Genomic DNA, 57,671 nt, shown 5'->3' on the forward strand with positions numbered 1-57,671 from the left:
GTTGTCATTAATGGAGTTTGGTTCATAGTTCGCCGGATTGGTGTCGATATCCATCCGGTGCATACCGTCACGCTGGAAGTTATGGTAGGGGCAGGTAGGGCGGTTAATCGGAATTTCGTGGAAGTTTGGCCCGCCCAGACGGCTGATTTGCGTGTCGGTATAAGAGAACAGACGCCCCTGTAACAGCGGATCGTTGGTAAAATCAATGCCGGGAACAATATGCCCTGGATGAAATGCCGCCTGTTCGTTTTCAGCGAAAAAGTTATCCGGATTACGGTTTAACACCATTTTGCCGACGCGTTGTACTGGCACCAACTCTTCCGGAATCAGTTTGGTCGGATCGAGCAGATCAAAATCGAATTTAAATTCATCCTCTTCGGCAATGAGTTGTAGGCCCAGCTCGTATTCCGGGAAATCGCCCGCTTCGATGGCCTCCCACAGATCCCGGCGGTGAAAATCCGGATCGCGACCGGTCAGTTTTTGTGACTCATCCCATACCAGCGAGGCTTTACCTGCCAACGGTTTCCAGTGGAAACGGACAAAGGTCGCTTTCCCTTGTGCATTGATCAGACGGAAGGTGTGAATGCCGAACCCTTCCATCGTCCGATAACTCCGTGGAATACCGCGATCCGACATTGCCCACATGACGTTGTGCAGCGTCTCAGGCTGTAAGGAAACATAGTCCCAGAAGGTGTCGTGCGCGCTCTGTCCTTGCGGAATAGCCCAATGTGGTTCGGGCTTAACGGCGTGCACAAAATCCGGAAACTTATGCGCATCCTGGATAAAAAAGATCGGCGTGTTATTACCGACGAGATCGAAAATTCCCTCTTCGGTATAAAATTTGGTCGCAAAACCGCGGATATCACGTACGGTATCAGCAGACCCCGCGCCGCCCTGTACTGTCGAAAAGCGAACAAAGACCGGGGTAATTTTCTGTGGATCGCACAGAAACGCGGCTTTCGTGATGTCGCTCAGGTCTTTATATGGCTGGAAATAGCCGTGCGCTGCAGATCCGCGGGCGTGAACGATCCTCTCCGGGATACGCTCATGGTCAAAGTGGGTAATTTTCTCGCGCAGGATAAAATCTTCCAACAGCGTAGGGCCGCGGCTGCCGGCGCGAAGAGAATTTTGATCGTCGGCGATGCGCACGCCCTGATTGGTGGTCAGCGCATGATTTTCGCTGCCTTTACGAAAGGTGTCGAGGGCGGTGAGCTTATCATTCGCGGTCTCGGGCGCTTTTAAGCTGCCGGGGGCCGTCGGTTGCGCGCCCGGCGGCGTCGGTTCTGGCGTGGGGCGATGTGAACCGTCTGACGGCGCCAGGGAGTCCAGGCCGGGCTGTGATTCACGGGTATCATGCACGGGGGACTGATGGGGGGATTTCTCATTATGCGACATTGAACTCGTCTCCTGCTTTCATCACTGAAATGGGCGTGGTAGTAGTCAAAATCACTCTAACTATAGAACATTTCAGCAATTATGCCGGGGGAGAGCGGAACGGAAGACAGGGTATAACGGGGAAATCGCACGCGCGGAACAGGACGTCGGGGGCGAAGATCGGCTAAAATAGTGTTTTTCTGATTTTTAGCCTTAGAGCCTATCCCAGTAGGCGTTATTGGCGCAGCCAGTTTGGACACGGACAGCGCGCAAAAACCGGAGCGTACACGTAGTACGTGAGGATTTTGAGCACTGCCCAGGACCAAAATGGCAAGTAAAATAGCCCTAATGGGATAGGCTCTTAGCCTCTTTTAGTGAAGCATTAATGATGAAACCTCTTCGCCAGCAAAATCGCCAGATTATTAGCTATATTCCGCGTGTTGAACCAGCGCCGCCGGAACATGCGATAAAAATGGATACGTTTCGCGACGTCTGGATACTGCGCGGTAAATATGTTGCCTTTGTTCTGACGGGGGAGTCATTTCAACGGTCGCCTGCCTTTAGCGTGCCAGAATCGGCGCAGCGTTGGGCGAATCAGGTTCGCCAGGAAAACGAAATCGCTGACTAAGAAAAAACAAAACGCCGGTACTGGAGACCGGCGTTTTTAGTGACAGACATTTTGAGTTGTTGATCGTCGTGTCTCAGACGATGTGAACTCCCGATAATGTATTATCGATGCGCCAGTTCGGCGTCTTCTCCGCTATCGAGAATGGTTTTATCGGTCTGCTTCAGCCACTGGCTGGTCAGCGTACCCGCGGTCATTGAGCCGCTCACGTTCAGTGCGGTACGGCCCATATCAATCAACGGTTCGACGGAGATTAACAGCGCGACCAGCGTGACCGGTAAGCCCATGGCAGGCAGCACTATCAGCGCGGCGAAGGTCGCGCCGCCGCCAACGCCGGCAACACCCGCCGAACTTACGGTAACGATACCCACCAGCGTGGCTATCCATACGGGGTCTAAGGGGTTGATGCCGACCGTCGGCGCAACCATTACCGCCAACATCGCAGGATAAAGACCGGCACAACCGTTTTGGCCGATGGTCGCGCCAAAAGAGGCAGCAAAGCTGGCGATGGACTCCGGCACGCCCAGGCGGCGGGTTTGCGCTTCGACATTAAGTGGAATGGAGGCGGCGCTGGAGCGGCTGGTAAAGGCAAATGTCAGCACCGGCCACACCTTGCGGAAATATTTCAGCGGGCTAATCCCGTTCACGCCCAATAGTATGCCGTGAACCACAAACATTATCGCCAGACCAAGATATGACGCTACCACGAAGCTTCCAAGCTTAATAATGTCCTGCAGATTAGAGCCGGCAACCACTTTCGTCATCAGCGCCAGTACGCCGTAAGGCGTAAGTTGCATCACCAGACGCACCAGCTTCATTACCCAGCTTTGCAGGGTATCGATAGCAACAAGCACACGCTCGCCTTTTGGCGCATCATCTTTCAGCAGCTTAAGCGCGGCCACGCCCAGGAAGGCGGCGAAAATCACCACGCTGATAATAGACGTAGGATTTGCGCCAGTCAGATCCGCAAACGGATTTTTCGGTACAAAAGACAGCACCAGTTGCGGCACGCTGAGATCGGCCACTTTGCCGACATAGCTCGTCTCAATGGCATTCAGACGCGCGGTTTCCGCGCCGCCCTGAACCAGACCTTCCGCCGTCAGTCCGAACAGATTGGTGACCAGCACGCCCACCAGCGCTGCGATAAGGGTAGTAAACAGCAGCGTGCCGATAGTCAGAAAACTGATTTTCCCCAATTGAGAGGCGTTATGCAGTCGTGCCACGGCGCTTAAAATAGAGGCGAATACCAGCGGCATCACAATCATTTGTAGCAATTGCACATAGCCGTTGCCGACAATATTGAACCACTGAATGGAGTCTTTTAACACCTGACTGTCAGCGCCATAAATGGTGTGCAGGGCCAGACCAAAGACCACGCCCATCACAAGGCCGACAAGCACTTTTTTAGCCAGACTCCACTGTTTATGACGGGCCTGCGCCAGTACAAACAGCAGAATGACGAACACCGCAATGTTCGCAATTAATGGAAAATTCATCCCCGTTCTCCTGATTTTTTTATTATGAAGCGCTGTGTTTTAGCGATTCTGTTCGCGCAAGATTAGCAGAACTGTGAGCTGGCTCTTATATTCAAATGGAATGGTTTATACCAAAAATGACTTTGGCGTTGATTTACTAATCAATCTGGTGATTTATAAAACGATTGAACTGCATTTGCAGGATAGTGATCATCTGCGAAGACCAGCGTATGACGTTGTTTTCCGGCATGGACTGCGGCATCCACACCGCCCAGGCAAACAACGCCATACATAAAAATCGCTCCAGTTGATTGCCTTTGCGCGGCGCCAGAATAGGCAGGCGGAAACGCCAGCGGCACGGCCACAGTAAGGGAACGCCTGCGGGGGTGAGCATATCCGCGACGATATGGCTTAAATAGCCAAGTACCATGCCTTGCAGCGCATCTGCCGGGATAATCCACGTATCCGGTACCTTGAGATAAAAGGTCGCCAGTAGGGCAAAGACCGCCAGCAGACTATGGGTAAACCCCCGGTGACCGAACGCGCGGGCGATCGGTTTCGATACCCATTTCAGGCGCTGACCAAGAAAAGATTTGGGGTGGTCGATATCCGGCAGCAGACAGGTCAAAATAGCCGAAGGAATAATATGCCACCAGTCGCCGTGCGCAAGGACGGGCGTTAACTCGGCATTCTTGGCGAAAACCGCGCTGGCTATAGAAAAAAGAAGATGTCCTTCCGCCGTCATGATAAAACCCATTAAACTGTCAATTCATACAGTATAGGGTTTTTATACAGTAGGCGGAAGTGGTGACGTTGTAACTCTTTGTCTCTGTCAAAGCCGCTTGCCGTCTGGTTCAGCGGCTAATTGCCCGTTGACTTTGTTTCGGAAACATCTTAACCGAGTAGATGCGCCGCCGTCAGCTCTGTCAGCGAGTTAAGTTTGACATTCGCCAGCGCAAAGCGCGGATCATGCTGGTTTTCTTCTGCTGGCACCACAATGGCGCGCATTCGCGCCGCCTTTGCCGCGATTAGACCATTCACCGAATCCTCCAGCGCCACGCAGGTTAATGGATCAACGCCTAATTTGGCCGCACAATCCAGATAGACCTGCGGGTGCGGTTTGCTGTAGGGCAATTTTTCCGCAGAGGCCAGCGCGTCAAAACTGTCGCGCAGCTCAAACATGGTGAGCACTTTTTCCAGCATATGCAGCGGCGATGCCGAGGCAAGCCCCACTAATAGCCCCTGCGCTTTACACAGCGCCACGGCCTCACGCACACCCGGTAAAAGAGGGCGCGTCTCTTCGATAAGCGTAATCGCGCGGGCAATAACACGGTTTGTCACTTCCTGGCGATCGGGGCCGTTCCACGGTTGCTGCGCAAACCAGAGATCGACAACCATATCAATGCGTAGCCCAAGCGTGTCTGGCAGCTCATGGCGTCGAGTAATATCTACGCCTAAACTTGCCATTACGTCCAGTTCAGCGCGATCCCAGAGCGGTTCGGAATCGATCAGTAGTCCATCCATATCGAAAATTGCAGCAAGAATTTGACGTGGGGTTGACATCACAACCTCTCCTGTTGAGATTAAAAAATAACGAATTAAGCGTTCATTATGACCATGTTCTTAGTATATCGCCCTTAAAGATCAGGCGAAAACGGGAATCAACAGGTAGACTTAGGCCAAAACGACGCGTCTTTATCAAGGGGAACTCATGACGTATCAACAAGCTGGACGCATTGCAATCCTAAAAAGAGTTGTTGGGTGGGTTATTTTTATTCCGGCACTGCTTTCCACGCTCATCTCAGTCCTTAAATTTATGTATGCGCACAGTGAAAAGCAGGAGGGGATAAATGCGGTAATGCTGGATTTTACCCACGTAATGATAGACATGATGCGCGTGAATACGCCGTTTCTGAATGTTTTTTGGTACAACTCGCCGACGCCGAATTTTCAGGGAAGCCTGAATATCGGTTTCTGGCTCATTTTTATTCTGATTTTTGTCGGGCTGGCGATGCAGGATTCCGGCGCCAGAATGAGCCGCCAGTCACGTTTTTTGCGTGAAGGCGTGGAAGATCAGTTGATCCTGGAAAAAGCAAAAGGCGCGGAAGGGCTAACGCGTGAGCAGATAGAGTCACGTATCGTGGTGCCGCACCATACCATCTTTTTACAGTTTTTCCCGCTCTATATTTTGCCGGTCATTATTATCGTGCTCGGCTACTTTTTCTTTTCCTTGTTAGGCTTCATGTAAACTGAAAAATGCCGGATAGCCCGTATCCGGCATGGGCTGTACCTATACCGCAAGCAGCCGATCCATCGCTTTTTGCGCAGTAGCCAGGTGCTGACCGCCAAACAGCCTTGCCCGATTAAGCAGGGTGTAGAGCTGGTAAATCGGCTGCCTGTCGAGAAAATCCAGCGGTAGCGGCGAAACGGACTGATAGCCGTCATAAATCTGCGGTGGCTGATCGGTATGCAGCGGCAGCATCGCCAGATCGCATTCTCTGTCGCCCCAATAGCAGGCTGGATCGAAGATATAGGGGCCGTCAGGGCCAAGCGCGCAGTTCGCCGACCATAGATCGCCATGCAAAAGAGAAGGCTGCGGTTGATGCGACGCCAGACGTTGCTGAACATGTTCAACAATGGCGTCAATATTACCAAAGGTAATGCCTTTTTCCGCAGCGAGTTCAAGCTGCCAGCCAATGCGCTGTTCGGCGAAAAAAGTCGACCAACGGCGTTGCCAGGTATTCGGCTGCGGCGTGGTAGAGAGCGCGTTATCAAAATCGAGGCCGAATTGAGGTTGGTCGCTCCATTGGTGCAGGCGCGCCAGCTGTTGCCCAAGAATAAACGCATTATGGGCATCCAGCGGGCGGGGCGAGAGGTAGTCCATGACTAAAAAGCTGTAATCCCGATCCGAACCTACCGCCCATACCTTAGGCACAACAACGGTTTTACTGCGGGAGAGCAGCTCCAGCTGATCGGCTTCAGCGGTAAAACCGCGAAGCATTTCTCGTTCATCGCACTTTACGAAAAAATCATGGCCTGCATAACGTAAATGCCATGCGGCATGAACTTCTCCGCCTGGCAGTTCATTACGCAGTTCGATTTCGCCTTCACCGACTTGCTCGCTTAAAAGACGACTGATAGCTTGCCACATAATGTCTCTCCCCACGTTGTCTGCCAGATCATAAGGTTAGCGCAAAAATGCGGTTGAAAAATACGAACTAACGCACATCGCGGACGCGCCGCGGCGGGAATGGCACTTATTGTGCGTTTTTACTCCACGCCTCCCAGGTCGCCACGGTAATGTCGACATCCTTATCTAACGCGCTTTTCGCAAGTCCGGCGACAAGCGCTTTGATTTCATCAGCGCTCTGAGCGCTAACAAAGCCAAACGTATTGGTGCCGAGCTCATGCACATTCCCTTCATCGTCCGTTAATGTCAGCAAAAAACCGCTGCGCGTCAGATGATTATTGAGTTCGTTAATCTCGGTCAGGGAATCTTCATGGAAGGTTACGGTAATAACATAACGGGTAATATCGCCACTGGCCATCGTTCACCTCGTTGGGAGCAACTGTGTTTTTAACAGCGGCGGATGCGCCGCCCGTTAACCGATTTTCCGGTATCCCCCTCGGCGAGGGGGAAACGATTATTGCGCGGAAAGATAGGCGTATATTTTTTGGGTATCGTCACGAGAACACAGACGCGTACCTTGATTGAGCGTAGCAGCGCTGCCTGCCGCCACACCGAAGCGCACCATCTCTTCCAGCGACGCGTCTTGCGCCAGTTTTAACGTCATCGCGCCTACCATACTGTCGCCTGCGCCAACAGTACTTTGACTTTTCACCGGGGGAGGAACAACCTGGATGCAATTCTCACTGTCTATGCCCAGTGCCCCTTGCGGCCCCAGAGAGACCACTACCCGGCGAGCCTTGCCGCTTTGCACTAATTCCTGGGCCGCTTTACGCACATCATCAGGTTGCGTCAGATCGCGATTAACCAACGCGCTCAATTCTTTCAGGTTCGGTTTCACCAGTTCGATATCGCCAAGCGCCAGCGCGGCGGTGAGCGCGTCGCCAGAGCTATCAATAATGCAGCGAATGCCTTGCTTCTGCGCGGCGGAAATCAGTTGCGTGAGTTTCTCGACCTTAACGCCGGGCGGAAGGCTGCCGCTGATAACCAGAATTGCCCCGGATTCAATTTCCAGTACCTGTTCTTCAAGCTGGCGAAATTCGTCATCGTCCAGCGTAGCGCCGGGCATAACAAAACGATACTGTTCGCCGCTGGACTCGACGTGGACGTGCAGGTTCTGACGCGTCCAGTCTTTCGCATCGACGGTAGACACGGGGACATTTTCGTCAGCCAGTAGTGCGACCAGATGTTCGCCGGTAGCGCCGCCAGCCGGGAAAATTGCGGTCGCGGCGCCGCCAAGATGCGCAATGGCGCGAGCGACATTAATACCCCCGCCGCCGGGTTCGAATACCGGCGCGGAGCACCGCAGTTTACCTTCGGGATAAATTTGCGGCGTGATTGTTGCGCTATCGAGAGAGGGCGCAAGCGTCAACGTATAGATACGTACCATCGTTACCTCCTGTTAGGCTGATTTCAGTCTGGCACTTAATCCCCGGAAAGTGAAGGAATTAACAATATGATTTTCCGGATCTTTATTTAAAGAAGTACGATGTAAAGTTATATAAATAAATGAATGCTTCGGGAGGGTTCTTATTCAAAAAATGAAATAGTAATTGATTGCTATGTTATTCGGGGCTTCTTATAATTCGCTACCTTTCCAGGGGCGTTTGTCATTGATCCCTATGAAAGTTTCCGGGACCGTCGTGGTCTCTTTTTTAGTTGTACGGACTCTATATAAATGAAGCTTTTGAAGGCAGTACCCGCTGTAGTTATGCTGGCGGGTGGCGTGTTCGCGTCTCTGTATGCCGCCGCCGATGATTCCGTTTTTACTGTCATGGATGATCCCTCCACCGCGAAAAAACCTTTTGAAGGTAATCTGAATGCGGGCTACCTTGCTCAGTCAGGCAATACTAAAAGTTCTTCCTTAACGGCTGACACGGCGATGACCTGGTATGGACAACGTACCGCCTGGTCATTATGGGGCAATGCCAGCAATACCTCCTCTAATGATGAACGCTCTTCAGAAAAATATGCGGTAGGCGCGCGTAACCGTTTTAATATGACGGATTATGATTATACCTTTGGCCAGGCCAGTTGGCTGACAGACCGTTTCAACGGTTATCGTCAGCGCGACGTACTGACCGCCGGTTACGGGCGGCAGTTCCTTAATGGTCCAGTGCACAGCTTCCGTTTTGAATTCGGTCCAGGGGTTCGCTATGACGAACATACGGACGATACCACTGAAACGCAGCCGTTGGGTTATGCTTCCGGCAGCTATGCCTGGCAGTTAACTGACAATGCTAAGTTTACACAGGGGGTGTCAGTATTTGGCGCAGAAGACACCACACTAAATTCGGAAACAGCCCTCAATGTCGCCATTAACGAACATTTTGGTCTAAAGGTGGGGTATAATTTAACGTGGAACTCGCAGCCGCCTGAATCAGCGCCTGAACATACCGATCGCCGCACTACGGTAACGCTGGGCTATAAGATGTAATATTGTACCGGGTTACATTACGTAACCCGGTTATTCCGTGGTGACGCCTCAGAAGAAGAAGGTGATGTCGCCGTTGATATAAGAATAGTCGTCTCCGGTGCGAAATTCCGACGTGACTTTGTTTAAAGAAAGAGAAAATGCGACGGGAGAATAGCCGATGGTGGCACCGACGCGATATTCATCCACGGTTTTATTAATATCCACCGTTTCCATTTTTGTTTGCAGCGTTTTCCCCTGTAACGTGTAGTTTTTATCAACTTCCCTGCGCTCAACGCCAGCAAATACCTTATAGATCAATCCCTCTTTTTGAGTGTGTATTAACCCTCGGCGGGACAGTAACCCAAACCCATTATCAGAGTTGAAGGTCTTATCATTTCCCAGCGCAACGGTTGCGCCGTACCCTAAATACTGGAAGAGATTGCCGCCGACAGCAGAGACTTCTGGATAGAAGCCCACATTGACGCCCAGAATATCAATAGCTGGCGTAAGGGACACCATTCCTTTTGCCGTATAACCATAACGGTTTTCAATTTGATCCTGCCAGGCAGGGTATTTTTCTGCGCCTATTATTCGATGCGCCCGATTCTGAACCTCCTGACCACCTGCGTCAGGACCAATAACGCCGATATCGGTACCTAAACGATAACGTAACCAATTGGTGGCTAATGAATTCCACTCCAGTCCGGTATGAAGAAAGGCGCTGAACGCGCGGTCGCCTTTGACGGCTTCAGGCTTTCTCTTGTTAGCGCCTGATGGAGAATAAATATCTTGCGCGATATGAAAAGAGAGTTGACTGGCGTCAGTGAGATCGTGGCTGTAGCCTAAAAAGAGCCCGGCAGTATAATCACCCCGGTCTGCAGCCTTGTGCCCATAAAGGGCATTTAAGGATGGTTGAAATATACCTGCATCATCATTCGCCACTGAAATAGCAAGGCTACTGGCATTGGCCATTGTGGTCGTACTGAGTATGGCGGCAATCATCGTTGCGCAATAGCTGTATTTGTTCACTTTTTACCCCTGAATATGAAAGTGAATACTCTTATTTTTACAAAGTAATAAGCACAGCAGCATGATGCGCAGTGCTTATTAAACCTTTAAATATAACTAAACTCCTGCCAGCAGCGAGTCATTGAGAGGATACGTTGCCTTAATGTTGAAAAATGGTGTTGAAAAACATGCGTCAGATATTATTGAATATCCATTTTTCATTCGCTATCTGAGTGCGAGAAATTATTGGCTTCACGATTATGCATATAATACGATGTTTTTTGGTATCAACATGAATATCACGTTGTATTCTTTTGAGCTCATTTTCTATGATAACTTCGATGTTTATCTGTTATTAATTTTTACCGTGATAGTGTTGTCTTTAATGATGAGAGTATCTAACGGCTGGTAGGGTAATATAACCAAATCATTACCATCCAAATTATTAGGGCGGTTATTATTAAGGAAGAGAAAATGAATAAAACCATTAATCTGCTAAAATTACTGCCCGTAGTATTATTAAGCGCATGTACTACATCGTATCCTCCCCAGGATACAACATCGGCACCCGAGTTACCCCATCGTAACGTACTCGTTCAGCAACCTGATAACTGTAGCGTTGGCTGTCCTCAAGGAGGAAGCCAACAAACAATCTATCGCCATGTCTATACGCTCAATAATAATAGCGCCACGAAATTTGCCAACTGGGTTGCCTATAGCGTGACAAAGACCAGCCAGGCAAGCGGTCGCCCGCGGAACTGGGCGCAGGACCCCGATTTACCGCCCTCGGATACGTTGGCCCCTTCCGCTTATAAAAATGCCCATGCGCTATTAAAAGTCGACAGGGGGCACCAGGCGCCGTTGGCAGGATTGGGCGGCGTATCGGACTGGCCGTCGTTAAATTATTTATCGAATATTACGCCGCAGAAATCCGCCCTGAATCAGGGAGCATGGGCTGCACTGGAAAACCGGGTACGTGAACTTGCCAAACAGGCTGATGTATCTGTAGTGCACGTAGTGACCGGCCCCCTTTTTGAGCGGCATATCGCCACATTGCCAGAAGATGCTACGGTAGAAATTCCCAGCGGGTACTGGAAGGTTTTATTCACCGGAACGGCGCCGTCAAAAAGTGAAGGAAATTACGCTGCGTTTATTATGGATCAGAATACGCCCCGTTCGGCGAATTTTTGCGACTATCAGGTTACCGTGGAGGCTATCGAACATAAAACGAAGCCAGTGCTGACGCTGTGGTCTGCCTTGCCTGAAGCGGTAGCCAGTGAGGTGAAAACGACAAAGGGGAGTCTGGCGCAGAAGTTAGGTTGTCGATGAGAAGCGCTATACGGCGCGTAGAAAGATAACGGAGAAATCCTGTCAAGGGTCTTGATTTGCTACAGAGTGATGCAATCTCCCTTTTTTTAGTGTTACCATCGTCATGCCGGACGAAAATAGCGATTTTCGTCTGTGTCGAAGGTTGTGCGCCAATTTAGCAATGGTTGGCTAGATGGATACACAACTCACTGTCAATAAATTCATTTTCTCTTTGTATGTGATCTTGCGTATGGGTCACCACTGCAAATAAGGATATTACATGCCTGTTATTACTCTTCCTGATGGCAGCCAACGCCATTATGACCACCCTGTAAGCCCGATGGATGTTGCTCTGGACATTGGTCCTGGCCTGGCGAAAGCCACCATTGCGGGCCGTGTGAATGGCGACCTGGTTGATGCTTCCGATCTGATTGAAAATGATGCGACGCTTTCCATCATCACCGCAAAAGATGAAGAGGGTCTGGAGATCATTCGTCACTCTTGCGCGCATCTGTTAGGTCACGCAATCAAGCAACTTTGGCCGCACACGAAAATGGCGATCGGCCCGGTTGTCGACAACGGTTTTTACTATGACGTTGATCTTGACCGCACGCTAACTCAGGAAGATGTCGAAGCGCTCGAAAAGCGGATGCATGAGCTCGCCGAGAAAAATTACGACGTTATCAAGAAGAAAGTCAGCTGGCACGAAGCGCGTGAAACCTTCGTGAAGCGTGGTGAAAGCTACAAAGTTTCCATTCTTGATGAAAACATTGCTCATGATGACAAGCCTGGTTTGTACCATCATGAAGAATATGTCGACATGTGTCGTGGTCCGCACGTGCCGAATATGCGTTTCTGCCATCACTTTAAACTGATGAAAACTGCCGGCGCATACTGGCGTGGTGACAGCAATAATAAGATGTTGCAGCGTATTTACGGTACGGCATGGGCAGATAAAAAAGCCCTGAACGCTTATCTGCAGCGCCTGGAAGAGGCCGCAAAACGCGACCACCGTAAAATTGGTAAGCAGCTCGACCTGTATCATATGCAGGAAGAAGCGCCGGGCATGGTGTTCTGGCATAACGACGGCTGGACTATCTTCCGCGAGCTGGAGGTCTTTGTTCGTTCTAAACTCAAAGAGTACCAGTATCAAGAAGTTAAAGGCCCGTTCATGATGGACCGTGTGCTGTGGGAAAAAACCGGGCACTGGGACAACTATAAAGATGCGATGTTCACCACGTCCTCAGAAAACCGCGAATATTGCATCAAGCCGATGAACTGCCCGGGCCACGTTCAGATCTTTAACCAGGGTCTGAAATCCTATCGTGATTTGCCGCTGCGTATGGCGGAATTCGGTAGCTGCCACCGTAACGAGCCATCAGGCGCGCTGCATGGTCTGATGCGCGTACGCGGCTTTACGCAGGATGATGCGCATATCTTCTGCACCGAAGAGCAGATCCGCGATGAAGTTAACGCTTGTATTCGTATGGTCTACGATATGTACAGCACCTTTGGCTTCGAGAAGATCGTCGTCAAGCTTTCCACTCGTCCTGACAAGCGTATCGGCAGCGATGAGATGTGGGATCGTGCTGAGGCGGATCTGGCGGTTGCGCTGGAAGAAAATAATATCCCGTTTGAGTATCAACTGGGTGAAGGCGCATTCTACGGTCCGAAAATTGAATTTACCTTATATGACTGCCTCGATCGTGCATGGCAGTGCGGTACAGTACAGCTGGACTTCTCCTTACCGTCTCGTCTGAGCGCCTCCTATGTAGGCGAAGACAACGAGCGTAAGGTACCGGTAATGATTCACCGTGCGATTCTTGGGTCGATGGAACGCTTCATCGGTATCCTGACCGAAGAGTTCGCTGGTTTCTTCCCGACATGGCTTGCGCCGGTTCAGGTAGTCGTGATGAATATTACCGATTCGCAGTCTGAATACGTTAACGAATTGACGCAGAAACTACAAAATGCGGGCATTCGTGTAAAAGCAGACTTGAGAAATGAGAAGATTGGCTTTAAAATCCGCGAGCACACTTTACGTCGTGTCCCTTATATGTTGGTCTGTGGTGATAAAGAGGTGGAAGCAGGCAAAGTTGCCGTTCGCACCCGCCGCGGTAAAGACCTGGGCAGTCTGGACGTAAATGACGTGATTGAGAAGCTGCAACAAGAGATTCGCAGCCGCAGTCTTCAACAACTGGAGGAATAAAGTATTAAAGGCGGAAAACGAGTTCAAACGGCGCGTCCGAATCGTATTAATAGCGAAATTCGCGCGCAAGAAGTTCGCTTAACAGGTCTGGAAGGCGAGCAGCTTGGTATTGTGAGTCTGAGAGAAGCTCTGGAAAAAGCTGAAGAAGCCGGAGTAGACTTAGTCGAAATCAGCCCTAACGCCGAGCCGCCGGTTTGTCGTATAATGGATTACGGCAAATTCCTCTATGAAAAGAGTAAGTCTTCTAAGGAACAGAAGAAAAAGCAAAAAGTTATCCAGGTGAAGGAAATTAAATTCCGTCCTGGGACAGATGAAGGCGACTATCAGGTAAAACTCCGCAGCCTGATTCGCTTTCTCGAAGAGGGCGATAAGGCCAAAATCACGCTCCGTTTCCGCGGTCGTGAAATGGCCCACCAGCAAATCGGTATGGAAGTGCTTAATCGCGTGAAAGACGATTTGCAAGAACTGGCAGTGGTCGAATCCTTCCCAACGAAGATCGAAGGCCGTCAGATGATCATGGTGCTTGCTCCTAAGAAGAAACAGTAAGGCCTTCAAGTAACAATTCTGTGAAGCCTTCGGGCTTCACAGGTTTTGTTCGCCTATGTTTCGTTTATTAACAATGCGAAGTGGAAGTTATTAAAATGCCAAAAATTAAGACCGTACGCGGTGCTGCTAAGCGCTTCAAAAAAACCGGTAAAGGTGGTTTTAAGCACAAGCACGCTAACCTGCGTCACATTCTGACCAAAAAAGCGACTAAACGTAAACGTCACCTGCGTCCGAAAGCCATGGTTTCTAAAGGCGATCTGGGCCTGGTTATCGCGTGCCTGCCGTACGCATAAGCCGTTAACGTTTTTAACTTTTTAATTAGAATAGATACAGGAGAGCACATATGGCTCGCGTAAAACGTGGTGTAATTGCACGCGCACGTCACAAGAAAATTTTGAAACAAGCCAAAGGCTACTACGGTGCGCGTTCTCGCGTATACCGCGTTGCCTTCCAGGCAGTTATCAAAGCTGGTCAGTATGCTTACCGTGACCGTCGTCAACGTAAGCGTCAGTTCCGTCAACTGTGGATTGCGCGTATCAACGCAGCAGCACGTCAGAACGGTATTTCTTACAGCAAATTCATCAACGGCCTGAAAAAAGCCTCTGTTGAAATCGACCGTAAGATCCTGGCTGATATCGCCGTATTCGACAAAGTCGCGTTCACCGCGCTGGTTGAAAAAGCGAAAGCAGCTCTGGCATAAGCCAGTGAAAAGAGGGAGCCTGGCTCCCTCTCTTTTATTTACTGTTCAGTGAGTTGACAATTGACCTGTAACCCTTTTCAATAAAGGATATTCGGTTTTACCACATAAGGTAACGCAAGCATGAACGCTGCTATTTTCCGTTTCTTTTTTTACTTTAGCACCTGATCCCAGGAGGCTAGCGCGTGAAAAACGAAACGAAAAACAGCGCAAAAAAGCCTCCTGATGGAGGCTTTTTTTGTATCTGAAATCGAGAGATTACGTCCAATGAACCGGTGTCTTCACCGACACAATGAGGAAAACCATGTCACATCTCGCAGAGCTGGTTGCCAATGCAGCGGCCGCCATTAACCAGGCGTCAGATGTTGCCGCGTTAGACAATGTACGCGTCGAATATTTGGGCAAGAAAGGGCATTTAACCCTTCAGATGACGACCCTACGCGATCTGCCGCCGGAAGAGCGTCCGGCAGCCGGGGCAGTCATTAACGCCGCGAAAGAGCAGGTACAACAGGCTCTTAACGCGCGTAAAGCCGAGCTGGAAAGCGCAGCGCTTAACGCCCGTCTGGCCGCTGAAACCATCGATATCTCCCTGCCGGGGCGCCGTATTGAGAACGGCGGTCTGCATCCGGTCACGCGTACCATTGACCGTATTGAAAGTTTCTTCGGCGAGCTTGGTTTTACCGTGGCGACTGGCCCGGAAATCGAAGATGACTACCATAACTTCGATGCGTTAAACATTCCGGGTCATCATCCGGCCCGCGCCGATCATGATACCTTCTGGTTTGACGCGACCCGTCTGCTGCGGACCCAGACGTCTGGCGTCCAGATCCGGACGATGAAAGCGCAGCAACCGCCGATCCGTATTATTGCGCCGGGCCGTGTATACCGTAATGACTACGACCAGACGCATACTCCGATGTTCCATCAGATGGAAGGTCTGATTGTTGATACCAACATCAGCTTCACCAACCTCAAAGGTACGCTGCACGACTTCCTGCGTAATTTCTTTGAGGAGGATCTGCAGATTCGCTTCCGTCCTTCTTATTTTCCGTTTACCGAACCTTCTGCGGAAGTGGATGTGATGGGTAAAAACGGTAAATGGCTGGAGGTGCTGGGCTGCGGGATGGTGCATCCGAATGTGCTGCGTAATGTCGGTATCGATCCGGAAATCTATTCTGGCTTCGCTTTTGGTATGGGGATGGAACGTCTGACCATGTTGCGTTACGGCGTCACCGACCTGCGTTCATTCTTCGAAAACGATCTGCGTTTCCTTAAACAGTTTAAATAAAGGCAGGATAAAACAATGAAATTCAGCGAACTGTGGTTACGCGAGTGGGTTAACCCGGCAATTGATAGCGATGCGTTGGCTAACCAGATTACGATGGCTGGCCTGGAAGTAGACGGCGTTGAGCCGGTCGCGGGAAGCTTCAATGGCGTTGTGGTTGGGGAAGTGGTTGAGTGCGCCCAGCATCCGAACGCTGACAAATTGCGTGTAACGAAAGTCAACGTCGGCGGAGAACGCCTGTTGGATATCGTCTGCGGCGCGCCAAACTGTCGTCAGGGGCTGAAAGTAGCGGTGGCCACCATTGGCGCTATTCTGCCGGGCGATTTCAAAATTAAAGCGGCAAAACTGCGCGGCGAACCGTCTGAAGGGATGCTGTGCTCCTTCTCCGAACTGGGGATTTCCGACGATCACAGCGGCATTATCGAACTGCCGGCGGATGCGCCGCTGGGTACCGATATCCGTGAATACCTGAAGCTCGACGACAATACCATCGAAATTAGCGTCACGCCGAACCGTGCGGATTGCTTAGGTATCATCGGCGTTGCGCGTGATGTGGCGGTACTGAACAAAGCGCCGCTCCAGGAGCCTGAAATGGCGCCGGTTGCGGCAACCATCAGCGATACGCTGCCGATTACGGTAGAGGCCGCTGATGCGTGTCCACGCTATCTGGGCCGGGTGGTAAAAGGCATCAATGTTAACGCGCCGACGCCGCTGTGGATGAAAGAGAAACTGCGTCGCTGCGGTATTCGCTCCATCGATGCGGTGGTTGACGTCACCAACTATGTGTTGCTCGAACTGGGTCAGCCAATGCATGCTTTCGATAAAGATCGCATTGATGGCGGTATTGTCGTGCGGATGGCAAAAGAGGGTGAAACCGTCGTCCTGCTGGACGGTAGCGAAGCGACGTTAAATGCGGACACGCTGGTGATCGCCGATCACCATAAGGCGCTGGGGATAGCCGGTATTTTTGGCGGCGAACATTCCGGCGTGAACGGCGAAACGCAAAATGTGCTGCTGGAATGTGCGTACTTTAATCCGCTGTCTATCACCGGTCGCGCTCGCCGCCACGGTCTGCATACCGATGCGTCTCATCGCTACGAGCGCGGGGTAGACCCGGCGCTGCAATATAAAGCGATAGAGCGCGCTACTCGTCTGCTTCTTGATATCTGTGGCGGTGATGCGGGTCCGATAATTGATGTGAGCAACGAAGCAACGTTGCCGAAACGCGCCACCATTACGCTGCGTCGCAGTAAACTGGATCGCCTGATCGGGCATCATATTGCGGATGAGCAGGTCAGTGATATTCTGCGTCGTCTGGGCTGTGAAGTGACCGAAGGGCAGGACGAGTGGAAAGCCGTGGCGCCGACCTGGCGTTTCGATATGGAGATTGAAGAAGATCTGGTGGAAGAGGTGGCCCGCGTTTACGGTTATAACAATATTCCGGACGAGCCAATCCAGGCCGGTTTAATCATGGGGACGCACCGTGAAGCCGATCTGTCGTTGAAGCGGGTTAAAACCATGCTGAACGACAAAGGCTATCAGGAAGTGATTACCTATAGCTTTGTCGATCCTAAAGTACAACAGCTTATCCATCCAGGCGCAGAAGCGCTGCTGCTGCCAAACCCTATCTCCGTTGAGATGTCGGCGATGCGTCTGTCTCTGTGGAGCGGATTGCTGACGACTGTGGTCTATAACCAAAACCGCCAGCAGAATCGCGTGCGTATTTTTGAAACCGGTTTACGTTTCGTTCCGGATACACAAGCCAATCTGGGTATTCGACAGGATCTGATGCTGGCTGGCGTGATTTGCGGCAACCGCTATGATGAGCATTGGAACCTGGCAAAAGAGACCGTTGATTTCTATGATTTGAAAGGCGATCTGGAAGCGGTATTGGATTTAACCGGCAAACTGGGTGATATCCAGTTTAAGGCGGAGATGAATCCGGCTCTGCATCCGGGACAGTCTGCGGCGATTTATCTGAAAGATGAACGTATTGGTTTTATTGGGGTTGTTCACCCTGAACTGGAACGTAAACTGGATCTGAATGGTCGTACGCTGGTGTTTGAACTGGAATGGAATAAGCTCGCAGACCGTATCGTGCCGCAGGCGCGGGAGATTTCACGCTTCCCGGCCAACCGTCGCGATATTGCGGTTGTTGTTGCAGAAAACGTTCCCGCAGCGGATATTTTATCCGAATGTAAGAAAGTTGGCGTAAATCAGGTAGTTGGCGTAAACTTATTTGACGTGTACCGCGGTAAGGGTGTTGCGGAGGGTTATAAGAGCCTCGCTATCAGCCTGATCCTTCAGGATACCAACCGTACACTCGAAGAAGAGGAGATTGCCGCTACCGTCGCCAAATGTGTAGAGGCATTAAAAGAGCGATTCCAGGCATCATTGAGGGATTGAACCTATGGCGCTTACAAAAGCTGAAATGTCAGAATATCTGTTTGATAAGCTTGGGCTTAGCAAGCGGGATGCCAAAGAACTGGTTGAACTGTTTTTCGAAGAGATCCGTCGTGCTCTGGAAAACGGTGAGCAGGTGAAACTCTCTGGTTTTGGTAACTTCGATCTGCGTGATAAAAATCAACGTCCGGGGCGTAACCCGAAAACGGGTGAAGATATTCCTATTACAGCACGGCGCGTGGTGACCTTCAGACCCGGGCAGAAGTTAAAGAGCCGGGTCGAGAACGCTTCGCCCAAAGAAGAGTAATCAGATCCAGGCATAACATCCATCAGGGTGTGTTGCGGCAGATACGCTGCCATCCCGAAAGTAGATCAGCGGGATGACAGCGTATCTGTTAGCCTGAAAGATGACTCGTATAACTAAAAAGGCCGCATTGCGGCCTTTTTTCTTTCAAGTAAAGGATACCCACCGTAAAATCACGCTACCTCTTTTCAGCTGAATGGATAACATGCTGACTTTTGCCCGCCAACAACAGCGACGAAACGTTCGCTGGCTTCTGAGCCTGTCACTGCTGGTGCTACTGGCTACATTTCTGAGCTTATGCGCAGGCGAACAGTGGATTGCCCCCGGTGACTGGTTAAGCGCTCGGGGAGAACTGTTTGTCTGGCAAATTCGCCTTCCCCGCACGCTTGCGGTATTGCTGGTTGGCGCTGCGCTGGCGCTATCGGGCGCTGTGATGCAGGCGCTGTTTGAAAACCCACTTGCTGAACCGGGTCTGCTCGGCGTTTCGAATGGGGCCGGTGTTGGGCTTATTGCCGCCGTCTTACTGGGGCAGGGGCAACTGCCAGGATGGGCGCTGGGACTGTGCGCTATAGCCGGCGCGCTCATTATTACGTTAATCCTGCTGCGTTTTGCGCGCCGCCATCTCTCTACCAGCCGCTTGTTGTTGGCGGGCGTCGCGCTGGGCATTATCTGTAGCGCGCTGATGACGTGGGCTATCTATTTTTCCACCTCTTTCGATCTGCGGCAATTAATGTACTGGATGATGGGAGGATTCGGCGGCGTTGACTGGCAGCAGAGCTGGCTAATGATTGCGCTCATCCCGGTACTGATCTGGATATGTTGCCAGTCGCAACCGCTGAATATGCTGGCGCTAGGGGAAACCTCGGCGCGGCAACTTGGCCTGCCGCTGTGGTTCTGGCGCAATTTGTTGGTCGTCGCCACCGGCTGGATGGTGGGCGTCAGCGTGGCGATGGCGGGGGCGATTGGTTTTATCGGTCTGGTTATTCCGCACATCCTGCGCTTATGTGGTTTAACCGATCACCGGGTTTTACTTCCCGGCTGCGCGCTGGCCGGGGCTATCGCCCTGCTATTGGCTGATGTGGTCGCCCGACTGGCGCTGGCGTCGGCTGAACTGCCTATCGGGGTGGTCACCGCCACATTGGGGGCACCAGTGTTTATCTGGCTGCTGCTCAAATCCGCGCGTTAGCGCATCGGCAAACAACTGCTTTCATCATTCGCAGTCTATGATTAAAGGCTAACGATGAAACCCGCTATTCTACCGACATCAGGGAGACACCATGCAAAACTCGCTTCTTAATACTCACGTTACGACGATTGATGGAGAGGTCACTACACTTGAAAAATATGCCGGAAAAGTGCTGCTCATTGTAAACGTCGCCTCCAGATGTGGCCTGACGCCGCAATATGAACAGCTGGAAAATATCCAGAAGGCGTGGGCAGATCAGGGGTTTGTCGTGTTGGGTTTTCCCTGCAACCAGTTTATGGGGCAGGAGCCAGGCAGCGAAGAAGAGATTAAAACCTATTGCGCCAGCACCTGGCACGTCACGTTCCCGATGTTCAGTAAAATTGATGTGAATGGCGACGCGCGCCATCCGCTGTATCAAAAACTGATAGCCGCTGCGCCAACGGCAGTCGCGCCGGAGAAGAGCGGCTTTTACGAACGGATGGTAAGCAAAGGGCGTACGCCACTCTATCCGGATGATATTCTGTGGAATTTTGAAAAATTTTTGGTAGGCCGGGATGGTCAGGTAGTACAGCGTTTTTCGCCGGATATGACGCCTGAAGATCCTATTGTGATGGAAAGCATAAAAATCGCGTTGGCAAAATAATGTCTCAATTGATGCAATTAAAGGACGTCGCCGAGAGCACCCGCCTGGGGCCGCTTTCCGGCGAAGTAAGCGCAGGAGAGATCCTTCACCTTGTCGGGCCGAACGGCGCCGGAAAAAGCACGTTGCTGGCGCGTATGGCGGGGTTAACCTCAGGCGAGGGGAGCATCAGGTTTGGCGGAGCGCCGCTGGAGGCATGGGCGACGGCAACGCTTGCCCAACACCGCGCTTATCTTGCGCAACAGCAAAATCCGCCGTTCGCCATGCCGGTCTGGCATTACCTGACATTGCATCAACCGGATAAAACGCGAACCGGGCAGCTTAACGAGGTGGCCGATATGCTTGGATTGGGCGACAAACTGGGGCGAAGCGTGAATCAGCTTTCCGGTGGCGAGTGGCAGCGCGTTCGCCTTGCTGCCGTTGTACTACAAATTCATCCCGACGCTAATCCGGTCGGTCAATTATTGCTGCTTGATGAGCCGATGAACAGTCTCGATGTTGCGCAACAAAACGCTTTGGATCGGGTATTACATCATTTGTGTCAGGCAGGAATCGCGATTGTGATGAGTAGCCACGATCTGAACCACACGCTGCGCCATGCGCATAAAGCCTGGTTACTAAAGCGCGGTAAACTCATTGCCTGCGGCCGCCGGGAAGAGGTGCTCACCCCCTCTTATCTGGCGCAAGCCTACGGTCTGCGCTTTCGACGACTCGACGTTGAGGGGCATCCAATGCTCATTTCGGCCACTTAAGTAAAATCGTTTCTTGAAAAGCAGGTAATTTCGACGCTAAATTAATACCAAAATAAAAACAGAGGATTGTTGCGGCATGCGTTTTTGGCTTCTTGTTATCACAGCATTGTTCCTGGCAGGATGCAGTACTCATCGGGCACCGGCGCCAAACGCCAGATTATCAGACTCCATTACCGTCATTGCGGGTCTGAACGATCAGTTGCAGTCCTGGCGTGGTACGCCATACCGTTACGGCGGTATGAGTCGCAGAGGTGTGGACTGTTCCGGCTTTGTGGTAGTCACTATGCGCGACAAGTTTGATTTGCAGTTGCCTCGTGATACGCGTGAACAATCAAAAATCGGCACCAGAATCGATAAAGATGAATTGCTGCCTGGAGATTTGGTTTTCTTTAAAACCGGTTCGGGCGAAAGTGGTTTACATGTTGGTATTTACGATACAAATAATGAGTTTATTCATGCCTCTACCAGTCGTGGCGTGATGCGTTCATCGCTGGATAATGTGTACTGGCGAAAAAACTTCTGGCAGGCACGGCGAATTTAACCTCGCAGACGATATAAATTTTATAGTCTATTTTTAACATACCGTCGGTTGAACTTATGACATCTGTTGTCATCATATATAATGATATAACCGTAGCATTTACAAACGTACTTTTATTAAAAACGGGCGTGCTCACGCCCTGTTAAAAGTACAACATTGGATATTGGTTTATAATCAGAGTAAGTTAAAAAAAGGAACCGGTTTACCGGTAAACAAGAAAAATGATGACGCTTCAATTAGTATCTGAAGTTACGTCTGTTTCCGTCCGTAGTGACTGGATGGCGAATAGCGCCCTAACCATGGGACTGGCGTAATGATTGCTTCACTTGATGAGCTTTACCATTCCGAACTCTTTTTCCTTCCCGTCATGGATGAAAACGCTCGGCTTGTTGGTTTAGAGATTATTGCAACGTTTGCCGCTGAAGACGGCGCCGTGCGGATGCCGACTGAGTTGGTAGCGCCTCGCCTTTCGGTGGAGGAACAATACTGTCTGTTTGTTGAAAAACTGGCATTGTTAGAAACCTGTCAGCACTTTTTTATTCAGCATAAACTTATTGCATGGCTTAATTTACCGCCTGCAATTAGTGACTTATTATTATTAGATAGCGAACTTTTTTCCCGGGCAGCGCGCTTTCCGTTTCTTGAATTAGCTATAAATGAGAATTATCCTGGGTTAAACCAGGGCAAAAACAATGAAACGTTAGCTAATCTGGCAATGCATTTCCCATTAATGCTGGCAAATTTTGGGGCAGGCGAGGCGTCGACTAAAGCTATTTTCGATGGACTTTTCAAACGAGTCATGTTGGATAAAAATTTTATTCAGCAGCGAGCTGAAATGATCTCATTCGAACCATTCATGCACGCCATCGTTGCCCAGATCTCCTCCAGCTGCGAGTCGCTGATGATTGCCGGTATTGATACTGAGGCGATGTTTGCGCGCGCAGCGCCATTGGGGTTTAGCGCATTTCAGGGCGGACTATGGCCTCCGGTGCCGGTAAACCAGCTCATTAAACTCGTTCAGCGATAACCTTTCTGTTTGCCGGTGTTTAACCGGTGATTAACCGTCTACACTGAAGACAGGAGGCCCTATGACCCTGTCTTTTACTGCCCGTTGGCGCGATGAACTGCCAGCAACGTATACCGCGCTTTTACCCACACCGTTAAAAAATGCGCGACTGATTTGGTATAACGACGAACTGGCGCAGCAGTTAGCCATTCCCGCGTCGTTATTTGACGTTACCAATGGCGCTGGCGTTTGGGGCGGCGAAACCTTATTACCCGGTATGTCGCCTGTCGCGCAGGTATATAGCGGGCATCAGTTCGGCGTCTGGGCGGGACAACTCGGCGACGGACGCGGTATTTTGCTGGGCGAACAGCTCCTGGCGGATGGCTCGACCCTCGACTGGCATCTGAAAGGCGCCGGATTAACACCCTATTCGCGAATGGGGGATGGACGCGCCGTCCTGCGTTCAACCATACGAGAAAGTCTTGCCAGCGAAGCCATGCATTATCTGGGTATTCCCACTACGCGCGCGTTATCTATCGTAGCCAGCGATACGCCGGTTCAGCGAGAGACGCAGGAAACGGGCGCGATGTTAATGCGTCTGGCGCAAAGTCATATGCGTTTTGGTCATTTCGAGCATTTCTACTACCGCCGTGAGCCGGAAAAAGTTCAGCAACTGGCTGATTTCGCTATTCGTCATTACTGGCCGCAATGGCAGGATGTCCCGGAAAAATATGCTTTGTGGTTTGAAGAGGTGGCGGCGCGTACCGGAAGACTCATCGCCGAGTGGCAAACCGTCGGTTTTTCGCACGGCGTTATGAATACGGATAACATGTCGATTCTGGGGCTGACCATCGACTATGGCCCCTTTGGTTTTCTCGACGACTACGATCCCGGCTTCATTGGTAACCATTCCGATCATCAGGGACGTTACCGCTTCGATAATCAACCGTCGGTGGCGCTGTGGAATTTACAACGTCTGGCGCAGACGTTAACTCCTTTTATTGAGATCGACGCGTTAAACAGAGCGCTGGATCGTTACCAGGACGCGTTGTTAACGCACTATGGGCAGCGAATGCGCCAGAAGCTGGGCTTCTTTACCGAGCAAAAAGACGATAACGCTTTACTGAATGAATTGTTTAGTCTGATGGCGCGCGAAGGGAGTGATTATACCCGTACATTTCGGATGTTAAGCCATACGGAGCAACAGAGCGCTTCCTCGCCGTTGCGGGATACGTTTATCGATCGCACGGCGTTCGATGCCTGGTTCGACCGCTACCGGGCGCGATTGCGCACAGAGGCGGTGGATGACGCGCTGCGCCAGCAGCAGATGCAACGCGTGAATCCTGCGATTGTGTTGCGGAACTGGCTGGCGCAACGCGCGATAGATGCGGCTGAACAGGGAGATATGGCGGAACTGCATCGGTTGCATGAAGTTTTACGTCAACCTTTTACCGATCGAGATGATGACTATGCCAGCCGACCACCGGAGTGGGGAAAGCGGCTGGAGGTCAGTTGTTCAAGTTAGCCTGATGCCAGCAGTATCGTTTGCTGGCGGAGCGCTATTTGGTTAACAGTAGCTTACCGGCCTGAGTTTTGCGCAACAGATACTCCTGACCGTTGTGATCGATAATGACTTTGCCGTCCGGACCTAATAGCGCCTGACTGTTGACGCGCCGTTCAGCAGCAGGGAGAAGCGTTTCATTGTCTATTTCCTTAGGGTGAGGCAGCTCGGTGTTATCCATACGCGACATGTTATTTATTAATAATCAAACTCACAATGATTATTATTATCAATAATTAATGCGATGACAGCAAGTGCTAATTCTGTGGAGTGATATACGCGCGGGGAGAGAAAAGGGCGGGTAAAGCATCGAAGAAACGCCCATCCCGGCAGGATGGGCGAGCTATTAAAAGCGGCTATCTACCGCCGCGGCCAGTTTTTCCAACAGAACTTCCGTATCTTCCCAGTTCAGGCAGGGATCGGTAATGGACTGACCATAGATTAATGGTTGACCGCTGATAATTTTTTGCGTGCCTTCCCGTAAAAAACTCTCGGCCATAATCCCGGCAATTGCCGTGGAGCCATTACGAATCTGCTGGCAAATATCATCACATACCTCCAACTGGCGGCGATGCTGTTTTTGACAGTTGCCGTGGCTGAAGTCGACGACCAGATGTTCCGGCAGATCAAATTCATGCAACGTGTCGCAGGCGGCGGCAATATCTTCAGCGTGGTAGTTCGGTTTTTTACCGCCGCGCATGATGATGTGCCCATACGGGTTGCCACTCGTCTGGTAGATGGTCATCTGTCCGTCTTTATCCGGCGAGAGAAACATATGGCTGGCGCGGGAGGCGCGAATAGCGTCAACGGCAATGCGAGTATTGCCATCCGTACCATTTTTAAAGCCGACCGGACAAGAGAGCGCAGAAGCCATTTCCCGATGGATTTGGCTTTCGGTGGTACGCGCGCCAATCGCTCCCCAACTGATCAGATCGGCAATAAACTGGCCAGTGACCATATCAAGAAATTCTGTGGCGGTCGGTACTCCCAGTTCGTTCACCTGCAATAGCAAGCGACGCGCAAGTTCAAGCCCATAATTGACGCGGTAACTTCCATTCAAGTCGGGATCGGAAATCAGGCCTTTCCATCCCACGACGGTGCGCGGTTTTTCAAAATAGGTGCGCATGACGATCTCCAGACGCGCCTGATGCTTTTGGCGTTGTGCCTGGAGCTGCGTCGCGTATTCCATGGCAGCATTCAGATCGTGAATCGAACAGGGGCCAATGACGACCAGTAGCCGTGGATCTTCACCATTTAAAATCTTTTCTATCCGGCGTCGGGAGTCGGTAACGTGACTGGCGACGGAGGACGATACAGGATACCGCTGCGCGAGTTCGGTCGGTGTTACCAGGCTGTCGATACGCGCAGTACGGAGTTCGTCGGTTCTGTTCATTACAAGTCTCAGAAATTTGTTGCTTCAACGGCAGGACTACCGGGAAGTGATGGGCATCACGATAAACCAATCCCTGCTGATTTCAAGTGCGAGGCGTGTCACACCTCGCAGGCAGAACAGCATGATAACAAAAACCAAACCATTAAACTAGTTTGCTAGTACATCCTGCGGTTAAGCCCCATAATATCGAGAATCTTGGTGGCTATCTCTTCAACAGAATAATTGGTGCTGTTCAGGCAGGGGATCTGATTCTTACGATACAGCGCTTCGACCTCCGCCACTTCCATGCGGCACTGACGCAACGAGGCATAGCGACTGTTTTCACGGCGTTCTTCGCGAATAGCCGCCAGGCGTTCAGGGTCAATTGTCAGGCCGAACAGTTTATGTTGTAGCGGTTTTAACGATGTGGGCAGCGTCAAATTATCCATATCATCGGCGATGAAAGGGTAGTTAGCCGCACGAATACCGAATTGCATCGCCAGATAGAGACTGGTGGGCGTTTTTCCACAGCGCGAAACGCCAAGCAAAATGACCTGAGCCTGATCGAGGTTGCGCAATGAAATGCCATCATCATGCGCCAGGGTATAATCGATAGCGGCAATACGGGCGTCATACTTGTTCAGGTTACCCGGATTAAGCCCATGAGTACGATGAGCGATCGGCGTCGGATCCAGTTTCATCTCCTGCTGAAGCGGCGCCACCAGCGCCTGGACGATATCCTGGCAGAAACCTTCGCTCTGTAAGATGATGGCGCGAATTTCAGGTAAAACAATCGAGTAAAACACCAGCGGGCGAACGCCGGTTTGCTGATAAATGGCGTCAATTTGGTCTTTGACGGCGCGGGCGCGACTTTCGTTTTCCACGAATGGCAGCGTGATGCTGCTGATCGTCACCGGAAACTGCGACATAACCGCGTGACCCAGGACCTCGGCGGTGATGGCGGTACCATCAGAAATATAGAAAACATGGCGATCAACAACATTATCCATTCTGTTCATCCTGAAGAGTAAACATAATTATCTGAAAGCATAAATTAAAAGTAACGGGAAACGTATAACTTGTCGCTTATTTTATAAAATGACAGACACTTTTTATAATTAATGAAAAGTGTGTTTCATTTCCTGGAAACGCAGTTTATACCGAGGGTGATTAAGGGAATGCCGTGCTATGCGCGGGTTTGCGCAACTACGTAAACAATCTGAAAAAATGAAAAAATAAATTTGCTTGAACGATTCACCGTTTTTTTCGCGGGTTTAAGTATGCCAGGATAAATACGCAACTATGTGTTTCTTAAACTCGTTCATTTATCACAAAAGGATTGTTCGATGTCCAACAATGGCTCGTCACCGCTGGTGCTTTGGTATAACCAACTCGGCATGAATGATGTAGACAGAGTTGGGGGCAAAAATGCCTCCCTGGGTGAAATGATTACTAACCTTTCCGGCATGGGCGTATCCGTTCCGAATGGTTTTGCAACCACTGCCGATGCGTTTAACCAGTTTTTGGATCAAAGTGGCGTAAACCAGCGCATTTATGAGCTGCTGGATAAGACAGATATTGATGATGTCTCCCAGCTGGCGAAAGCGGGCGCGCAGATCCGCCAGTGGATTATCGACACTCCTTTCCAGCCGGAGCTGGAAAACGCCATCCGCGATGCCTATGCGCAGCTTTCGTCGGATGATGAAAATGCCTCTTTTGCCGTGCGTTCCTCCGCCACGGCGGAAGATATGCCAGATGCTTCGTTTGCGGGCCAACAGGAAACGTTTCTTAACGTTCAGGGCTTCGATGCGGTACTGGTGGCAGTGAAACACGTATTTGCTTCTCTGTTTAACGATCGTGCCATCTCTTATCGCGTTCACCAGGGATATGATCATCGCGGCGTAGCGCTTTCCGCTGGCGTGCAGCGGATGGTTCGCTCCGATCTCGCCTCGTCAGGGGTGATGTTCTCTATCGATACCGAATCCGGCTTTGACCAGGTGGTCTTTATCACCTCGGCATGGGGACTGGGTGAAATGGTGGTGCAGGGCGCGGTTAACCCGGATGAATTTTATGTCCATAAGCCAACCCTGGCGGCAGGCCGTCCGGCCATCGTACGCCGCACCATGGGGTCGAAAAAAATCCGCATGGTTTACGCCGCCACCCAGGAGCACGGCAAGCAAGTGAAGATTGAGGATGTGCCGCAGGAACAGCGCGACATTTTCTCGCTCACCAACGAAGAAGTGCAGGAGCTGGCGAAACAAGCGGTGCAGATTGAGCAGCACTATGGTCGTCCGATGGATATCGAATGGGCGAAAGACGGTCATACCGGTAAGCTCTTTATTGTGCAGGCACGTCCGGAAACCGTGCGCTCCCGTGGCCAGGTGATGGAGCGTTATACGCTACATGCGCAGGGGAAAATCATTGCCGAAGGTCGCGCCATTGGGCATCGTATCGGCGCGGGTATGGTAAAAGTTATTCATGATATCGGCGAAATGAACCGTATTGAGCCTGGCGATGTGCTTGTCACCGATATGACCGACCCGGACTGGGAACCGATCATGAAAAAAGCGGCGGCGATTGTCACTAACCGTGGCGGGCGCACCTGTCATGCGGCAATTATCGCCCGCGAATTGGGTATTCCGGCGGTAGTCGGCTGCGGCGACGCCACCGAACGCATGAAAGATGGCGAAAAAGTAACCGTCTCCTGCGCAGAAGGTGATACCGGTTATGTGTATGCCGACATGCTGGATTTCAGCGTAAAAAGCTCCAGCGTAGATACCATGCCAGAGCTACCGCTGAAGGTCATGATGAACGTCGGCAACCCGGACAGGGCATTTGACTTTGCCTGCCTGCCGAATGAAGGCGTAGGTCTGGCGCGACTGGAATTCATCATTAACCGTATGATTGGCGTTCACCCGCGTGCGCTGCTGGAGTTTGACGACCAGGATGCCGCGCTGCAAAACGACATTCGTGAGATGATGAAAGGGTTTGACTCGCCGCGTGAATTTTACGTTGGTCGACTGACGGAAGGGATCGCGACGTTAGGCGCCGCCTTCTACCCGAAACGCGTTATCGTTCGTCTGTCTGACTTTAAGTCCAACGAATACGCCAACCTGGTCGGCGGCGAACGCTATGAGCCGCATGAAGAAAACCCGATGCTGGGCTTCCGCGGCGCGGGTCGTTACGTCGCAGAAAGTTTCCGCGATTGTTTTGCGCTGGAATGCGAAGCGGTGAAACGCGTGCGCAACGATATGGGCCTTACCAACGTCGAAATCATGATCCCGTTCGTGCGGACGGTCGACCAGGCGAAAGCGGTCATCGAAGAGCTGGCGCGCCAGGGGCTTAAACGCGGCGAGAACGGGCTGAAGATCATCATGATGTGCGAGATCCCGTCCAATGCCTTGCTGGCTGAACAGTTCCTCGAGTATTTTGATGGCTTCTCGATTGGTTCTAACGACATGACGCAGCTGGCGCTGGGGCTGGATCGCGATTCCGGCGTGGTGTCTGAACTGTTTGACGAGCGTAACGACGCGGTGAAAGCGCTGCTGTCTATGGCGATCCGCGCGGCGAAAAAACAGGGCAAATATGTTGGAATTTGTGGTCAGGGTCCGTCCGACCATGAAGACTTTGCCGCCTGGCTGATGGAAGAGGGGATCGACAGCCTGTCGCTGAACCCGGACACCGTGGTTCAGACCTGGCTGAGTCTGGCGGAACTGAAGAAGTAAACCGCGACCAGATAACGCTATGCTTATCCGGCCTGCACAAGAAACATGTTGTGTAGGCCGGATAGGGCGTAAGTTGCCCGACGCCTGCATAATGCCGGGTCAGGCGTTGTGCAGAATCATTAATACACTGCGTAGATCATTTACGGCGATTTGCCCCGGCGCTGAAGCCTGCTTCACCGCGCCAAACGTGGCGGCAGAGCCAAACACTTCCCCTGCCAGACGTGAAATGACCCCCTCTTTCGCCATTGACATAGTAATTACCGGACGGTCGGCGTAATGTTGCTGCATCTCCAGCGTGGCAGTGAGTAACGTTAATACATCATGCTTGCTTTGCGGCATAACGGCAATCTTGGGAATATCCGCGCCGAGCGCTTGCATTTTACGTAGCCGCAGAACCATTTCCTCTGCGGACGGCGTCTGGTGAAAATCGTGGTTAGACATCACGACATAAACATTATGCGCATGGGCATAATCGACAGTGGCTTTAACGTCAGCATCACCGGTAAATAGCTCAAGATCGATCATATCGACCAGGCCGCTGTCGATTGCGGCACGATTAAGCGTGAGATAATGCTGAGTGGTTATTGTCTGCTCGCCGCCTTCTTTGGCGCTGCGGAAAGTAAACAGTAACGGAATGTCAGGCATCGCATCGCGGATAACACGCGCAGCGGTAAGAACGGATTGAGTCGATGCGATATCCATAAAGTGATCCACGCGCCACTCCAGAATATCGAATGTAGCTTCGCGGTAGGCTAGCGCCTCTGCTTTTACGCTATTGATGTCTCTTCCCATCAACGACACGATAATTTTGGGCATCCCTTCGCCAATGATAAGATTTTTTACGGTGACGGTTTTCATGCGTGTCCTGTCAGTTTTTTTTCTTCTTGCCATTATGAACGGTGAGGCTGGCCGCTTGAAGTAAAAAAAAGCCCATCGTAGGAGACGGGCAAAGACTACACACAGCAATTCGTTGTTTCACTCAGGGGATTTCCATGCTTATAAATCAATGTGTTGATTTATAACCGTGTGCTAATAGTAGGCATGAGCACTTTTTGCGTCGATCAGATTCGTCTCAATAGTTTAAAAACTGTAACGGATTTGCGACAGAAATGAGATGCGGCGGGGAACAGACGGGCGAATCAAAATGAGGGGTGCGTTGAATTGATAAACGTCGCTAAAGCATCGGGCGGCGATGCCGCCCGACGGGATTATGACTGCTTGTTGGCTTCCTCGATGTTATCCAGCTCTTCAAGGATCTCCTCTGGTTCATTCGTCGGCGCCGGAACTTCATGTACCCATGCGGAGAACAAACGCCAGGTCACGGCCAGAAGCACCGGTCCAATAAACAGACCAATCATACCGAATGCAATCAGTCCGCCGATTACCCCGGAAAGGATCAGAAGCAGCGGTAAATCGGCGCCCATGCGGATGAGTACCGGGCGAATCACGTTATCCAGAGTGCCGACGACGGCGCTCCAAACCAGCAGCACGGTGCCCCAGGTGGTGTCGCCTGTCCAGTAAAGCCAGATAATGGCTGGAATCAATACCGGCAACGGCCCCAACTGAACCAGACACGAAAGGATCATCACTACCGTCAACAGGGTAGCGTAAGGCACGCCGGAAATCGCCAGCCCGACGCCGCCAAGTACCGCCTGTACCAGCGCGGTGACCACCACGCCAAGCGCCACGGCGCGGATCGCCTGGGCAGCCAGCAGAACCGCCGCATCGCCGCGTTTAGCCGCGAGACGACAGGCAAAATGGCGTATTCCCATCGCCACTTGTTCGCCGCGCCAGTAAAGCAGGGCGCTAAACAACAGCATCAGGGCGCAGTGCATCATAAAGCGTCCGATATGCGCCGCCTGACCGACAAACCAGGTCGTGGTTGTGCCGATATAAGGCCGCACTTTCGCCATAATAGCGCTACCGCCCATATCCAGCAGGCTATGCCATCCGGCATACAGTTTGGCGCCAACCAACGGAATATTATTTAACCATGCCAGATCGGGTAGCGTCATATCGCCGCCGGTCACTGCATGGATGAGCGGGCCGCTACCGTCGACAATGCTGTTCACCAGCAAGGCGACGGGAATAACGAAGAGTAGCACTAACAGCAGCGTCATGACCAGTACGGCAAGCGAGCGGCGGCCCCACAATATTTTTTGTAATTTCAGCAAAACGGGCCAGGTTGCGATAACAATCGTACCTGCCCATGCAAACCCCAAAATAAAAGGCTGTACTATCCACAAACAGGCCACAATCATGATGGCTAAAAACAGCACCGATAGCAGCACTTGCGCAATATCCCTGGGCTGACGAACATTTACCATAAATACTTTTCACCTTTGTCTTTGCGCCAGAACGTTGGCGCGACGTGAACATGCAAACCACACCCTATAATGATGAGCAATTTCAGCGGTTTTTAACAGGCCGATTCTGCATGTAATTCTGTTGGGCGCACAGGAAAAAAATGTGATACAACAAATAACGCAACACGCAAACGATTAAGCATCCCTTCCTGTGCGTAGACCGCTCGCGCTCGCCGGGTTGGGCGCCACCGTTCACAACATAGACCGCAGGAAAAGGTCAATATAATGATTCCACAAATTTCTCAGGCACCCGGCGTCGTTCAGCTGGTGCTCAATTTTTTGCAGGCGCTGGAGCAGCAAGGGTTTACGGGCGATACGGCAACCAGCTATGCCGACCGTCTGACAATGTCGACCGATAACAGTATCTACCAGCTTCTTCCCGATGCTGTTGTGTTTCCCCGTTCTACGGCGGATGTCGCGCTTCTTGCCCGTCTGGCGGCGGAGCCGCGCTTTACGTCGCTGATATTTACCCCGCGAGGCGGCGGTACTGGCACGAATGGCCAGGCGCTAAACCAGGGCATTATTGTTGATATGTCCCGCTATATGAACCGCATTATTGAAATTAATCCTGAAGAGGGATGGGTGCGGGTAGAGGCGGGAGTGATAAAAGATCAACTTAATCAAGCGCTAAAACCGTATGGCTATTTTTTTGCGCCGGAACTTTCCACCAGTAATCGCGCCACGCTTGGCGGTATGATTAATACCGATGCCTCTGGTCAGGGTTCGCTGGTCTATGGAAAAACGTCAGATCACGTCTTAGGCATACGGGCCGTATTGTTGGGGGGTGATATCCTTGACACACAATCGATGCCCGTAGAGCTTGCCCGGACGCTGGGTGAAAACACGACGATGCCAGGCCGCATCTATCAGACCGTCTATCAGTCCTGCCTGGAAAACCGTCAACTTATCTTCGATAGCTTTCCAAAGCTCAATCGCTTCCTGACAGGCTACGATTTACGCCACGTCTTTAACGATGACATGACCCGCTTCGATCTTACCCGCATCTTAACGGGGTCGGAAGGGACGCTGGCGTTTATTACTGAAGCCCGGCTGGATATTACCCCGATACCCAAAGTCCGCCGTCTGGTGAATGTAAAATACGACTCCTTTGATTCCGCGCTGCGTAACGCCCCTTTTATGGTTGATGCGCGCGCCTTATCCGTCGAGACGGTCGATTCCAAAGTCCTTAACCTCGCGCGGGAAGATATTGTCTGGCACTCCGTTAGCGAATTGATTACCGATGTGCCGGATAAAGAGATGCTTGGCCTGAATATCGTGGAATTCGCGGGTGACGATGAAGCGCTTATTGACGGGCAGGTCGAGGCGCTGTGCCACCGGCTGGATGGCCTGATGGCGCGTGCGGAAGCGGGCGTGATCGGCTGGCAACTTTGTACCGATTTGACGGGTATTGAGCGTATTTACGCGATGCGTAAAAAAGCGGTAGGGCTGCTGGGTAATGCGAAAGGCGCAGCCAAACCGATTCCTTTTGCGGAAGATACCTGCGTGCCGCCTGAACATCTGGCCGATTACATCGCCGAATTTCGCGCTCTGCTGGATGGTCATGGCTTAAGTTACGGCATGTTCGGCCACGTGGATGCCGGGGTGCTGCATGTGCGTCCGGCGCTGGATATGTGCGATCCGCAGCAGGAACTGCTGATGAAACAGATCTCCGATGAGGTCGTCGCACTGACTGCCAGATACGGCGGGCTGTTGTGGGGCGAGCATGGAAAAGGTTTTCGTGCGGAATACAGCCCGGCCTTTTTCGGCGAAGTCCTGTATGGCGAGCTGCGCAAAATAAAAGCGGCTTTTGATCCGCATAATCGACTTAACCCGGGTAAAATCTGTCCACCGCAGGGGATAGAGGCGCCGATGATGAAGGTGGATGCGGTAAAACGCGGCACCTGGGATCGGCAAATCCCGCTGGCGGTGCGGCAGACCTGGCGCGGCGCTATGGAGTGTAATGGTAACGGCCTGTGCTTTAATTTCGATGCGAAAAGCCCGATGTGCCCGTCGATGAAAATTAGCCTTAACCGGATCCACTCGCCGAAAGGGCGGGCGACGCTGGTGCGGGAATGGCTCCGACTATTGGCCGATCGCGGCGTCGATCCGTTGAAACTGGAAAAGGAGTTGCCAGAAAAACGCGCCAGCTTACGCACGCTGATTGCCCGCACCCGGAATAGCTGGCACAAACGCAAAGGCGAGTATGATTTTTCCCATGAAGTTAAAGAGGCCATGTCCGGCTGTCTGGCATGTAAAGCCTGTACGACCCAGTGTCCGATTAAAATCGATGTTCCGGAGTTTCGTTCACGTTTCTTACAGCTTTACCATACGCGTTATCTGCGCCCGGTACGCGATCATCTGGTGGCGACGGTCGAGACCTACGCGCCGCTGATGGCGCGTGCGCCAAAGACCTTTAACTTTTTTATTAACCAACCGGTGGTTCGTAATCTGGCGAAAAAACATATCGGTATGGTGGATTTACCTCTGCTTTCTGCCCCTTCATTGCAACAGCAACTGGTGGGCCATCCGTCTGCCAATATGACGCTTGAGCAACTGGAGCGCATGAGCGCCGAGCAAAAAGCGAAAACGGTACTGGTGGTTCAGGATCCGTTTACCAGCTACTACGACGCTCGGGTCGTAGCGGACTTTATCCGCCTGGCGGAAAAACTGGGCAGGAGACCGGTATTGTTGCCGTTCTCACCGAATGGTAAGGCGCAGCATATTAAAGGTTTTCTTAATCGCTTTGCGAAAACGGCGAAAAAAACCTCTGAGTTCCTTAATCGGATCGCCGCGTTGGGGATGCCGATGGTGGGCGTCGATCCGGCGCTGGTACTGTGTTATCGCGACGAATACAAACTGGCGCTGGGCGAACAGCGCGGCGATTTTCATGTGTTGTTGGTGAATGAATGGTTGGCGCAGGAAATAAATGCAAGACTGTCCGTCGAGGTGAGCGGCGAACCGTGGTACTTTTTTGGTCATTGTACGGAAGTCACGGCGTTACCCGGCGCGCCTGCGCAGTGGGCCGCCATCTTTGCCCATTTTGGCGCGAAGCTGGAAAATGTCAGCGTAGGCTGTTGCGGTATGGCGGGCACTTATGGACATGAACTCACCAATCATAAAAATTCGCTGGGAATTTATGAGCTATCCTGGCATCAGGCGATGCAACGTCTACCGCGAAACCGCTGCCTGGCAACCGGCTATTCCTGCCGAAGCCAGGTTAAACGCATTGAAGGTACGGGCGTGCGTCACCCGTTGCAGGCATTACTGGAGATTATAGGTTGATCTGGAAACGTGAAGTGACCCTCGATGCGCTTAATGCGATGGGGGAAGGGAATATGGTTGGCCTGCTTGATATCCGCTTTGAGCATATTGGGGACGATACGCTGGAAGCGACAATGCCCGTCGATCATCGCACCAAACAGCCGTTCGGCTTGCTGCATGGCGGAGCGTCTGTGGTGCTGGCGGAAAGTATCGGCTCGGTCGCAGGCTATCTGTGTACGCAGGGGGAGCAAAAGGTGGTGGGGCTGGAGGTGAATGCCAACCATGTACGGTCGGCGCGTCAGGGGCGCGTACGAGGCGTCTGTAAAGCGTTGCATACCGGGGCTCGCCATCAGGTCTGGCAGATAGAGATCTTTGATGAACAGGGACGTCTGTGCTGTTCTTCGCGCCTTACTACGGCGATTGTGTGACGTTGTCACCATAAAAGTGTGATGCATATTGCTTTTGGTCAAAATGTGCGCAGAAAAAGGTGATATACTGTGCACGTTTACACATAAGCGAGGATGATATGTCTACTGATTTAGACCCAACCCAACTGGCGATTGAATTTTTACGCCGTGATAAAACCGAACTTTCTCCCGCGCAGTATTTGAAGCGTTTAAAACAGCTGGAGTTAGAGTTTGCCGATCTCCTCACCCTCTCTGCAACCGAACTGAAAGAAGAGATCTATTTCGCCTGGCGGTTGGGCGTGCATTAATAAAGTCTGTGTAGGCCGGATAAGGCGTTAGCCGCCATCCGGCTATGTTACCAGGCAATCTCACCAGACCCTGTCCCCAGGTAATAGATAATCCTCTTGATTTTGTTTAAAAAAAATACAGATCGCCATTTGTGCTAAAAAGGCGCGCTCTCTTTATGAGATTATTCTTATGCCCCTTCAAGAGCTAAGCCATTAAGAGTGCCGGAGATAAGCGCCGGATGGGGCCGGAACCCTTAAGCCTGTATTGAACAGACTTAAGGGTTTTTCTTTTCCGGGCGCGTAAAAAACTAAGGTCTGTCAATAACCGCTGGCATGTCGTCAGCCGTATGATTATTCAAAATACGGTTAGCCAGCACACCTGACATCATCGATCCGTTAACGTTCAGAGCCGTGCGGGCCATATCAACGATAGGTTCGATGGCAATAAAAATACCGACCAGCGCAACGGGAAAATTCAACGTCGACAGGACAATCAGCGCCGCGAACGTACCACCGCCGCCGACGCCGGCTACGCCAATAGACCCTAGCGCAATGGCAGGCAACATCGCGGCCAGAAAATGCAGCGAGAGCGGATCAATGCCGATGGTGGGCGCAATCATCGCTACCATAATAGCCGGATAAATCCCGGCGCAGCCATTTTGCCCCATACTGGAGCCAAACGAGGCGGAAATATTGGCAATGGTGCTTTGTACGCCAAATTTTTCCTGGGCGGAAATGGCCAGCGGGATAGAGGCTGCGCTGCTGCGGGAAACAAACGCAAAGGTTAAGACGGGCCAGACCATTCTGAAATAACGCGCTGGATTATTACCGCTGAGGATCAGCAAAATGGCGTGCACGATAAACATCATGAAAATCGCGATGTAACAGGCACCGATAAAACCAAGTAAACTGGCGAATTGTTCAAGGCGGTATGATGAAAATACGGTAGTCATTAATGCCATGACGCCATAGGGCGTTAATGCAATAACGATACGTACCATCTTCATGACCCAGATCTGAATAGCGTTAATGCCTGCGCTTAATTTCTGACCTTCTTCCGGCGCCTCTTTTTTGACCTTTAACAGGGCGATCCCCGCTATTAGCGTGAAGATAACGATGCCGATAACGGAAACACTTCTGGCCCCCGTAAGATCAAGAAAAATATTAGTCGGAATCAGCGATGTCACTAACTGGGGAATCGACACCGCAGCAGTCTTATTGATTTCTTCCGTAGTTAACATTGACGGCATGTGCACAAAAGCGCTGGCATCAAGCCCCAGCACATGAGCGGTCAGTAATCCGATAAAACCGGCAGCCATCACCAGGCATAACATGCATCCGACGATCGTCAGCGACATTTTTCCGATGCCGGCGCTATTTTCCAGTTTATTGATGGCGGAAAGAATAGAAATAAAAATTAGCGGTATAGCGACCAGTTTTAACAGGTGGACGTAACCATTGCCGACGATGCTGTACCATTCGATAATAGTTTTAGTGTGATTTGCTGAAATTAAATGCAGAGATAAACCAATAACAGCCCCTAAAAAGATAGCGATAAAAACGCTTTTCGACAGGGAATCGCTTTTTTGATTAATTCTTAAGATGACCCACGAGAAAACCAAAAAAAGTGCGATATACGCGAGCGTAACAACCATATTTTAAGCCTCTTGCCTCATTCAGCACCTGAAATGCCGGAAAGAGTTTACATAAACCTATAGCCCAAACTGAGTTATAGAACCGCAGCGGATTATAAAGAGCGCAACGCCAGGTATCCATACAAAAAATGGGGTTCTGACCTCGCCGCTCGACAATGTCGACAGCCTATTAATTAAATAGTCATTTTCTATACATCTTTTCGTTTTTGACCTGTCAGAACGGTTAACATCTTATAAATCGTTAATTATCAAAATGTTAAGTGATTTTTTGTCTATCGTATGACCTGGCGGACAGGGTCTATGCTTAATAAAAGGCGCTCAATATGACCATTTGTTGGAAAGCCCCTGCGGTTAAGGGGTTGAAGTGATAATCATTATCACTAACATGCTGTTATATCCTGGTGATTTAGAACGCGAGGTAACTCTATGGAATTGCATTCAGACACGTTTAACCCGGAGGACTTCCCCTGGCAAGGGCTGACGCTAACGCCAGCGGCGGCAGCGCACATACGTGAACTGGCAGCAAAGCAGCCGGGCATGTTGGGCGTGCGGTTAAGCGTAAAACAGACGGGATGTGCCGGATTTGGCTATGTTCTGGATACCGTTCGGGAGCCGGATAAAGACGATCTGGTTTTTGAAGCCGAAGGCGCAAAGCTTTTCGCACCGTTACAGGCGATGCCTTTTATTGACGGAACAGAAGTGGATTACGTACAGGAAGGGCTGAACCAGTTATTTAAATTTCATAACCCCAAAGCCCAGAATGAATGCGGCTGCGGCGAAAGTTTTGGGGTATAGGCGGTACTATGTCTCGTAATACTGAAGCAACGGAAGAGGTCGGCATCTGGACAGGCGGACGCCTTAATTACAAAGAAGGATTTTTCACGCAACTACCCACTGATGAACTGGCAAAAGGCATCAGCGAAGAGGTGGTGCGCGCGATTTCCGCAAAGCGTAACGAACCTGAGTGGATGCTGGAATTTCGTCTCAATGCCTATAGAGCCTGGCTGGACATGGATGAACCGCACTGGCTGAAGGCGCACTACGATAAACTGAACTATCAGGACTACAGCTATTACTCTGCGCCATCATGCGGAAACTGCGACGATAACTGCGTTTCCCAGCCGGGAGCCGTACAGCAAACGGGCGCGAATACCTTTTTGAGTAAAGAGGTTGAAGACGCCTTCGAGCAGCTTGGCGTTCCGGTTCGCGAAGGGAAAGAGGTCGCCGTCGATGCGATTTTTGACTCGGTCTCCGTAGCGACCACATACCGTGAAAAACTGGCGGAACAGGGCATTATTTTCTGTTCTTTTGGCGAAGCGATACACGATCACCCTGACCTGGTCAGGAAATATCTTGGCACCGTCGTGCCGGGGAACGATAACTTTTTTGCCGCGCTGAATGCGGCAGTCGCTTCCGATGGGACATTTATCTATGTTCCCAAAGGTGTGCGTTGCCCGATGGAGTTATCCACCTATTTTCGCATTAACGCCGAGAAAACCGGTCAGTTTGAGCGCACGATTCTGGTGGCGGATGAAGGCAGCTATGTGAGTTATATCGAAGGCTGCTCCGCGCCCGTACGCGACAGTTATCAGCTCCACGCCGCGGTAGTGGAAGTCATCATCCATAAAGATGCTGAAGTAAAATATTCCACCGTACAAAACTGGTTCCCGGGCGACAACAACACGGGCGGCATTTTGAACTTTGTGACCAAGCGGGCGTTGTGCGAAGGGGAAAACAGCAAGATGTCGTGGACCCAGTCGGAAACCGGTTCGGCGATTACCTGGAAATACCCGAGCTGTATTCTGCGTGGTGATAATTCTATCGGCGAGTTCTATTCCGTTGCGCTGACCAGTGGACATCAGCAGGCTGACACCGGTACCAAAATGATCCATATCGGTAAAAACACGCGCTCAACCATTATCTCAAAAGGCATTTCCGCCGGCCACAGCCAGAACAGCTACCGTGGGTTGGTAAAAATTATGCCGACGGCGACCAACGCCCGAAATTTCACCCAATGCGACTCCATGTTGATTGGCGCGGACTGCGGCGCGCATACGTTCCCGTATGTTGAATGTCGCAATAACAGCGCGCAGCTGGAGCACGAAGCGACAACATCACGCATCGGTGAAGATCAGCTTTTCTATTGTCTGCAACGCGGTATCAGCGAAGAAGACGCTATTTCGATGATCGTCAACGGTTTCTGTAAAGACGTTTTCTCGGAACTGCCGCTGGAGTTTGCCGTTGAAGCGCAAAAACTGCTGGCGATTAGCCTTGAGCACAGCGTCGGTTAATGATGAAGGAAAACCCATGTTAAGCATTAAAGATTTACAGGTCAGTGTGGAAGAAAAAGCGATTTTGCGTGGCCTGAATCTGGAGATTCGCCCTGGCGAAGTTCACGCCATTATGGGGCCGAACGGTTCCGGGAAAAGCACGCTCTCCGCCACCCTGGCGGGACGTGAAGATTACGAGGTCACTGGCGGCTCGGTTACGTTCAAAGGTAAAGATCTGCTTGAACTGTCGCCGGAGGAACGGGCGGGTGAAGGGATTTTTATGGCCTTCCAGTACCCGGTAGAAATCCCCGGCGTCAGTAACCAGTTTTTCCTGCAAACCGCGCTGAATGCCGTGCGCGCCTACCGCGGGCAGACGTCGTTGGATCGCTTTGATTTTCAGGATCTGATGGAAGAAAAGATCGCATTGCTGAAAATGCCGGAAGATTTGCTGACCCGTTCGGTAAACGTCGGTTTTTCCGGCGGGGAGAAAAAGCGCAATGATATTTTGCAAATGGCGGTGCTGGAGCCGGAACTGTGCATCCTTGATGAGTCGGACTCCGGACTGGATATCGATGCGTTGAAAATTGTGGCGGAAGGCGTCAACGCGTTACGCGACGATAAACGCGCTTTTATTATCGTGACCCACTATCAGCGCATACTGGACTACATCAAGCCTGATTACGTCCATGTCCTCTACCAGGGGCGAATTGTCCGATCCGGCGATTTTACTCTGGTCAAACAACTGGAGGAGCAGGGTTATGGCTGGCTTACCGAACAGCAGTAAAGCGCTACAGCAATGGCAGCATCTCTTTGAAGAAAAAGGAGTAAGTCGAACTGAGCAGGCAAGACAACATTTACAACAGATGTTACGTCTGGGATTGCCGACGCGTAAACATGAAGACTGGAAATACACGCCGCTGGAGGGCTTAACCCATAGCCAGTTTATCCAGCAGTGTGCGACTATCAGCGCCGCACAGCGTGATGCGCTGGCGCTGCAAATCGATGCCGTGCGGCTGGTGTTTGTCGACGGTCGGTTTATGCCAGAGCTTAGTGATAGCACGCAAAACAGCGGATTTGACGTTAGCGTCAGGGATGAACGCCAGACGCTTGCCGCGCCGGTACATCCCGAGGTTTTTCTGCATCTGACGGAAAGCCTGGCGCAATGTGTCACGTATATACAGGTACGGCGAAATCAGCGTCCGACCAGGCCGTTACTGTTAATGCATATCACGCAGGGTGTGGATGGCGACGAGCTGAATACCGCGCATTATCGCCACCATCTGGCGCTGGCGGAAGGCGCGGAAGCGACGGTTATTGAGCATTATGTCAGCCTTACAGCGGCAAAACATTTTACCGGCGCGCGTCTGACGATGAACGTTGCAGACAATGCGCAACTGTGCCATATCAAACTGGCGTTTGAAAATGCGTCCAGCTATCACTTTGCGCATAACGATCTTCTGCTGGCGACAGACGCCTCGGCGTTTAGCCACAGTTTTCTGCTGGGCGCCGCAGTACTACGTCACCACAGCAGCTCACAACTGAATGGTGAAAACGCGACGCTTCGACTGAATAGTCTGGCGATGCCGGTGAAAAATGAAGTCTGCGATACGCGGACATGGCTGGAACATAACAAAGGTTACTGTAACAGCCGCCAGTTGCACAAGACCATCGTCAGCGACAAAGGACGCGCGGTCTTTAATGGCCTGATCAACGTGGCGCAACACGCCATTAAAACCGACGGCCAGATGACCAATAATAACCTGTTGTTGGGGAAACTGGCTGAAGTCGATACCAAACCGCAATTAGAGATCTATGCCGATGACGTGAAGTGCAGCCACGGCGCGACGATCGGGCGTATTGACGATGAGCAGATGTTTTATCTGCAATCACGCGGCATCAGGCAGCAGGAGGCGCGGCACATGATTCTTTACGCGTTTGCCGCAGAGTTAACGGAAGCTATCCATGATAGCGCCCTTAAACAGCAGGTGCTGGCGCGAATCGGCCAGCGACTGCCCGGAGGCCTGGTATGACATTTCCTGTAGAAAAAGTACGGGCGGATTTTCCCATACTGCAGCGTGAAGTTAACGGCCTGCCGCTGGCTTACCTGGACAGTGCAGCCAGCGCTCAAAAACCCAATCAGGTGATTGACGCTGAATCTGCCTTCTACCGTCACGGCTATGCTGCGGTACATCGAGGTATCCATACGTTAAGCGCACAGGCGACCGAAAGCATGGAGAATGTGCGTAAGCAGGCGTCGCGGTTTATTAACGCCCGCTCCGCAGAAGAACTGGTGTTCGTGCGCGGTACGACGGAGGGCATTAACCTTGTCGCCAACAGTTGGGGAACGGAAAATATTCGCGCCGGGGATAACATTATTATCAGCGAGATGGAGCATCACGCCAACATCGTTCCCTGGCAGATGCTGTGCGAGCGCAAAGGCGCCGAACTGCGCGTGATCCCATTGCATCCTGACGGTACGCTGCGGCTGGAGACCTTAGCTGCGCTGTTCGATGACCGGACCCGACTGCTGGCCATTACCCACGTTTCCAATGTGCTGGGGACGGAAAACCCACTGCCGGACATGATTGCGCTGGCGCGCCAGCATGGGGCGAAAGTGCTGGTGGATGGCGCCCAGGCCGTGATGCACCATGCTGTTGACGTCCAGGCGCTGGACTGCGATTTTTACGTTTTCTCCGGCCATAAACTTTACGGGCCGACCGGCATCGGCATTCTGTATGTTAAAGAGGCATTGCTGCAAGAAATGCCGCCGTGGGAAGGGGGCGGGTCGATGATTTCGACCGTCAGCCTGACGCAGGGAACGACATGGGCGAAAGCGCCCTGGCGTTTTGAGGCGGGAACGCCGAATACTGGCGGCATCATCGGTCTGGGCGCGGCAATTGACTATGTGACGTCGCTGGGACTGGATAAGATTGGCGATTATGAGCAGATGCTGATGCGCTATGCGCTGGAGCAACTGGCGCAGGTGCCTGATATCACGCTGTATGGTCCGGCGCAGCGGTTGGGCGTCATCGCGTTTAATCTGGGTAAACACCATGCTTATGACGTCGGCAGCTTTCTTGATAATTACGGTATCGCGGTACGAACGGGGCATCACTGCGCGATGCCGCTCATGGCCTGGTATGGCGTGCCGGCAATGTGCCGGGCTTCGCTGGCGATGTATAACACCCATGAAGAAGTGGACCGACTGGTGGCAGGATTAACGCGTATCCACCGCTTATTGGGATAACAGTGAGGTTTTATGGCTGCGCTACCGGATAAAGAAAAATTGCTGCGTAACTTTACGCGTTGCGCTAATTGGGAAGAGAAATATTTATATATTATTGAGTTGGGGCAGCGCCTGGCGGAGTTAAATCCGCAGGATCGCAATCCGCAAAATACGATTCATGGCTGTCAGAGCCAGGTGTGGATAGTGATGCGGCGAAACGCCAACGGCATTATCGAATTGCAGGGCGACAGCGACGCGGCGATCGTTAAAGGCCTTATGGCGGTGGTATTTATTTTGTACCACCAAATGACGGCGCAGGATATTGTGCATTTTGATGTCCGGCCATGGTTCGAAAAAATGGCGCTTACACAGCACCTCACGCCTTCTCGTTCTCAGGGGCTGGAAGCAATGATTCGCGCAATTCGCGCTAAGGCCGCCACTCTTAGCTAAACTGTACAGACAGCGTTCTACCTGATGTCAAATCCTTTGTCGGACGGCGGCGTCGCTTTATCCAGAGGGGACAGAGCGTGTATTTTGTTGTTCTGATAAGCGAAGCGCTATCAGCCGTCGCAGAGGACATCACCAGGAATACAGGAGGTTTGGTATGAAACGTGCGTCTTTCATTACTCTAGCTATTATCGGCGCGTATAGCGCGTTACAGGCAGCCTGGGCGGTTGATTATCCATTACCGCCCGAAGGCAGCCGTCTTATTGGTCAGAATCAAACCTATACCGTACAGGAAGGTGATAAAAACCTGCAGGCTATCGCCCGGCGTTTTGATACGGCGGCGATGCTCATTCTTGAAGCGAACAATACGATTGCGCCGGTGCCTAAGCCCGGTACGCTAATTACCATTCCCTCGCAGATGCTATTGCCGGATGCGCCCAGGGAAGGCGTTATCGTCAACCTCGCGGAGCTACGGTTGTATTATTATCCGCCGGGAGAAAACCGCGTTCAGGTATATCCCATCGGCATCGGTTTGCAGGGACTGGAAACTCCCGTCATGGACACCCGGATAGGGCAAAAGATCCCCAACCCGACGTGGACGCCGACGGCGGGCATACGCCAACGTTCGCTTGAGCGGGGGATCACGCTGCCGCCGGTGATCCCTGCCGGGCCAAATAACCCGCTGGGACGCTATGCGCTGCGTCTGGCGCACGGTAATGGGGAATATCTCATTCATGGCACCAGCGCGCCGGATAGCGTGGGTCTGCGCGTGAGTTCCGGTTGCATTCGCATGAACGCGCCGGACATCAAAGCGTTATTTGCGCAGGTCAGAACGGGGACACCGGTAAAAGTGATTAACCAGCCGGTGAAATTCTCTGTCGAGCCGAATGGCATTCGTTATGTAGAGGTACACAGGCCGCTATCGCCGGAAGAAGAGCAAAACGTGCAGACGATGCCCTACGTGTTGCCTGCGGAATTTACCGCATTCAGAAACGCGCAAGGGGTGGATAGTCGCCTGGTCGATAAGGCGCTATACCGGCGAGCCGGGTATCCTGTCAGTGTGAGCGCCGGGCAGACGCCAGCGGTAAATACGACCGCAGTCGAATCCGCTCAGAACGGTTTTGTCGGGGAAGAGGGGCAAACGCGCGCGACGCAGTAGCCTTCGCAGCAAACGACGGACAAAAAAATGGCGCACGATGTGCGCCATTTTTATTACGCAGGTACTATTACTTACGGTATTTAGTAGCCTGGTTGTCCAGACGCTGGTTAGCGCGAGCTGCGTCGTCTTTAGCAGCCTGAACGTCGGAACGCATTGCGTTCACGTCGTTGCTCAGCTGGTCAACTTTAGCGTTCAGAGTCTGAACGTCAGAAGACAGCTGATCGATTTTAGCGTTGCTGGAGCAACCAGCCAGCAGAGTAGAACCCAGGATTACCGCGCCCAGTACCAGTTTAGTACGATTCATTATTAATACCCTCTAGATTGAGTTAATCTCCATGTAGCGTTACAAGTATTACACAAACTTTTTTATGTTGAGAATATTTTTTTGATGGGAATGCACTTATTTTTGATCGTTCGCTCAAAGAAGCATCGAAATGCATGAAAGTCCCTAAAAAACCGAAAGAAAACAGGGGGCTTCCATCGGATTCTTCTTAGATAATCCGCAATTAGATAGTAAAATCCGATTTGATTTTTTTATTAATAGTGGCTATCGATTAAATAAAAAAAGCGCCGGAAGGGCGCTTTTTTAAACAAATTAATTCACACAACAATTATTACAGTACGTGAACAGAGGCGGTGTTAGTGGTGCCGCTTGGAACCAGCGCGCCGGAGACCATCACTACGACGTCGCCTTTCTGGGCGAGGCCGCTTTGCAGGGCGACATCTTTGCCCAGACGGTAGAAATCATCAGTAGAATTGATTTCTTTCACCAGCTGCGATACCACGCCTTTGCTCAGTACTAACTGACGGGCAGTCACTTCATTGGTGGTCAATGCCAGGATGGTGGCGTCCGGGAAGTATTTACGCACGGCGCGAGCGGATTTACCGCCCTGGGTCGCTACCACGATCAGCGGCGCTTCCAGTTTTTCGGCAGTTTCTACCGCACCGCGGCATACTGCTTCCGTAATGCGCAGTTTACGGCTGTCGTTGTTGTAGTCCAGACGGCTGTTCATGACACGGTCGGTACGTTCGCAGATGGTCGCCATGATAGAAACGGCTTCCAGCGGGTATTTCCCTTTTGCGGATTCGCCGGACAGCATAACCGCATCCGTACCGTCGAGGATGGCGTTCGCAACGTCGCCTGCTTCTGCACGGGTCGGACGCGGGTTTTTGATCATAGAATCCAGCATCTGAGTCGCGGTGATCACGACTTTACGTGCGCGGATACATTTTTCGATCATCATTTTCTGCGCAAAAATCACTTCTTCAACCGGGATTTCTACGCCCAGGTCGCCACGCGCAACCATGATGCCGTCGGAAGCTTCGAGAATTTCATCGAAGTTGTTCAGGCCTTCCTGGTTTTCGATCTTAGAGATAATCTGGATGTTTTCGCCGCCGTGGGCTTTCAAATGCTCGCGAATTTCGACAACGTCAGAACGTTTACGGATAAAGGACGCCGCAACAAAGTCAACGCCCTGTTCGCAACCGAAGATCAGGTCCTGTTTGTCTTTTTCAGCCAGCGCCGGCAGAGCAATAGAAACGCCCGGCAGGTTAACGCCTTTGTTCTCGCCCAGATCGCCGTTGTTCAGCACCTTACAAATTACTTTATTGCCTTCGATGGCGGTCACTTCCATACCGATCAGACCATCGTCAACCAGGACGGTGTTGCCAACGCTCAGGTCGCTGGTGAAGCCTTCATAGGTGACGGCAACGATTTCATTATTACCGACCACGGATTTGTCGGTGGTAAAAGTGAAGGTTTGACCCGCTTTCAGCGAAACGTCGTTACCGCCTTCCAGTTTAATGGTGCGGATTTCTGGTCCTTTAGTATCAAGCAGAATAGCGGCTTTTTTACCAGTTTTGCTCATCACGTTGCGCAAGTTCTGGATACGCTGACCGTGTTCTGCATAATCGCCATGAGAGAAGTTCAGACGCATCACGTTCATGCCCGCGTCCAGCATTTTGCTTAACATCTCTTCGGATTCGGTTTTCGGACCGATAGTACAAACAATTTTCGTCTTTTTCATGACAGTCTTAGTCTTTAAGTTGAGGAGGATATGGAAATCTGGCTTCGGGCGCGCACGGCCCGGAAGCTAAGCCTGTGTTGCTAAAGTGATGATGCCTCGCTCTAAGGATAGGTGACATCGAAAGAGCGTGCAGAGGAATGTGTGCTCGCGTTTCAGCCCAACGGGAAGGGGATAATTTTAGTCGTTGAGTTTTACAGTCCAATGCGCTGAAACCATTCAAGAGACAATTGGCGCGCATTATACGCTGAAATTTACAAAAAAGGAAAATGAAAACCCTGTTTCAAAAGACATCTGTGCAGATCCACAACGGTTTGTTATTACGCTGTTTACGATGTCGCTGGCGATGACGCCGCCCGAACAGGGGCGGCGTTGCGCAACAGCGGGTGTTGTTGCGCATAATGTCAATCGAGCAACTTTTTGCCTTCCAGGTCGATGGCGATGTTTTGGTTGTGTGCTTTTCGATAGCACAGAATCGCTATCCCGATCGCCGCCCAGCTAATTCCGAGTATCAGAGCGTGAATGTTCATGTTTAAACAGACGTAGCCGATGACGATCATCCCCATGATCGGCGAAATGACATGGGCGAAAATGCGCCGCTGGGCTTTCATCCGGAAATTGAACAGAATAAACACACACAGGTTCACGACAAAAAAAGCGAAAAGCGCGCCAAAGTTCACCAGCGTGGAGATAGATTCAATCTTGCCGGAAAACAGGTAGCTGAGCAGCAGGGTGACGCCGCCGGTAAACAGAATGGCATAATCCGGCGTTTTACGCGTGGTGTGGACGTGAGCGAGGAAGGCGGGCAACATTCGGTCGCGCCCCATTGAAAATAGCACTCTGGACACCGCCGTTTGCGCGGTAATAATGTTGCCGACGGCGCACACAAACGCCACAATGATGGAAAACGCCACTTTGAGCCAGATACCGCCAACGTTGCCGGCAATGGTGAAAAATGCTTCATTCGTCGCATTACCTTCCGCGAAGCGGTCGACGTTACCGGTGGCGAACGCCGCAAACGCCACAACGATAATAAACAGTACTGTCGCCAAAACTAACGCCAACAGCGTTGCTTTACTGACGGCGCGCCCCCCGCCTTCGCTTTCTTCACTTAATGTACTGATAGCGTCAAAGCCGAGAAAATTCAGCGCAGCCACCGAAATCGCCGTCGCGATGAGCCCTGGGGTGAACCACTGTGAATCGAAAAAAGGCCGGAAGGAAAGCGTTATCTGACTACTGTTCAGCATCAACAGACGGACAATGAGCAGAACGAAAATCGCCAGAATACCGAGTTGAATGAAGACCAGTAACTTATCAAATTTCGCCGTTTGCTGTATCCCGAGATAGTTGACTCCGGTGCCAATAGCCACATAAATCAACGGCCAGACCCAGACCGGGATTTGCGGTAAAATAGCGTGGACCGCGACGCCGCCCAGCACTGCCACGAGCGTAGGGAACAAAAGATAATCCAACAGTAATATCCATCCGGTCAGAAACCCTACGGCGGGATTAATGCATACGCCAGCATACGCATAGGCCGAACCCGACGAGGAGATATGCTGCGATAAGGTAGAGTAGCTGTACGCGGTAAAAAACATCGCGATAGCGCCAATAATATAAACCAGCGCAACCATACCGTGCGAAAGATTATAAACGACGCCATAAAGAGAGACTGGTGCGATAGGCACCATAAACACCAGACCATAAAGCACTAAATCGGTAAGAGACAATTTTTTGACTTTTTTCATGATAAATACCTTAATGGCTTTTTATGCCAGATCGCGTAAAAACGCGCTTACCGCTGCGAGGCAGGGCGCGATATTTTCTTCATGCGGGTTATGGCTGCTGCCAGGAATAGTGACCGCGCGGCAGTCTGAAATGTGAGAGAGCAGCGGAGAGACGACGCGCTCGGTTGCCTGATCGTTTTCGCCGCGCAGTACCAGAACAGGACAGCGTATCTGACACAAATGGGGCGTAATATCCCAGTCGGCAAGTTTGCCATTTGCCGCCAGTTCATTGGTTCCCCATAAAATGTGATAACCCGTAGGGTCGGCGGCGAACTGCGCATTAGATCGCTGAACATGAACGGCTTCTTCCGCGAGGGTATAAACGTGCCTGGCATAATAAGCGACCAGCTGTTCCGGTGGGTTTTGATAAATGACGGCGGGCATAATGACGTTTTTGATATCGTCATCGGACATTGGCGTCAGAGCGTTAAAGAGCCGTATGCCTTCCTGTTGCCACAGGGCGATACTGGCCGGCGAACTGGCCAGTATCGTCCCGCGAAGCCCGGCAGGCTGTAAGCAGGCGTGCTCTGCGGCAAGCATTCCGCCCCAGGAATGTCCCAGTATCGAATACCCGTGCCCAATACCCAGGTGATGAATTAATTGGGTTAATTGACGGAGATAACGCGCAATAGTCCAGAAAGACGCGTCGGCATGAGGAAAATGCGTTGAACGACCGCAGCCATATTGATCGTAAAATATTACCATGCGCCCGTCATCAGCCAGACGGCGATAATTTAATAAATAATCAAAGCCGCCAGAAGGGCCGCCGTGAAGGATAATGAGCGGCGTGAGTAATGATTTTCTGTCTCCATAAATCCGATAGCTTGTCAATATGTTTTCAGAAAACATTTCGCCATAGAGATAAGTATCATTCATATTCTTAATGACTCAGTGTGTGGCAGGGCAGGCGAAATTTATATTCGCCTGGATAATATTATTTTTTTATTGTGTGTAAAACATTACACCAGAAGGTGGCGTAATGTTCCCATTGCAGAAACTGCGGGCTTCCCCAGTGCGGCGAACAATCACTGGCAAAGCAACATACTTTCCCTTTATGGTAAGTACCCATAACTAACAGTGGATCGCCATTAATTTCAGCAAGGACCTGACTATTTTCTTTGGCGATAAGCTTGTTATAGCCCAACAGCGGCGGCCATTCGCTAAATGGCTGGGTAATAACATGCTCTACCGCAGTATTTACTGCTTTACATCCTTGCGGTAGTTCTACGCGGTCATCTACATCCAGCATATCAACCGGCAATACCTCCGCCAGAATCGTATTTTTATAATTGGCTTTTGCTTCTATTCCCGTAAAGGATAAATACCCGCCGATCATCAACAGACCGCCGCCCTCAGCAACATAATCCGCGATAAGTTGTAATGCATCAGGAATAATATCCATATTATAAAACGTTCTGTTTTGTAGCAGGAACGTATTGCTACCGATATCACTGATGACGATCGCATCATAGCAGGCTAATGCTTCGGCGGTTTGTGGAAAACGAGTTTGCACAATATGGGCAGGCATGTAGTCCACATCGATATTACCCTGGCGTAAGCAGGATAATAAATAGTCTGCGCCTTCTTCATATTTGCTCGATGTAAAGCTATCAAAACCTTTAGAGTGAATCATATGAATGTGCCAGGATTCGCCAATAAATAAAATTTTCATTATGTCACCTGTTAATTCATGTTAATGACTTTATTAGATTGGGTACGCATTCGATGTAAAACCTGCAAGTGCTGAGGCATACTCGACGCACCGACTTGTTCCACCGCCAGAGAAGCGAAAGCGGAGGCATATTGAATGGCTGCGACCATGTCTGCTTGTCGCGCCAGCGCGGCGGCTAAGGCGCCATTAAAAGCGTCACCGGCCCCGGCGGCATCTTTTACCACGGCGCTCCACGCAGGAATATACAACGTGCGGGCGTGCTCACAGAGCAGAAAACCACGGGCGCCAAGGGTAATGATGACTTTTTTCACCCCGGATTGCAGAATAATATTTCCGGCTTTTTTCGCATCATTAATATCAGTAATGGTTACGCCGGATAAAAAAGATGCTTCAGTTTCATTCGGCGTGATGATGTCAATATCAGATAATAAATGCGTCACCTGTTTCGTATAGGGGGCAGGATTCAGCATGATCATTTTATTTTCTTGTTTGCCCAGGCGAATAAATTCAGTCAACGCTTCAATGTTCGTTTCGAGCTGCATTAACATAACGTCAGACTCGGCGATATAACGGTGTTGCTCGTTAATCTCTTGCGTGGTGAGCATCATATTGGCGCCAGGGTAGATGGCGATAATATTATCGCCATCTACGGCGGAGACATAGATCAATGCGCTACCGGTGGGCGCTTTATCTGTTTGATACGCGCTGTATGAGGTGATGCCTGATTGAATAATATGATTCATAGCAAATGCGCTGAACTGATCTTTGCCCACTTTAAAAATAAAATGCGCCGCAGCGCCGGCATTGTTTGCCGCTAAAGCCTGGTTGGCTCCTTTACCGCCAGGATAGAATCCAAATTGACTGGCCAGAATGGATTCTCCGCTTTGTGGAAACCACGGCACGGTTGCTGAAACATCAATATTGAATGAGCCTAAAACACACACCTTGCCTGCTTTTTTTGTGTTTTCCCGGCGCAGTTTTGCATCCTGATGGATTGGCGTGGCGATAGTGCTGGAGATATCAATCTTATTTTCAGTGATAAGCTTACTCAGCGCGTCACGGTTTAAAATCCCTCCGCCATAGCAACGCTGAAGCATACCTGATTTCTGGAAATAGCGTAGATCGGAACGAATAGTCTCCTGGCTAACCTTATAAAGGTCTGAAAGTTTACTGACGCTAACACTATTATCCTTTATCAGTAAATTAATGATGGCATGACGTCTTTCTTCTTTAAACATATTGCCTCCGGGTAGTGAGTTGAATTGTATTTATGGCAATGTTGTCATGCGGTGAATTCAATCACAGATTATGCGGTCAACCGGAAGTAACCCCAAATGAATGTCAATAATCAGAAGCGCAGCCAATGTGTTAAATATTAATTGCTTACAGAAGGGGAAAATAGTTTTGTGAGTGTTGTCATATATTTTCTATGTAATATGACGGGGTGAACGTAAAATAGTTGGGCTTGCACGATTCAGTGAGTATATGCAGCCGGACAGCGTTCGCTTATCAGTCGCTACCCTCGACGAAATAAGACGATATCGCTCTCCGGCCCTGGGGTTATATACGCTCGATTTTTGCCGGTAGCCCCTGACGTACCGCCGCGCCAGAAACCCAGTCGAGCCAGGTGTTGGTAATGGTTCTTGTCGGATCGGCAAAGCCCAGATCGTTAAGATTTATGCCTGCCCTGATTTGTGGATCATACGGCATAGGCACGCCATCCAGAGAGTGCTGCGTTGCGCCCATCTCGCGGTGACCATATCCGTGTTCGATGGCGATGACGCCTGGCATCACGCCATTTAACAAACTGATTTGCGCCACGACCTGACCGCCCGGCGTAATGATCCGTACCCGATCGCCATGTTGCAGTCCATAACGCTCGCCGTCTTGCGGATTCAGCGCCACCAGGTTTGCTGGCTTCACATGGTGTAAGCGCGGGATGACGGCTGTTGAGCTGGACATGGTGTTTGATTTAAATGAAATCAGTTTCAGCGGCCACTGTCCAATGGGAAACTGGTCGTCAATCGCACGACCATCTGACAAACGCGCCGGATACCAGACCGGGCAACCGCTGAAACGCTCCCCGGTGATGGCGTGACGGTGGGCGGCGACATCTGCATTCCAGATCTGTAAGGGTTTTTTCCACGCGTTACCTAACCGTTGCTCCGTATAGCCGCTATCCTCGGGCGCAAACCGGCCGCCACGCGAGTAGATAAACGCCACGCGATCGACCTCATCAGCTTTAAGCGTGTGCTGAATTGCTGGCAGAATGCGGCTGACGCCGGTAAGCGAAATATCTTCCTGATTTGCCGGCGCGACCGGCGTCTTGCCCATAAAGGCGATATTAGCGGCTACGCGCAGATAGAAATCTTCCGCCCGGTTCAGTGGAAAAGCATTGCCCTGCGGATCGGTTATCGCCCGGTCGCCGAAGCCGGGCAGATGGAGCCGTTTTGCTACCGCAATACAAAATGCTTCCATTGAGACAGGTTGCCCGTCCGCCGTTCGGCGAGTGGCGGGGGCGACAACCGGCCAGCGGGCGGTAGTGGCTTTACTGGCTACGCCGCCCCAGGGTGCCGTAAAGCCCCAGCTCTCAAAATTGTGCGTATCCGGCACAATGTAATCCGCCAGCGCCGTCGTTTCATTCATAAAGGCGTCAATCGCGATAAAGAGCGGCAATCGGCGAGGGTCTTTTAGCTTTTCTTCCGCCACGGCGCGTAGACCGGGAACACCGTAAAACGGGTTGCTCATATTGGAAATCCAGGCTTTAAGCGGATAAGGATAGCCTTCGAGTGCGGAGGTCAACAGTTCGGTAAGCTGGCCTGCCACAAAGGGATACCACGGCGCTTTGGCTGGATAAGGGGATTGCCCGCCGGCAATTTTGTCGCGGTATTCTTCCGATGCTTCATAAGCGGTTTTGCTACGGGCAATACTTAACCCGGACGGTTTCACTTTTCCGGCAAAACTGTTCATGTTGTAGCGGGGGCCGTCGCTAACGCCGTTGAATTTGCCGCCGCCGACAAAGACGCCGCCGGACAAGCTGAGGTTGCCGATCAGCGCGTTAAGCATCATGACCGACCAGGCGTTATAAAACCCATTGCCGGCCATCATGCCGCCGTGACTGATGACCGCGGCTTTACGTCCGTGACCGGTAAAGGTTTCCGCCAGCGCGATAATTTGCGCTTCCGGCACGCCGCACTGTTCGCTGTATTGCGCCAACGAGAGCTTTTCTGCCGCCTCTTTCAGGCGTTGCAACCCGCTCTTCACCGTGACCCGTTGGCCGTCGGCGAGCGTAACGTACTGCGTCACGAAAAGCCGTGCCTGTCGGCAAGTGGACGCATCGACCAACTCGCCGTCGGTATTCAGCACGACGGGGGTCTCTTCGCCATCGGGCGTAAGATGGCGCAGCGTCAGGTGTTGTCCGGCAAGCGTCGGCAGTTCATCCGCAATGACCAGGTGCGTGGCGTTGGTCCAACTTTGCTCGCCGGCCTGCTGCATCGCTTGTACGCCGGGAATCGCCAGATAATCAGCATTATAACGTTGATTATCCATGATCCAGCGGATCATCCCCATTGCCAGCGCCGAATCGCTGCCGGGCATAACCGGTTGCCAGCGACCGCGAGGATCGGCGAGCACCGTTGATAAGGGCAGGGCAGGGGCGACCACGACGTATTGAAAATTCTCACGCAGCCGGGCGCTCGCCAACTGACGCGCCTGGCGTTTAAACGGATTGCCGGACTGTGCCGGGGAGGTGCCCATAAAGAGCGCAAACTCCACGTTTTCCCAGTCGGGTTTGACATGCGGGTTTTTATCCAGATCGCCCATCAGCGCCCCGGAGCCGGCCCGGTAAGCTAGTCCACAGTAGGCGCCATGCGCGCCGAAATTCTTGCTGCCGAAGCTATTTAGCGCAAAACGACGCAGAAACGCATCGCGGCCTTCGTCGCTGGTATTCGTGACCAGTAACTGATTGGTTTTGGGCCCGAAACTGGGATGCTTTGCGTCAATTGGCGTATCCGGCGCATGAATAGCGCGCAGTCCGTCCACATGACCTTCGCCAAACAGATCGCCGCCTTCCACGACTTCTTCAATAAGCTGCTCAAAGCTGATGCGCTGCCATTTCCCTTCGCCGCGTTTACCCACGCGTTTCATTGGTTCAAGCAGTCGCAGCGGACTGTACAGGCTTTCCAGCAGCGTGGCGCCGCGCGCGCAGGCGGTTGAGCGGGCGTCAAGACCGCTTTCTCCCGCCAGTTGCTCCATGGCTTCGCTAAAAGGGACGGACGAGTCAATCGGGTGTTCCTGCGACAAGGGGTGATAGGGATTGCCGGCGATGCGTATCACTTTGCCATCGGCATTAACCCGGGCGCGGATACCGCACTGTGTCCAACAGCCGAAGCATTGCGTCATGGCGATGGTTTGTTGTGGATTTTGCTGCCAGTGCGTTTGCGCCTGCGCCTCCGGAATTAACGCATTGCCAAAGATGCGGTCGCGCGTTACCTTGCCGGATGTCCCGTTTAACAGGCCATCAATTGCGCGTTTCGCCACATCACGGTAGCTCAGACCAAAAGTGACCATCCCACCGACGGCGAGACCGACTTTTAGCCACTGACGACGGGTTAAATTAGCCATGTTGTAATCTCCTGGTGAGTCCGTTCAGCGTTTCACGAATAATAATCAGTAGCGCTATCCACAGGCCGAAGGTGCCGAGAATAGCCAGCCAGCCATCCGTTCCGCCTGGTAACGAGTAAGGGTTAAATTGCGCGTTGAACTTGGGTACGGTTTGTACCTGAATCAACAATGTCCAGCGTATCAGCCAACATAGCGCCAGCGCGCTCAGAGCCAGCAGAACGCGTCTTAGCTGCGATAACGGATGACGTAGCGCCAGGCTACAGAACAGCAGCGTGAATACCCACAGCGCTAGCCAGCCGACAGCGTAATATTTGGCTGACAGGGCGACGGAAATCCACTGACGGATTGCCGTGCCGGAAAGCGTATCGCCGCTGACCCACATGGCCACGACCAGCCCCAGCGCCGCCAGCGTCCAGAGTTGTCCCCACAATATTTTTGGCAGCCTTACCGAGTCGCGTCGGGCGGCGACAATCATCAGCGCGAAGAACGCCTGTAAGGCGCTAAGAAACATCGCCACGGGGAAGGCGTAGCTAAACCAGATTGGGCGCGCCAGCACAACGGAGACTTCGCGGCCGGTATAAATCAACAGGCCCACCGCGCAAAGCGCGCTGGCTAACGCCAACCATTTAGTGACGTTGTAACTTTTATTGAATAATCGTTTTATTTGCTGCGCCAGGAACCACAGAGCGAGAAATCCGGTAAACAGCGGCAGGAACAACGCTCCCCAGGGCATCCACGACCAGGGCGTCGGCCAGGCATAGAAATGCCAGACGCGGGCGGTCTGGTGCAGATCCGCCGTCAGCGCCAGCGGTGCGGTAATCGCACAGGTAATGGCAATCAGTAATGCCCGATTTTCTTCTGTTGCGGCGTCTTTTTTCCGCCAGTGAAGATAACAGGCAAACAGTGCGGCGCAGGCGGCAATGCCAATAAAAAAGAAATATTGTACCGCCCACGGCAGCCAGCTAATGTCCTGCGGGTGAGCCAGCACTTCTTCAATGATGAGTGAATGCGTCATTCAGACCTCCTGCCAAAGCGCGGGCTGCGCACGGCCCATTAATGGGGTGACAAAGGCGTCGTCCAGACCCAGGTAGAAAACATGGGGCAACGTGCCGTTTTCCGGCTTTAATACCTTGATAGCGTCGCGATGTTGATGAAGCATGGTGGCGATGCGGCTATGGGGATCTTTGATATCGCCAATAATACGCGCGCCGCCGACGCAGGACTCTACGCAAGCGGGTAACAGTCCGGCTTCCAGACGATGGACGCAAAACGTGCATTTATCGGCAGTTTGCGTTTCATGATTGATAAATCGGGCGTCGTAAGGACACGCCTGGACACAATAGGCGCAGCCGACGCAGCGTTTGTTATCCACCACCACAATGCCGTCTTCCCGCTGAAAGGTGGCTTGTACCGGGCAGACCGGCACACAGGGGGGGTTATCGCAATGGTTGCACAGACGCGGCAACAGCACATTCGTGACTTCCTGACTACCTTCACGCTGGACCTGGTATTGGTTCACCGTCGTACGAAACGCGCCCTGCGGCGTTTGGTTTTCAATAGTGCAACTTACGGTACAGGACTGACAGCCGATACAACGCCGCAGGTCGATAAGCATGGCGTAACGGTGTCGGGGAGAGCCTTCATGCCGCTCCGGCGAAAAAGGAAATTTCGCTTCAGCCAGCGGAACCAGCGAGGCGCCAGCGGTCAGGACGCCGAGCTGCTGGAGAAATTGCCGTTTACTGCTGTCCATATTGACTCCCGTCCACATTGCCAACAATGAAACATTTGTCACGATGTTGGTTCATGTGTAATGAATAAAAAATGTTGATGATTTACAGTGTAAAAATCGAGACGGGGTGCGCTCTATTGTGGTTAACCACATACCCGGCTTGTTGTTGATCTAAAACAACATAATTGACAGGGATATTGGGGTGAGAGGTAAAACCGTAAGGCGCCTGGCGGTGTTGGCGGCAGTAGGGCTACTTTGTCATGGCGCGTGGGCAGGGACGTGGAATATCGGTGTTTTGGCCATGCGCGGCGAGGCGTCTACGCGTAGCCACTGGCAACCGTTGGCAAAGACATTAAGCCAACAGCTTCCAGGCGAAACCTTTCACATCCAGCCGCTGGATCTGCATCAAATGCAGGAGGCCGTTAACCAGGGAACCGTGCAGTTTGTGATAACCAACCCGGCGCAATTTGTCCAACTGAACAGCCATGCGCCGCTCCGCTGGTTAGCTTCCCTGCGCTCCACGCGCGATGGGAAAGCGGTGAGTAATGTTATTGGCAGCGTGATTTTGACCCGGCGCGATAGCGGCATCACCACGGCGCATGATCTCATCGGTAAGACAGTCGGCGCGATTGATGCTCAGGCGTTTGGCGGCTATTTATTAGGCTATAAAGCGCTCAGCGACGCGGGCTTACGCCCGGAGCGCGATTTTCATCTTCGTTTTACCGGATTTCCTGGCGATGCCTTAGTCTATATGCTGCGCGAAAAAGCGGTGCAGGCGGCAATTGTGCCAGTGTGCCTGTTAGAAAATATGGATCAGGAAGGATTGATTAATAAAAAGGACTTTATCGCGCTGCTTTCCCGACCGACGCCCCTACCTTGCTTAACCAGTACGCCGTTATATCCTGACTGGTCGTTCGCGGCGCTACCTGCGGTAAGCGATGCGTTGGCGGATCGCGTAACGCGAGCGCTATTCAACGCGCCCGCCGCCGCGCCATTTCACTGGGGCGCGCCTGCGTCCACCAGTCAGGTGGAAGCGTTGCTGCGCGATGTTCGTCAGCACCCTCAGCAGCGTCGACTGTGGCTGGATGTCAAAAGTTGGTTAATCCAGCACCAGCTAATGGTCGGCGGCGTGATTCTG

53 protein-coding genes, 1 other RNA gene, 1 pseudogene and 1 other annotated feature (2 of these 56 running past the window's edge) are annotated in these 57,671 nt (G+C 51.7%); of the genes and pseudogenes, 31 read left to right on the forward strand and 24 right to left on the reverse strand.

The window, feature by feature from the left end; genetic code table 11:
- A protein-coding gene (katE, locus tag J4614_RS01665) for a catalase HPII (protein ID WP_000019114.1) crosses the window boundary here: on the reverse strand, nt 1-1,395 show its 5' portion. Its footprint begins 858 nt before the window's first position; 1,395 of the gene's 2,253 nt are visible here — the first part of the coding sequence; it begins with the start codon at nt 1,393-1,395; its stop codon lies off the left edge, out of view.
- Between the two features lie 364 nt (nt 1,396-1,759).
- Between katE and cedA the strand changes: the two genes are divergently transcribed.
- On the forward strand, nt 1,760-2,002 hold the full coding sequence (cedA, locus tag J4614_RS01670; RefSeq protein ID WP_000977510.1) for a cell division activator CedA: 243 nt from the start codon (nt 1,760-1,762) through the stop codon (nt 2,000-2,002).
- 101 nt (nt 2,003-2,103) lie between these two features.
- Here cedA and tcyP read toward each other — a convergent pair whose 3' ends face one another.
- From tcyP to hxpB, 3 genes are all read right to left on the reverse strand, one after another.
- Nucleotides 2,104-3,495: a cystine/sulfocysteine:cation symporter gene (gene tcyP / locus J4614_RS01675; RefSeq protein ID WP_001010663.1), complete on the reverse strand. Its 1,392-nt coding sequence runs from the start codon at nt 3,493-3,495 to the stop codon at nt 2,104-2,106.
- 136 nt (nt 3,496-3,631) lie between these two features.
- Nucleotides 3,632-4,231: a metal-dependent hydrolase gene (locus J4614_RS01680; protein ID WP_000505804.1), complete on the reverse strand. Its 600-nt coding sequence runs from the start codon at nt 4,229-4,231 to the stop codon at nt 3,632-3,634.
- Nucleotides 4,232-4,368: 137 nt separating this feature from the next.
- Complete coding sequence (gene hxpB, locus J4614_RS01685) at nt 4,369-5,037, reverse strand: hexitol phosphatase HxpB (RefSeq protein WP_000106847.1); 669 nt, start codon at nt 5,035-5,037, stop codon at nt 4,369-4,371.
- A gap of 148 nt (nt 5,038-5,185) precedes the next feature.
- Between hxpB and J4614_RS01690 the strand changes: the two genes are divergently transcribed.
- Nucleotides 5,186-5,722: a YniB family protein gene (locus J4614_RS01690; RefSeq protein ID WP_000222158.1), complete on the forward strand. Its 537-nt coding sequence runs from the start codon at nt 5,186-5,188 to the stop codon at nt 5,720-5,722.
- Nucleotides 5,723-5,764: 42 nt separating this feature from the next.
- Here J4614_RS01690 and J4614_RS01695 read toward each other — a convergent pair whose 3' ends face one another.
- From J4614_RS01695 to pfkB, 3 genes are all read right to left on the reverse strand, one after another.
- Nucleotides 5,765-6,625 carry a fructosamine kinase family protein gene (locus J4614_RS01695; RefSeq protein ID WP_000267686.1) on the reverse strand — a complete coding sequence of 287 codons (861 nt, stop codon included), beginning with the start codon at nt 6,623-6,625 and terminating at the stop codon, nt 5,765-5,767.
- Nucleotides 6,626-6,731: 106 nt separating this feature from the next.
- On the reverse strand, nt 6,732-7,022 hold the full coding sequence (gene ghoS / locus J4614_RS01700; RefSeq protein WP_000146133.1) for a type V toxin-antitoxin system endoribonuclease antitoxin GhoS: 291 nt from the start codon (nt 7,020-7,022) through the stop codon (nt 6,732-6,734).
- 96 nt (nt 7,023-7,118) lie between these two features.
- Nucleotides 7,119-8,051, reverse strand: a complete 933-nt coding sequence (gene pfkB, locus J4614_RS01705; RefSeq protein WP_000251697.1) for a 6-phosphofructokinase II — start codon at nt 8,049-8,051, stop codon at nt 7,119-7,121.
- A gap of 288 nt (nt 8,052-8,339) precedes the next feature.
- Here pfkB and J4614_RS01710 point away from each other — a divergent pair, with 288 nt between their 5' ends.
- Nucleotides 8,340-9,098 (forward strand): YdiY family protein, encoded by a 759-nt coding sequence (locus J4614_RS01710; RefSeq protein WP_000770981.1) that lies wholly within the window; start codon nt 8,340-8,342, stop codon nt 9,096-9,098.
- A 48-nt stretch (nt 9,099-9,146) separates the two neighbouring features.
- On the opposite strand, the gene J4614_RS01715 is transcribed toward J4614_RS01710, so the two are convergent.
- Nucleotides 9,147-10,106: a lipid A deacylase LpxR family protein gene (locus J4614_RS01715; RefSeq protein ID WP_001046434.1), complete on the reverse strand. Its 960-nt coding sequence runs from the start codon at nt 10,104-10,106 to the stop codon at nt 9,147-9,149.
- A gap of 142 nt (nt 10,107-10,248) precedes the next feature.
- Here J4614_RS01715 and J4614_RS01720 point away from each other — a divergent pair.
- The 16 genes and pseudogenes from J4614_RS01720 to selO all read left to right on the forward strand — a co-directional run bounded on the left by J4614_RS01720 (nt 10,249) and on the right by selO (nt 24,487).
- A pseudogene (locus J4614_RS01720) lies at nt 10,249-10,563 on the forward strand (hypothetical protein).
- The gene (locus J4614_RS01725; protein ID WP_001044089.1) at nt 10,560-11,414 is read left to right on the forward strand and encodes a DNA/RNA non-specific endonuclease; all 855 of its coding nucleotides are present in this window, start codon (nt 10,560-10,562) and stop codon (nt 11,412-11,414) included. The pseudogene J4614_RS01720 and the gene J4614_RS01725 overlap by 4 nt, the downstream one beginning before the upstream one ends.
- A gap of 259 nt (nt 11,415-11,673) precedes the next feature.
- Entirely contained in the window at nt 11,674-13,602 is a 1,929-nt protein-coding gene (gene thrS / locus J4614_RS01730) for a threonine--tRNA ligase (protein WP_001144212.1), read from the forward strand.
- Nucleotides 13,603-13,605: 3 nt separating this feature from the next.
- Nucleotides 13,606-14,148 carry a translation initiation factor IF-3 gene (infC, locus tag J4614_RS01735; RefSeq protein WP_001574431.1) on the forward strand — a complete coding sequence of 181 codons (543 nt, stop codon included), beginning with the start codon at nt 13,606-13,608 and terminating at the stop codon, nt 14,146-14,148.
- Nucleotides 14,149-14,243: 95 nt separating this feature from the next.
- Nucleotides 14,244-14,441, forward strand: coding sequence for a 50S ribosomal protein L35 (gene rpmI / locus J4614_RS01740; protein WP_001124225.1), 198 nt, complete (start codon nt 14,244-14,246; stop codon nt 14,439-14,441).
- Between the two features lie 50 nt (nt 14,442-14,491).
- Nucleotides 14,492-14,848 (forward strand): 50S ribosomal protein L20, encoded by a 357-nt coding sequence (gene rplT, locus J4614_RS01745; protein ID WP_000124850.1) that lies wholly within the window; start codon nt 14,492-14,494, stop codon nt 14,846-14,848.
- 115 nt (nt 14,849-14,963) lie between these two features.
- Nucleotides 14,964-15,087 (forward strand) — a sequence feature (Phe leader region).
- On the forward strand, nt 14,969-15,013 hold the full coding sequence (pheM, locus tag J4614_RS01750) for a pheST operon leader peptide PheM (RefSeq protein WP_001386830.1): 45 nt from the start codon (nt 14,969-14,971) through the stop codon (nt 15,011-15,013). Its footprint overlaps the feature before it by 45 nt.
- A gap of 62 nt (nt 15,088-15,149) precedes the next feature.
- Nucleotides 15,150-16,133 carry a phenylalanine--tRNA ligase subunit alpha gene (gene pheS / locus J4614_RS01755; RefSeq protein ID WP_000018570.1) on the forward strand — a complete coding sequence of 328 codons (984 nt, stop codon included), beginning with the start codon at nt 15,150-15,152 and terminating at the stop codon, nt 16,131-16,133.
- 15 nt (nt 16,134-16,148) lie between these two features.
- Entirely contained in the window at nt 16,149-18,536 is a 2,388-nt protein-coding gene (pheT, locus tag J4614_RS01760) for a phenylalanine--tRNA ligase subunit beta (RefSeq protein WP_000672395.1), read from the forward strand.
- A gap of 4 nt (nt 18,537-18,540) precedes the next feature.
- A complete protein-coding gene (gene ihfA / locus J4614_RS01765) occupies nt 18,541-18,840 on the forward strand; it encodes an integration host factor subunit alpha (RefSeq protein WP_001229266.1) in 300 nt (99 codons plus the stop codon).
- Between the two features lie 202 nt (nt 18,841-19,042).
- Nucleotides 19,043-20,023, forward strand: coding sequence for a vitamin B12 ABC transporter permease BtuC (btuC, locus tag J4614_RS01770; protein ID WP_000954977.1), 981 nt, complete (start codon nt 19,043-19,045; stop codon nt 20,021-20,023).
- A gap of 91 nt (nt 20,024-20,114) precedes the next feature.
- Nucleotides 20,115-20,666 (forward strand): glutathione peroxidase, encoded by a 552-nt coding sequence (locus J4614_RS01775; protein WP_001181568.1) that lies wholly within the window; start codon nt 20,115-20,117, stop codon nt 20,664-20,666.
- Complete coding sequence (btuD, locus tag J4614_RS01780; RefSeq protein ID WP_000080607.1) at nt 20,666-21,415, forward strand: vitamin B12 ABC transporter ATP-binding protein BtuD; 750 nt, start codon at nt 20,666-20,668, stop codon at nt 21,413-21,415. Before J4614_RS01775 ends, btuD begins: the two co-directional genes overlap by 1 nt.
- Nucleotides 21,416-21,491: 76 nt before the next feature.
- Complete coding sequence (locus tag J4614_RS01785; protein ID WP_001213256.1) at nt 21,492-21,956, forward strand: NlpC/P60 family protein; 465 nt, start codon at nt 21,492-21,494, stop codon at nt 21,954-21,956.
- A gap of 313 nt (nt 21,957-22,269) precedes the next feature.
- Nucleotides 22,270-22,983 (forward strand): anti-FlhDC factor YdiV, encoded by a 714-nt coding sequence (gene ydiV / locus J4614_RS01790; protein WP_000562004.1) that lies wholly within the window; start codon nt 22,270-22,272, stop codon nt 22,981-22,983.
- 61 nt (nt 22,984-23,044) lie between these two features.
- Nucleotides 23,045-24,487, forward strand: coding sequence for a protein adenylyltransferase SelO (gene selO / locus J4614_RS01795; RefSeq protein WP_023213408.1), 1,443 nt, complete (start codon nt 23,045-23,047; stop codon nt 24,485-24,487).
- A gap of 34 nt (nt 24,488-24,521) precedes the next feature.
- On the opposite strand, the gene hemP is transcribed toward selO, so the two are convergent.
- The 3 genes from hemP to ppsR all read right to left on the reverse strand — a co-directional run bounded on the left by hemP (nt 24,522) and on the right by ppsR (nt 26,905).
- Nucleotides 24,522-24,713: a hemin uptake protein HemP gene (hemP, locus tag J4614_RS01800; RefSeq protein ID WP_000089115.1), complete on the reverse strand. Its 192-nt coding sequence runs from the start codon at nt 24,711-24,713 to the stop codon at nt 24,522-24,524.
- A gap of 156 nt (nt 24,714-24,869) precedes the next feature.
- Nucleotides 24,870-25,916, reverse strand: a complete 1,047-nt coding sequence (gene aroH / locus J4614_RS01805) for a 3-deoxy-7-phosphoheptulonate synthase AroH (protein WP_001082196.1) — start codon at nt 25,914-25,916, stop codon at nt 24,870-24,872.
- A 155-nt stretch (nt 25,917-26,071) separates the two neighbouring features.
- The gene (gene ppsR, locus J4614_RS01810) at nt 26,072-26,905 is read right to left on the reverse strand and encodes a posphoenolpyruvate synthetase regulatory kinase/phosphorylase PpsR (RefSeq protein WP_000370992.1); all 834 of its coding nucleotides are present in this window, start codon (nt 26,903-26,905) and stop codon (nt 26,072-26,074) included.
- A gap of 336 nt (nt 26,906-27,241) precedes the next feature.
- Here ppsR and ppsA point away from each other — a divergent pair, with 336 nt between their 5' ends.
- Nucleotides 27,242-29,620 (forward strand): phosphoenolpyruvate synthase, encoded by a 2,379-nt coding sequence (gene ppsA, locus J4614_RS01815; RefSeq protein WP_138019789.1) that lies wholly within the window; start codon nt 27,242-27,244, stop codon nt 29,618-29,620.
- 99 nt (nt 29,621-29,719) lie between these two features.
- Here ppsA and aroD read toward each other — a convergent pair whose 3' ends face one another.
- From aroD to ydiK, 3 genes are all read right to left on the reverse strand, one after another.
- Entirely contained in the window at nt 29,720-30,478 is a 759-nt protein-coding gene (gene aroD / locus J4614_RS01820; protein ID WP_000860215.1) for a type I 3-dehydroquinate dehydratase, read from the reverse strand.
- Between the two features lie 60 nt (nt 30,479-30,538).
- Nucleotides 30,539-30,646, reverse strand: an RNA gene (gene rprA, locus J4614_RS01825) — antisense sRNA RprA.
- A 182-nt stretch (nt 30,647-30,828) separates the two neighbouring features.
- A complete protein-coding gene (gene ydiK / locus J4614_RS01830) occupies nt 30,829-31,947 on the reverse strand; it encodes an AI-2E family transporter YdiK (RefSeq protein ID WP_138019788.1) in 1,119 nt (372 codons plus the stop codon).
- Nucleotides 31,948-32,211: 264 nt separating this feature from the next.
- On the opposite strand from ydiK, the gene J4614_RS01835 reads away from it, so the two are divergent.
- From J4614_RS01835 to J4614_RS01845, 3 genes are all read left to right on the forward strand, one after another.
- Nucleotides 32,212-35,268 (forward strand): FAD-binding and (Fe-S)-binding domain-containing protein, encoded by a 3,057-nt coding sequence (locus J4614_RS01835; RefSeq protein ID WP_115396073.1) that lies wholly within the window; start codon nt 32,212-32,214, stop codon nt 35,266-35,268.
- Nucleotides 35,265-35,675 carry a 1,4-dihydroxy-2-naphthoyl-CoA hydrolase gene (gene menI / locus J4614_RS01840; protein WP_000637926.1) on the forward strand — a complete coding sequence of 137 codons (411 nt, stop codon included), beginning with the start codon at nt 35,265-35,267 and terminating at the stop codon, nt 35,673-35,675. Before J4614_RS01835 ends, menI begins: the two co-directional genes overlap by 4 nt.
- A gap of 98 nt (nt 35,676-35,773) precedes the next feature.
- A complete protein-coding gene (locus J4614_RS01845; protein ID WP_001537749.1) occupies nt 35,774-35,962 on the forward strand; it encodes a YdiH family protein in 189 nt (62 codons plus the stop codon).
- A gap of 287 nt (nt 35,963-36,249) precedes the next feature.
- Here the strand turns inward: J4614_RS01845 and J4614_RS01850 are convergent, their stop codons facing one another.
- Nucleotides 36,250-37,596, reverse strand: coding sequence for an L-cystine transporter (locus tag J4614_RS01850; RefSeq protein WP_086801237.1), 1,347 nt, complete (start codon nt 37,594-37,596; stop codon nt 36,250-36,252).
- Nucleotides 37,597-38,022: 426 nt separating this feature from the next.
- Between J4614_RS01850 and sufA the strand changes: the two genes are divergently transcribed.
- From sufA to J4614_RS01885, 7 genes are all read left to right on the forward strand, one after another.
- Complete coding sequence (sufA, locus tag J4614_RS01855; protein WP_000418969.1) at nt 38,023-38,391, forward strand: Fe-S cluster assembly scaffold SufA; 369 nt, start codon at nt 38,023-38,025, stop codon at nt 38,389-38,391.
- Between the two features lie 8 nt (nt 38,392-38,399).
- Nucleotides 38,400-39,887 (forward strand): Fe-S cluster assembly protein SufB, encoded by a 1,488-nt coding sequence (gene sufB, locus J4614_RS01860; protein ID WP_000089375.1) that lies wholly within the window; start codon nt 38,400-38,402, stop codon nt 39,885-39,887.
- Nucleotides 39,888-39,903: 16 nt separating this feature from the next.
- A complete protein-coding gene (gene sufC / locus J4614_RS01865; protein WP_000948904.1) occupies nt 39,904-40,650 on the forward strand; it encodes a Fe-S cluster assembly ATPase SufC in 747 nt (248 codons plus the stop codon).
- On the forward strand, nt 40,625-41,896 hold the full coding sequence (gene sufD, locus J4614_RS01870) for a Fe-S cluster assembly protein SufD (protein ID WP_000907939.1): 1,272 nt from the start codon (nt 40,625-40,627) through the stop codon (nt 41,894-41,896). The genes sufC and sufD overlap by 26 nt, the downstream gene beginning before the upstream one ends.
- Nucleotides 41,893-43,113: a cysteine desulfurase SufS gene (sufS, locus tag J4614_RS01875; protein WP_000143859.1), complete on the forward strand. Its 1,221-nt coding sequence runs from the start codon at nt 41,893-41,895 to the stop codon at nt 43,111-43,113. Before sufD ends, sufS begins: the two co-directional genes overlap by 4 nt.
- A gap of 12 nt (nt 43,114-43,125) precedes the next feature.
- Nucleotides 43,126-43,542, forward strand: a complete 417-nt coding sequence (gene sufE, locus J4614_RS01880) for a cysteine desulfuration protein SufE (protein WP_000729470.1) — start codon at nt 43,126-43,128, stop codon at nt 43,540-43,542.
- A 154-nt stretch (nt 43,543-43,696) separates the two neighbouring features.
- Complete coding sequence (locus J4614_RS01885; RefSeq protein ID WP_000817051.1) at nt 43,697-44,698, forward strand: L,D-transpeptidase family protein; 1,002 nt, start codon at nt 43,697-43,699, stop codon at nt 44,696-44,698.
- Between the two features lie 67 nt (nt 44,699-44,765).
- On the opposite strand, the gene lpp is transcribed toward J4614_RS01885, so the two are convergent.
- From lpp to ttrB, 9 genes are all read right to left on the reverse strand, one after another.
- The gene (gene lpp / locus J4614_RS01890; RefSeq protein WP_001082307.1) at nt 44,766-45,002 is read right to left on the reverse strand and encodes a murein lipoprotein Lpp; all 237 of its coding nucleotides are present in this window, start codon (nt 45,000-45,002) and stop codon (nt 44,766-44,768) included.
- Nucleotides 45,003-45,312: 310 nt separating this feature from the next.
- Nucleotides 45,313-46,725, reverse strand: a complete 1,413-nt coding sequence (gene pykF / locus J4614_RS01895) for a pyruvate kinase PykF (protein WP_000751447.1) — start codon at nt 46,723-46,725, stop codon at nt 45,313-45,315.
- Nucleotides 46,726-47,126: 401 nt separating this feature from the next.
- Nucleotides 47,127-48,470: an APC family permease gene (locus J4614_RS01900; protein WP_000756084.1), complete on the reverse strand. Its 1,344-nt coding sequence runs from the start codon at nt 48,468-48,470 to the stop codon at nt 47,127-47,129.
- 21 nt (nt 48,471-48,491) lie between these two features.
- Nucleotides 48,492-49,385 (reverse strand): proline iminopeptidase-family hydrolase, encoded by an 894-nt coding sequence (locus J4614_RS01905; protein ID WP_001000511.1) that lies wholly within the window; start codon nt 49,383-49,385, stop codon nt 48,492-48,494.
- 58 nt (nt 49,386-49,443) lie between these two features.
- Nucleotides 49,444-50,181, reverse strand: coding sequence for a glutamine amidotransferase (locus J4614_RS01910; protein WP_000697182.1), 738 nt, complete (start codon nt 50,179-50,181; stop codon nt 49,444-49,446).
- A gap of 11 nt (nt 50,182-50,192) precedes the next feature.
- Nucleotides 50,193-51,419 (reverse strand): PfkB family carbohydrate kinase, encoded by a 1,227-nt coding sequence (locus tag J4614_RS01915; RefSeq protein WP_208293040.1) that lies wholly within the window; start codon nt 51,417-51,419, stop codon nt 50,193-50,195.
- A gap of 322 nt (nt 51,420-51,741) precedes the next feature.
- Nucleotides 51,742-54,804 carry a tetrathionate reductase subunit TtrA gene (ttrA, locus tag J4614_RS01920; RefSeq protein ID WP_000002373.1) on the reverse strand — a complete coding sequence of 1,021 codons (3,063 nt, stop codon included), beginning with the start codon at nt 54,802-54,804 and terminating at the stop codon, nt 51,742-51,744.
- The gene (ttrC, locus tag J4614_RS01925) at nt 54,797-55,819 is read right to left on the reverse strand and encodes a tetrathionate reductase subunit TtrC (RefSeq protein WP_000149762.1); all 1,023 of its coding nucleotides are present in this window, start codon (nt 55,817-55,819) and stop codon (nt 54,797-54,799) included. Before ttrC ends, ttrA begins: the two co-directional genes overlap by 8 nt.
- Nucleotides 55,820-56,554: a tetrathionate reductase subunit TtrB gene (ttrB, locus tag J4614_RS01930; protein ID WP_001667155.1), complete on the reverse strand. Its 735-nt coding sequence runs from the start codon at nt 56,552-56,554 to the stop codon at nt 55,820-55,822.
- Nucleotides 56,555-56,735: 181 nt separating this feature from the next.
- Between ttrB and ttrS the strand changes: the two genes are divergently transcribed.
- On the forward strand, nt 56,736-57,671 hold the 5' portion of the coding sequence (gene ttrS / locus J4614_RS01935; protein ID WP_001214424.1) for a tetrathionate respiration histidine kinase TtrS. The gene runs 843 nt beyond the window's last position; only the first 936 of its 1,779 coding nucleotides appear in the window; the start codon lies at nt 56,736-56,738; its stop codon lies beyond the right edge, outside the window.

The sequence above is a fragment of the Salmonella sp. 32031103-2018-00083-FB-01-SM-01 genome (assembly GCF_017571995.1).
Lineage (GTDB): Bacteria > Pseudomonadota > Gammaproteobacteria > Enterobacterales > Enterobacteriaceae > Salmonella > Salmonella enterica.

Bases quoted from the DNA above. Each gene is read 5' to 3' on its own strand.
- cedA (WP_000977510.1), top strand. From the start codon at position 1,760: ATGATGAAACCTCTTCGCCAGCAAAATCGCCAGATTATTAGCTATATT.
- tcyP (WP_001010663.1), bottom strand. From the start codon at position 3,495: ATGAATTTTCCATTAATTGCGAACATTGCGGTGTTCGTCATTCTGCTG.
- J4614_RS01680 (WP_000505804.1), bottom strand. From the start codon at position 4,231: ATGGGTTTTATCATGACGGCGGAAGGACATCTTCTTTTTTCTATAGCC.
- hxpB (WP_000106847.1), bottom strand. From the start codon at position 5,037: ATGTCAACCCCACGTCAAATTCTTGCTGCAATTTTCGATATGGATGGA.
- J4614_RS01690 (WP_000222158.1), top strand. From the start codon at position 5,186: ATGACGTATCAACAAGCTGGACGCATTGCAATCCTAAAAAGAGTTGTT.
- J4614_RS01695 (WP_000267686.1), bottom strand. From the start codon at position 6,625: ATGTGGCAAGCTATCAGTCGTCTTTTAAGCGAGCAAGTCGGTGAAGGC.
- ghoS (WP_000146133.1), bottom strand. From the start codon at position 7,022: ATGGCCAGTGGCGATATTACCCGTTATGTTATTACCGTAACCTTCCAT.
- pfkB (WP_000251697.1), bottom strand. From the start codon at position 8,051: ATGGTACGTATCTATACGTTGACGCTTGCGCCCTCTCTCGATAGCGCA.
- J4614_RS01710 (WP_000770981.1), top strand. From the start codon at position 8,340: ATGAAGCTTTTGAAGGCAGTACCCGCTGTAGTTATGCTGGCGGGTGGC.
- J4614_RS01725 (WP_001044089.1), top strand. From the start codon at position 10,560: ATGAATAAAACCATTAATCTGCTAAAATTACTGCCCGTAGTATTATTA.
- thrS (WP_001144212.1), top strand. From the start codon at position 11,674: ATGCCTGTTATTACTCTTCCTGATGGCAGCCAACGCCATTATGACCAC.
- rpmI (WP_001124225.1), top strand. From the start codon at position 14,244: ATGCCAAAAATTAAGACCGTACGCGGTGCTGCTAAGCGCTTCAAAAAA.
- rplT (WP_000124850.1), top strand. From the start codon at position 14,492: ATGGCTCGCGTAAAACGTGGTGTAATTGCACGCGCACGTCACAAGAAA.
- pheS (WP_000018570.1), top strand. From the start codon at position 15,150: ATGTCACATCTCGCAGAGCTGGTTGCCAATGCAGCGGCCGCCATTAAC.
- pheT (WP_000672395.1), top strand. From the start codon at position 16,149: ATGAAATTCAGCGAACTGTGGTTACGCGAGTGGGTTAACCCGGCAATT.
- ihfA (WP_001229266.1), top strand. From the start codon at position 18,541: ATGGCGCTTACAAAAGCTGAAATGTCAGAATATCTGTTTGATAAGCTT.
- btuC (WP_000954977.1), top strand. From the start codon at position 19,043: ATGCTGACTTTTGCCCGCCAACAACAGCGACGAAACGTTCGCTGGCTT.
- J4614_RS01775 (WP_001181568.1), top strand. From the start codon at position 20,115: ATGCAAAACTCGCTTCTTAATACTCACGTTACGACGATTGATGGAGAG.
- btuD (WP_000080607.1), top strand. From the start codon at position 20,666: ATGTCTCAATTGATGCAATTAAAGGACGTCGCCGAGAGCACCCGCCTG.
- J4614_RS01785 (WP_001213256.1), top strand. From the start codon at position 21,492: ATGCGTTTTTGGCTTCTTGTTATCACAGCATTGTTCCTGGCAGGATGC.
- ydiV (WP_000562004.1), top strand. From the start codon at position 22,270: ATGATTGCTTCACTTGATGAGCTTTACCATTCCGAACTCTTTTTCCTT.
- selO (WP_023213408.1), top strand. From the start codon at position 23,045: ATGACCCTGTCTTTTACTGCCCGTTGGCGCGATGAACTGCCAGCAACG.
- hemP (WP_000089115.1), bottom strand. From the start codon at position 24,713: ATGTCGCGTATGGATAACACCGAGCTGCCTCACCCTAAGGAAATAGAC.
- aroH (WP_001082196.1), bottom strand. From the start codon at position 25,916: ATGAACAGAACCGACGAACTCCGTACTGCGCGTATCGACAGCCTGGTA.
- ppsR (WP_000370992.1), bottom strand. From the start codon at position 26,905: ATGGATAATGTTGTTGATCGCCATGTTTTCTATATTTCTGATGGTACC.
- ppsA (WP_138019789.1), top strand. From the start codon at position 27,242: ATGTCCAACAATGGCTCGTCACCGCTGGTGCTTTGGTATAACCAACTC.
- aroD (WP_000860215.1), bottom strand. From the start codon at position 30,478: ATGAAAACCGTCACCGTAAAAAATCTTATCATTGGCGAAGGGATGCCC.
- ydiK (WP_138019788.1), bottom strand. From the start codon at position 31,947: ATGGTAAATGTTCGTCAGCCCAGGGATATTGCGCAAGTGCTGCTATCG.
- J4614_RS01835 (WP_115396073.1), top strand. From the start codon at position 32,212: ATGATTCCACAAATTTCTCAGGCACCCGGCGTCGTTCAGCTGGTGCTC.
- J4614_RS01845 (WP_001537749.1), top strand. From the start codon at position 35,774: ATGTCTACTGATTTAGACCCAACCCAACTGGCGATTGAATTTTTACGC.
- J4614_RS01850 (WP_086801237.1), bottom strand. From the start codon at position 37,596: ATGGTTGTTACGCTCGCGTATATCGCACTTTTTTTGGTTTTCTCGTGG.
- sufA (WP_000418969.1), top strand. From the start codon at position 38,023: ATGGAATTGCATTCAGACACGTTTAACCCGGAGGACTTCCCCTGGCAA.
- sufB (WP_000089375.1), top strand. From the start codon at position 38,400: ATGTCTCGTAATACTGAAGCAACGGAAGAGGTCGGCATCTGGACAGGC.
- sufC (WP_000948904.1), top strand. From the start codon at position 39,904: ATGTTAAGCATTAAAGATTTACAGGTCAGTGTGGAAGAAAAAGCGATT.
- sufD (WP_000907939.1), top strand. From the start codon at position 40,625: ATGGCTGGCTTACCGAACAGCAGTAAAGCGCTACAGCAATGGCAGCAT.
- sufS (WP_000143859.1), top strand. From the start codon at position 41,893: ATGACATTTCCTGTAGAAAAAGTACGGGCGGATTTTCCCATACTGCAG.
- sufE (WP_000729470.1), top strand. From the start codon at position 43,126: ATGGCTGCGCTACCGGATAAAGAAAAATTGCTGCGTAACTTTACGCGT.
- J4614_RS01885 (WP_000817051.1), top strand. From the start codon at position 43,697: ATGAAACGTGCGTCTTTCATTACTCTAGCTATTATCGGCGCGTATAGC.
- lpp (WP_001082307.1), bottom strand. From the start codon at position 45,002: ATGAATCGTACTAAACTGGTACTGGGCGCGGTAATCCTGGGTTCTACT.
- pykF (WP_000751447.1), bottom strand. From the start codon at position 46,725: ATGAAAAAGACGAAAATTGTTTGTACTATCGGTCCGAAAACCGAATCC.
- J4614_RS01900 (WP_000756084.1), bottom strand. From the start codon at position 48,470: ATGAAAAAAGTCAAAAAATTGTCTCTTACCGATTTAGTGCTTTATGGT.
- J4614_RS01905 (WP_001000511.1), bottom strand. From the start codon at position 49,385: ATGAATGATACTTATCTCTATGGCGAAATGTTTTCTGAAAACATATTG.
- J4614_RS01910 (WP_000697182.1), bottom strand. From the start codon at position 50,181: ATGAAAATTTTATTTATTGGCGAATCCTGGCACATTCATATGATTCAC.
- J4614_RS01915 (WP_208293040.1), bottom strand. From the start codon at position 51,419: ATGTTTAAAGAAGAAAGACGTCATGCCATCATTAATTTACTGATAAAG.
- ttrA (WP_000002373.1), bottom strand. From the start codon at position 54,804: ATGGCTAATTTAACCCGTCGTCAGTGGCTAAAAGTCGGTCTCGCCGTC.
- ttrC (WP_000149762.1), bottom strand. From the start codon at position 55,819: ATGACGCATTCACTCATCATTGAAGAAGTGCTGGCTCACCCGCAGGAC.
- ttrB (WP_001667155.1), bottom strand. From the start codon at position 56,554: ATGGACAGCAGTAAACGGCAATTTCTCCAGCAGCTCGGCGTCCTGACC.